This is a genomic window from Nostoc sp., from assembly GCF_036917575.1.
Taxonomy (GTDB): Bacteria; Cyanobacteriota; Cyanobacteriia; order Cyanobacteriales; family Nostocaceae; genus Nostoc.
This window is the reverse complement of the sequence record NZ_JBALDC010000042.1, coordinates 1-57,671: the sequence shown is the minus strand read 5'-3', so window position 1 is coordinate 57,671 and position 57,671 is coordinate 1. Positions and strand designations below refer to the sequence as shown.

51 protein-coding genes and 4 pseudogenes (1 of these 55 running past the window's edge) are annotated in these 57,671 nt (G+C 40.4%); 33 read left to right on the top strand and 22 right to left on the bottom strand.

Annotation, left to right across the window (positions count from 1 at the left end; translation table 11 throughout):
- The 4 genes and pseudogenes from V7K79_RS10830 to V7K79_RS10815 form a co-directional block, all read left to right on the top strand.
- Positions 1 to 396 carry the 3' portion of a LysR family transcriptional regulator gene (locus tag V7K79_RS10830; protein ID WP_335047411.1) on the top strand. The gene continues 546 nt to the left of window position 1, outside the view, so the window shows 396 of its 942 coding nt (coding positions 547-942); the start codon falls outside the window, past its left edge; it ends in the stop codon at positions 394 to 396.
- Positions 397 to 718: 322 nt separating this feature from the next.
- Positions 719 to 2,350 (top strand): mucoidy inhibitor MuiA family protein, encoded by a 1,632-nt coding sequence (locus V7K79_RS10825; RefSeq protein ID WP_335047409.1) that lies wholly within the window; start codon positions 719 to 721, stop codon positions 2,348 to 2,350.
- Between the two features lie 288 nt (positions 2,351 to 2,638).
- Entirely contained in the window at positions 2,639 to 2,809 is a 171-nt protein-coding gene (gene psb34, locus V7K79_RS10820; protein WP_335047408.1) for a photosystem II assembly protein Psb34, read from the top strand.
- A gap of 643 nt (positions 2,810 to 3,452) precedes the next feature.
- A pseudogene (locus tag V7K79_RS10815) lies at positions 3,453 to 3,573 on the top strand (IS5/IS1182 family transposase); the annotation flags it as partial.
- A 627-nt stretch (positions 3,574 to 4,200) separates the two neighbouring features.
- Here V7K79_RS10815 and V7K79_RS10810 read toward each other — a convergent pair.
- Positions 4,201 to 4,683, bottom strand: coding sequence for a tetratricopeptide repeat protein (locus V7K79_RS10810; protein WP_335047406.1), 483 nt, complete (start codon positions 4,681 to 4,683; stop codon positions 4,201 to 4,203).
- An 834-nt stretch (positions 4,684 to 5,517) separates the two neighbouring features.
- On the opposite strand from V7K79_RS10810, the gene V7K79_RS10805 reads away from it, so the two are divergent.
- On the top strand, positions 5,518 to 5,982 hold the full coding sequence (locus tag V7K79_RS10805) for a DUF2294 domain-containing protein (protein WP_335047404.1): 465 nt from the start codon (positions 5,518 to 5,520) through the stop codon (positions 5,980 to 5,982).
- Here V7K79_RS10805 and V7K79_RS10800 read toward each other — a convergent pair.
- Both V7K79_RS10800 and V7K79_RS10795 read right to left on the bottom strand, forming a co-directional pair.
- Positions 5,963 to 6,232 (bottom strand): response regulator, encoded by a 270-nt coding sequence (locus V7K79_RS10800; RefSeq protein WP_335047402.1) that lies wholly within the window; start codon positions 6,230 to 6,232, stop codon positions 5,963 to 5,965. The two genes, V7K79_RS10805 and V7K79_RS10800, sit on opposite strands and share 20 nt — an antisense overlap.
- Positions 6,233 to 6,729: 497 nt before the next feature.
- Complete coding sequence (locus V7K79_RS10795) at positions 6,730 to 8,034, bottom strand: CCA tRNA nucleotidyltransferase (RefSeq protein WP_335047400.1); 1,305 nt, start codon at positions 8,032 to 8,034, stop codon at positions 6,730 to 6,732.
- Between the two features lie 86 nt (positions 8,035 to 8,120).
- On the opposite strand from V7K79_RS10795, the gene V7K79_RS10790 reads away from it, so the two are divergent.
- Positions 8,121 to 8,369 (top strand): Ycf34 family protein, encoded by a 249-nt coding sequence (locus tag V7K79_RS10790; RefSeq protein WP_335047398.1) that lies wholly within the window; start codon positions 8,121 to 8,123, stop codon positions 8,367 to 8,369.
- Positions 8,370 to 8,445: 76 nt separating this feature from the next.
- Here V7K79_RS10790 and V7K79_RS10785 read toward each other — a convergent pair whose 3' ends face one another.
- Positions 8,446 to 8,628, bottom strand: a complete 183-nt coding sequence (locus tag V7K79_RS10785) for a hypothetical protein (protein WP_335047395.1) — start codon at positions 8,626 to 8,628, stop codon at positions 8,446 to 8,448.
- Positions 8,629 to 8,756: 128 nt separating this feature from the next.
- Here V7K79_RS10785 and tsaB point away from each other — a divergent pair, with 128 nt between their 5' ends.
- Positions 8,757 to 9,413 carry a tRNA (adenosine(37)-N6)-threonylcarbamoyltransferase complex dimerization subunit type 1 TsaB gene (gene tsaB / locus V7K79_RS10780; RefSeq protein WP_335047394.1) on the top strand — a complete coding sequence of 219 codons (657 nt, stop codon included), beginning with the start codon at positions 8,757 to 8,759 and terminating at the stop codon, positions 9,411 to 9,413.
- A gap of 25 nt (positions 9,414 to 9,438) precedes the next feature.
- Here the strand turns inward: tsaB and V7K79_RS10775 are convergent, their stop codons facing one another.
- Entirely contained in the window at positions 9,439 to 10,182 is a 744-nt protein-coding gene (locus tag V7K79_RS10775; RefSeq protein WP_335047392.1) for an AEC family transporter, read from the bottom strand.
- 105 nt (positions 10,183 to 10,287) lie between these two features.
- Positions 10,288 to 10,485: pseudogene (locus tag V7K79_RS10770) on the bottom strand (AEC family transporter); the annotation flags it as partial.
- 102 nt (positions 10,486 to 10,587) lie between these two features.
- Here V7K79_RS10770 and V7K79_RS10765 point away from each other — a divergent pair.
- A complete protein-coding gene (locus tag V7K79_RS10765) occupies positions 10,588 to 11,391 on the top strand; it encodes a M15 family metallopeptidase (RefSeq protein ID WP_335047390.1) in 804 nt (267 codons plus the stop codon).
- On the opposite strand, the gene V7K79_RS10760 is transcribed toward V7K79_RS10765, so the two are convergent.
- Positions 11,349 to 11,558 (bottom strand): hypothetical protein, encoded by a 210-nt coding sequence (locus V7K79_RS10760; RefSeq protein ID WP_335047388.1) that lies wholly within the window; start codon positions 11,556 to 11,558, stop codon positions 11,349 to 11,351. The genes V7K79_RS10765 and V7K79_RS10760 overlap by 43 nt on opposite strands.
- Positions 11,559 to 11,932: 374 nt before the next feature.
- Here V7K79_RS10760 and V7K79_RS10755 point away from each other — a divergent pair, with 374 nt between their 5' ends.
- Entirely contained in the window at positions 11,933 to 13,546 is a 1,614-nt protein-coding gene (locus V7K79_RS10755) for an NAD(P)H-quinone oxidoreductase subunit 4 (protein ID WP_335047386.1), read from the top strand.
- Between the two features lie 202 nt (positions 13,547 to 13,748).
- On the top strand, positions 13,749 to 14,354 hold the full coding sequence (locus V7K79_RS10750) for a Uma2 family endonuclease (RefSeq protein ID WP_335047384.1): 606 nt from the start codon (positions 13,749 to 13,751) through the stop codon (positions 14,352 to 14,354).
- A 102-nt stretch (positions 14,355 to 14,456) separates the two neighbouring features.
- Here V7K79_RS10750 and V7K79_RS10745 read toward each other — a convergent pair whose 3' ends face one another.
- The 4 genes from V7K79_RS10745 to V7K79_RS10730 all read right to left on the bottom strand — a co-directional run bounded on the left by V7K79_RS10745 (position 14,457) and on the right by V7K79_RS10730 (position 20,862).
- Entirely contained in the window at positions 14,457 to 17,270 is a 2,814-nt protein-coding gene (locus V7K79_RS10745; protein WP_335047381.1) for a COR domain-containing protein, read from the bottom strand.
- Positions 17,271 to 17,898: 628 nt separating this feature from the next.
- Positions 17,899 to 18,522, bottom strand: a complete 624-nt coding sequence (locus V7K79_RS10740; RefSeq protein WP_335047378.1) for a Uma2 family endonuclease — start codon at positions 18,520 to 18,522, stop codon at positions 17,899 to 17,901.
- Positions 18,523 to 18,609: 87 nt separating this feature from the next.
- Positions 18,610 to 19,428 carry a type 1 glutamine amidotransferase gene (locus tag V7K79_RS10735; RefSeq protein WP_335047580.1) on the bottom strand — a complete coding sequence of 273 codons (819 nt, stop codon included), beginning with the start codon at positions 19,426 to 19,428 and terminating at the stop codon, positions 18,610 to 18,612.
- 96 nt (positions 19,429 to 19,524) lie between these two features.
- Positions 19,525 to 20,862 carry a Mur ligase family protein gene (locus V7K79_RS10730; RefSeq protein WP_335047375.1) on the bottom strand — a complete coding sequence of 446 codons (1,338 nt, stop codon included), beginning with the start codon at positions 20,860 to 20,862 and terminating at the stop codon, positions 19,525 to 19,527.
- 358 nt (positions 20,863 to 21,220) lie between these two features.
- Here V7K79_RS10730 and V7K79_RS10725 point away from each other — a divergent pair, with 358 nt between their 5' ends.
- The 4 genes from V7K79_RS10725 to V7K79_RS10710 all read left to right on the top strand — a co-directional run bounded on the left by V7K79_RS10725 (position 21,221) and on the right by V7K79_RS10710 (position 23,135).
- Positions 21,221 to 21,808, top strand: a complete 588-nt coding sequence (locus V7K79_RS10725; RefSeq protein ID WP_335047373.1) for a thylakoid membrane photosystem I accumulation factor — start codon at positions 21,221 to 21,223, stop codon at positions 21,806 to 21,808.
- A 174-nt stretch (positions 21,809 to 21,982) separates the two neighbouring features.
- On the top strand, positions 21,983 to 22,591 hold the full coding sequence (locus V7K79_RS10720; RefSeq protein WP_335047371.1) for a hypothetical protein: 609 nt from the start codon (positions 21,983 to 21,985) through the stop codon (positions 22,589 to 22,591).
- A 125-nt stretch (positions 22,592 to 22,716) separates the two neighbouring features.
- Complete coding sequence (locus tag V7K79_RS10715; protein WP_335047369.1) at positions 22,717 to 22,899, top strand: type II toxin-antitoxin system HicA family toxin; 183 nt, start codon at positions 22,717 to 22,719, stop codon at positions 22,897 to 22,899.
- Between the two features lie 11 nt (positions 22,900 to 22,910).
- On the top strand, positions 22,911 to 23,135 hold the full coding sequence (locus V7K79_RS10710; RefSeq protein ID WP_335047367.1) for a type II toxin-antitoxin system HicB family antitoxin: 225 nt from the start codon (positions 22,911 to 22,913) through the stop codon (positions 23,133 to 23,135).
- A 140-nt stretch (positions 23,136 to 23,275) separates the two neighbouring features.
- Here the strand turns inward: V7K79_RS10710 and murD are convergent, their stop codons facing one another.
- Together murD and glyS are read right to left on the bottom strand one after the other, a co-directional pair.
- Entirely contained in the window at positions 23,276 to 24,802 is a 1,527-nt protein-coding gene (gene murD / locus V7K79_RS10705; RefSeq protein WP_335047366.1) for a UDP-N-acetylmuramoyl-L-alanine--D-glutamate ligase, read from the bottom strand.
- An 84-nt stretch (positions 24,803 to 24,886) separates the two neighbouring features.
- Positions 24,887 to 27,040 carry a glycine--tRNA ligase subunit beta gene (glyS, locus tag V7K79_RS10700; protein ID WP_335047364.1) on the bottom strand — a complete coding sequence of 718 codons (2,154 nt, stop codon included), beginning with the start codon at positions 27,038 to 27,040 and terminating at the stop codon, positions 24,887 to 24,889.
- A gap of 1,450 nt (positions 27,041 to 28,490) precedes the next feature.
- Here glyS and V7K79_RS10695 point away from each other — a divergent pair.
- The 4 genes and pseudogenes from V7K79_RS10695 to V7K79_RS10680 all read left to right on the top strand — a co-directional run bounded on the left by V7K79_RS10695 (position 28,491) and on the right by V7K79_RS10680 (position 34,423).
- Positions 28,491 to 29,780 (top strand): glycosyltransferase family 4 protein, encoded by a 1,290-nt coding sequence (locus V7K79_RS10695; RefSeq protein WP_335047362.1) that lies wholly within the window; start codon positions 28,491 to 28,493, stop codon positions 29,778 to 29,780.
- A 504-nt stretch (positions 29,781 to 30,284) separates the two neighbouring features.
- Positions 30,285 to 30,344: pseudogene (locus V7K79_RS10690) on the top strand (hypothetical protein); the annotation flags it as partial.
- 363 nt (positions 30,345 to 30,707) lie between these two features.
- Entirely contained in the window at positions 30,708 to 32,294 is a 1,587-nt protein-coding gene (locus V7K79_RS10685) for an efflux RND transporter periplasmic adaptor subunit (RefSeq protein WP_335047361.1), read from the top strand.
- A 746-nt stretch (positions 32,295 to 33,040) separates the two neighbouring features.
- Complete coding sequence (locus tag V7K79_RS10680) at positions 33,041 to 34,423, top strand: carotenoid oxygenase family protein (RefSeq protein WP_335047359.1); 1,383 nt, start codon at positions 33,041 to 33,043, stop codon at positions 34,421 to 34,423.
- A gap of 240 nt (positions 34,424 to 34,663) precedes the next feature.
- Here V7K79_RS10680 and V7K79_RS10675 read toward each other — a convergent pair whose 3' ends face one another.
- Together V7K79_RS10675 and V7K79_RS10670 are read right to left on the bottom strand one after the other, a co-directional pair.
- The gene (locus V7K79_RS10675; protein WP_335047357.1) at positions 34,664 to 35,362 is read right to left on the bottom strand and encodes a CAP domain-containing protein; all 699 of its coding nucleotides are present in this window, start codon (positions 35,360 to 35,362) and stop codon (positions 34,664 to 34,666) included.
- A 268-nt stretch (positions 35,363 to 35,630) separates the two neighbouring features.
- The gene (locus tag V7K79_RS10670) at positions 35,631 to 36,758 is read right to left on the bottom strand and encodes an acyltransferase family protein (protein WP_335047355.1); all 1,128 of its coding nucleotides are present in this window, start codon (positions 36,756 to 36,758) and stop codon (positions 35,631 to 35,633) included.
- Between the two features lie 120 nt (positions 36,759 to 36,878).
- On the opposite strand from V7K79_RS10670, the gene V7K79_RS10665 reads away from it, so the two are divergent.
- The 5 genes from V7K79_RS10665 (at position 36,879) to V7K79_RS10645 (ending at position 40,788) form a co-directional block, all read left to right on the top strand.
- Entirely contained in the window at positions 36,879 to 37,043 is a 165-nt protein-coding gene (locus V7K79_RS10665; protein WP_335047354.1) for a hypothetical protein, read from the top strand.
- A gap of 141 nt (positions 37,044 to 37,184) precedes the next feature.
- The gene (locus V7K79_RS10660; RefSeq protein ID WP_335047352.1) at positions 37,185 to 37,973 is read left to right on the top strand and encodes a DUF4347 domain-containing protein; all 789 of its coding nucleotides are present in this window, start codon (positions 37,185 to 37,187) and stop codon (positions 37,971 to 37,973) included.
- Positions 37,974 to 37,984: 11 nt separating this feature from the next.
- On the top strand, positions 37,985 to 39,790 hold the full coding sequence (locus V7K79_RS10655) for a Calx-beta domain-containing protein (RefSeq protein WP_335047351.1): 1,806 nt from the start codon (positions 37,985 to 37,987) through the stop codon (positions 39,788 to 39,790).
- A 381-nt stretch (positions 39,791 to 40,171) separates the two neighbouring features.
- Positions 40,172 to 40,636 carry a helix-turn-helix domain-containing protein gene (locus tag V7K79_RS10650; RefSeq protein WP_335047349.1) on the top strand — a complete coding sequence of 155 codons (465 nt, stop codon included), beginning with the start codon at positions 40,172 to 40,174 and terminating at the stop codon, positions 40,634 to 40,636.
- Positions 40,633 to 40,788, top strand: coding sequence for a hypothetical protein (locus tag V7K79_RS10645; RefSeq protein ID WP_335047347.1), 156 nt, complete (start codon positions 40,633 to 40,635; stop codon positions 40,786 to 40,788). Before V7K79_RS10650 ends, V7K79_RS10645 begins: the two co-directional genes overlap by 4 nt.
- Positions 40,789 to 40,845: 57 nt before the next feature.
- Here V7K79_RS10645 and gatA read toward each other — a convergent pair whose 3' ends face one another.
- Positions 40,846 to 42,306, bottom strand: coding sequence for an Asp-tRNA(Asn)/Glu-tRNA(Gln) amidotransferase subunit GatA (gene gatA / locus V7K79_RS10640; RefSeq protein ID WP_335047345.1), 1,461 nt, complete (start codon positions 42,304 to 42,306; stop codon positions 40,846 to 40,848).
- Here gatA and V7K79_RS10635 point away from each other — a divergent pair.
- The 3 genes from V7K79_RS10635 to V7K79_RS10625 all read left to right on the top strand — a co-directional run bounded on the left by V7K79_RS10635 (position 42,305) and on the right by V7K79_RS10625 (position 44,807).
- Positions 42,305 to 42,430 carry a hypothetical protein gene (locus V7K79_RS10635; RefSeq protein ID WP_335047343.1) on the top strand — a complete coding sequence of 42 codons (126 nt, stop codon included), beginning with the start codon at positions 42,305 to 42,307 and terminating at the stop codon, positions 42,428 to 42,430. The genes gatA and V7K79_RS10635 overlap by 2 nt on opposite strands.
- A 225-nt stretch (positions 42,431 to 42,655) precedes the next feature.
- The gene (locus tag V7K79_RS10630; protein WP_335047342.1) at positions 42,656 to 44,008 is read left to right on the top strand and encodes a helix-hairpin-helix domain-containing protein; all 1,353 of its coding nucleotides are present in this window, start codon (positions 42,656 to 42,658) and stop codon (positions 44,006 to 44,008) included.
- Between the two features lie 202 nt (positions 44,009 to 44,210).
- A complete protein-coding gene (locus V7K79_RS10625; protein ID WP_335047579.1) occupies positions 44,211 to 44,807 on the top strand; it encodes a hypothetical protein in 597 nt (198 codons plus the stop codon).
- A gap of 114 nt (positions 44,808 to 44,921) precedes the next feature.
- Here the strand turns inward: V7K79_RS10625 and V7K79_RS10620 are convergent, their stop codons facing one another.
- From V7K79_RS10620 to V7K79_RS10600, 5 genes are all read right to left on the bottom strand, one after another.
- Positions 44,922 to 45,524: a cytochrome c oxidase subunit 3 gene (locus V7K79_RS10620; protein ID WP_335047340.1), complete on the bottom strand. Its 603-nt coding sequence runs from the start codon at positions 45,522 to 45,524 to the stop codon at positions 44,922 to 44,924.
- A 95-nt stretch (positions 45,525 to 45,619) separates the two neighbouring features.
- Positions 45,620 to 47,281, bottom strand: coding sequence for a cytochrome c oxidase subunit I (gene ctaD / locus V7K79_RS10615; RefSeq protein WP_335047338.1), 1,662 nt, complete (start codon positions 47,279 to 47,281; stop codon positions 45,620 to 45,622).
- 14 nt (positions 47,282 to 47,295) lie between these two features.
- Complete coding sequence (locus V7K79_RS10610; protein ID WP_335047577.1) at positions 47,296 to 48,210, bottom strand: cytochrome c oxidase subunit II; 915 nt, start codon at positions 48,208 to 48,210, stop codon at positions 47,296 to 47,298.
- Between the two features lie 88 nt (positions 48,211 to 48,298).
- Positions 48,299 to 48,916: a DUF2231 domain-containing protein gene (locus V7K79_RS10605; RefSeq protein ID WP_335047336.1), complete on the bottom strand. Its 618-nt coding sequence runs from the start codon at positions 48,914 to 48,916 to the stop codon at positions 48,299 to 48,301.
- Positions 48,913 to 49,413: a DUF2231 domain-containing protein gene (locus V7K79_RS10600; RefSeq protein WP_335047335.1), complete on the bottom strand. Its 501-nt coding sequence runs from the start codon at positions 49,411 to 49,413 to the stop codon at positions 48,913 to 48,915. Before V7K79_RS10600 ends, V7K79_RS10605 begins: the two co-directional genes overlap by 4 nt.
- On the opposite strand from V7K79_RS10600, the gene V7K79_RS10595 reads away from it, so the two are divergent.
- The 6 genes from V7K79_RS10595 to V7K79_RS10570 all read left to right on the top strand — a co-directional run bounded on the left by V7K79_RS10595 (position 49,395) and on the right by V7K79_RS10570 (position 55,894).
- Positions 49,395 to 49,535 carry a hypothetical protein gene (locus tag V7K79_RS10595; protein ID WP_335047333.1) on the top strand — a complete coding sequence of 47 codons (141 nt, stop codon included), beginning with the start codon at positions 49,395 to 49,397 and terminating at the stop codon, positions 49,533 to 49,535. The two genes, V7K79_RS10600 and V7K79_RS10595, sit on opposite strands and share 19 nt — an antisense overlap.
- 684 nt (positions 49,536 to 50,219) lie before the next feature.
- A complete protein-coding gene (locus V7K79_RS10590; protein WP_335047331.1) occupies positions 50,220 to 51,194 on the top strand; it encodes a metal ABC transporter substrate-binding protein in 975 nt (324 codons plus the stop codon).
- 150 nt (positions 51,195 to 51,344) lie between these two features.
- Positions 51,345 to 52,124, top strand: coding sequence for a metal ABC transporter ATP-binding protein (locus tag V7K79_RS10585; protein WP_335047329.1), 780 nt, complete (start codon positions 51,345 to 51,347; stop codon positions 52,122 to 52,124).
- A 24-nt stretch (positions 52,125 to 52,148) separates the two neighbouring features.
- Positions 52,149 to 53,012 carry a metal ABC transporter permease gene (locus tag V7K79_RS10580; RefSeq protein WP_335047327.1) on the top strand — a complete coding sequence of 288 codons (864 nt, stop codon included), beginning with the start codon at positions 52,149 to 52,151 and terminating at the stop codon, positions 53,010 to 53,012.
- A 64-nt stretch (positions 53,013 to 53,076) separates the two neighbouring features.
- Positions 53,077 to 53,649 carry a chemotaxis protein CheB gene (locus V7K79_RS10575; RefSeq protein WP_335047325.1) on the top strand — a complete coding sequence of 191 codons (573 nt, stop codon included), beginning with the start codon at positions 53,077 to 53,079 and terminating at the stop codon, positions 53,647 to 53,649.
- A gap of 4 nt (positions 53,650 to 53,653) precedes the next feature.
- Positions 53,654 to 55,894 carry a hybrid sensor histidine kinase/response regulator gene (locus V7K79_RS10570; RefSeq protein ID WP_335047323.1) on the top strand — a complete coding sequence of 747 codons (2,241 nt, stop codon included), beginning with the start codon at positions 53,654 to 53,656 and terminating at the stop codon, positions 55,892 to 55,894.
- An 83-nt stretch (positions 55,895 to 55,977) separates the two neighbouring features.
- Here V7K79_RS10570 and V7K79_RS10565 read toward each other — a convergent pair whose 3' ends face one another.
- Positions 55,978 to 56,349 (bottom strand): DUF2237 family protein, encoded by a 372-nt coding sequence (locus tag V7K79_RS10565; protein WP_335047321.1) that lies wholly within the window; start codon positions 56,347 to 56,349, stop codon positions 55,978 to 55,980.
- Positions 56,350 to 57,429: 1,080 nt separating this feature from the next.
- On the opposite strand from V7K79_RS10565, the pseudogene V7K79_RS10560 reads away from it, so the two are divergent.
- Positions 57,430 to 57,671: pseudogene (locus V7K79_RS10560) on the top strand (photosystem II q(b) protein); the annotation flags it as partial.

Below are 57,671 nucleotides of genomic sequence, written 5' to 3'. Positions count from 1 at the left end.
ATTCCTATACAACGCCTGTCTAATCAACCTTTTATTATGCGGGAACCAGGTTCAGGAACTCGTCGCGCCGTCCAAAAGCTATTTGAAGAAGAAGGGGTGATGGTAAAAGTCAAGCTAGAATTGGGAAGTAATGAAGCAATTAAACAAGCGATCGCAGGTGGTTTAGGAATTTCTGTTTTATCCCGTCATACCTTACTATCAGACGCTTCAGAGTTCAACATTTTAGATGTGCAACACTTCCCCATTCAGCGGTATTGGTACATGGTTTACCCATCTGGTAAGCAGCTATCTATCGTCGCTCGTGCCTATTATGAGTATCTACTAGCTGCGGCAAAGAATTTTGTCGAGCAAAAAACTGATACTGCTTACAGTACGTTTGAACCAATCCGCAAATAAGAGAGTTCGTAATTCGTAATTTATGAATTACGAATTCTCTATAGGACTTACCCACAGGTTACGGAAAATTAAACCACAGAGAAGCCAGTGCGCCCTTGCGGTTTCCCGACTTGTACCCCTTTGGGGAAGCAAGCTACGCGTAGCATCTCCCCTTCTCCCAAAGGGAGAGGCTAGCGCCAAGGGAGAAGCAACTGGCGCGACACAGAGAAATAAGAGCTAAAAAGGTTTTTTGCGTAAGTTTTACTTTAAAGGGGTTGACTGTTAGACCAGGAAACATTGACAATTAACCAGCAGAATCATTAAAAATGGGGGAAAACTAGCTGTGGTTAACCCGGAAATACCGTCTTGGCGCAAAACAGTACAAAGCGAGATTGTAGCTGTTACCGTGTATTCTGACAGAGCATTGGTTACACGGCGGGGTGTAGTTGATTTAACAGGAATTGAACAGGAATTAGTAATTACCCCAGTGCCAATGACTTTAGAAAGTGAGTCTGTTCGGGTTAGCGGTACAGGTAGGGTAGGGGTGCGCTTGGTGGGAGTTAGTAGCGATCGCATCTACACTACTGAACCTGTAGCGGAGCGAGTAGCACATTTGACAAGGCAAATTCAGCAATTAGAAGCAGAAAAACGCCACCTACAAGCCCAAATAGATGCTTTAGCATTGCAATCTAGTTTTATCGGCGGCTTACGTGAAAAAACGGAAGAACCTTTTGCACACAGTTTGTCTCGGAAAAATCTCAGCCTCAGCGAAACTTTGGATTTCCTCAACTTTCTCGGAAGCCAGCATAGTGAATATGCGATCGCATCTGGAGAGTGCAAAACTCAACAGCAGGAATTAGATAAACAACTGCAAGCACTCCACACCTCATTACAAATCATCCAAACACCTCATCCCAAAGAGAGTTTTAGTTTAGTTGTAGCTGTTGAAGTCGGAGGTGAAGGGGAATTTGAATTAGAGGTGTCCTACATAGTAAATCGCGCTAGCTGGAATCCTCTTTATGACTTGCGCTTTAGCACTACCAGCGATATTGTGCATCTGAGTTACCTAGCAGAAATTACTCAAAGCACTGGCGAAGATTGGATTGGTGCAAATCTCACCCTTTCTACCGCTAAACCAGGATTAGGTACACTTCCACCCAAACTTGAACCCTGGTATATTGATACCCCACTTCCTCAAAGAGTGCGACGATCTCGACTAGCTGCCCAGCCACCATTGCTGCCTAGCATACCAGAGCCGCCTGCTTCTGTTGCCAGAGCAGATTGGCAAGAAGAAGATGAAGTTGTAGAGGATAGTCTTATTGCAGCAGAATCCGTTACAGCAGAAGTATCTAAAGAAGGGAGTGTAGTTACCTTGAAACTGAATGGTGGTGGTAACATTCCCAGCGATGGTGTACCCCATAAAACTACGATTTTCAACGATGATTATCCTTGTAGCTTCGATTATGTGGCAATGCCGCGCTTGGTAAGTTTTGCTTATCTAGAAGCTAATGTGAAAAATAGTCCCAACGGTGCGACTTTGTTAACAGGTAAAGCGAATATTTTCCGCGACAACGTTTTTGTCGGCACTACTGGATTAGGGAATATTGCACCAGGACAAGAATTCAAACTGAACTTAGGAATTGATGAAGGTTTAAAAATTGAGCGCAACTTAGTTGAACGTCTGGTAGATAAAAGATTAATTAGTAACCAACGCCGGATTACTTATGGTTATCGATTGATAATCACTAACTTACTCGACAAAGAAGTAAATCTGAAACTCACTGAACAACTGCCAGTTAGCCGCAACGAGCAAATCAAAGTACGTCTCAATCGTAGCAACCCACAAATTCAACTTGGTGAAATGGGGATTTTAGAATGGCTGTTAACTCTTCCAGCCCAAGAATGGCGAGAGATACATTACCAGTTCAATATTGAACATCCACCCGATTTAATCATAGTTGGGTTAGATATTTAGAAAATCCTAAAAAACAAATTATCCAATATTTAATAGCGACTGTTACTTCTTTCTATCTTTAACGTATCAGTTCCATTTTCTAATTCACCATTTTTTTTCTGTCTAGAGTAGTAAAAGAGAGCTATGGACAACCTGCTTTCATTGCCTAGAACCGCTTAGCCAGAATCTGCGATCGCAGATAAGTCAGCTTTATACCTACCATCAGTCTTTTTTTGTCAAGTCATATAGACAGTTTGTAACAAAATTGTTATATTTAGTTACATAAATAAACAAAAAAGAGAAAAAACTATGTACACTACCACTAATGAAGACGGCATTCTCAACAACTACGCAGCAGAACCCAAGGTGTACTGCGCTGAGTACCCAGCAATTTGGGAACAACGTAAATACATTTTACAGGGCCTTTTTGCAACTTTAATTGTCACCGCTTTAGCTTTGGTTGGTTTTAGCGTTAGCTAAGATTTTTCGATTTCGGTATCGCTGTATCTCATCGTTAATCTCACTTCTCGACTTTACCTCGGCTAATTTAGTCGGGGCTTTTTATGTCTTAGAGGCTATTTATAAAGTAATAGCAATTCGCAATTTGCAATTGATAAATTTAGATGCAGTAAGGTTTTCCCGGCTTACATCTATGGTTTTATTTTAGAGAATTGGTATAAATCTAAAGAAGAGCCTTCAGATAAAAAGGTAACGACCAAATACTATTTATCAGTATATTTAGGTAGAAACAATGAGACGAAAGTCTTATTCTTAGAGGATGTCTGAAAACTTTTTAGTGTTGTATTCGAGACTTGTATATCCCTCTAAATCCCCCTTAAAAAGGGGGACTTTTAGAAGTTTTCCCCCCTTTTCAAGGGGGGCTAGGGGGGATCGGACGAAATATTTAATACTTCTCAGACATCCTCTTAGGACTTACGCAAAAACTCTCTGAAACTTATACTCCTCCGTGCCGCGCCAGTTGCCTCTCCCTTTGGGAGAAGGGGAGACGCTACACAAGTCTCTTAACCGCAAGGGCGCACTGGCTTCTCTGTGTGCTCTGTGGTTCGATTTTCCCTTATCTATGCGTAAGTCCTGATTCTATCTTAGTGACTCAGAATGGGCAATTTTAGCTCCTTTAATTTCACCCACTAAATACAGTGGATATCCCCGAACAACTGATATGCCAGAAGTATGCAACGCTATCTGCTACCATCTGAAAACTAGATTGTCAGTGGAATATGCTTCTAGCACTTTTTTGTGCCTAGATATTTTGGACGGGTCTATTAATAAACTCACTGGAAACAGTGGGTTTATTAATAGACCATACTACGTTAAAAAACTATTGTGTTGGTTGGTAAATCAAGATAAGAAGCAGATACATAAATTGGTTTGTCTTTAAGATCGGCAAGAATTTTAATTGCTGAGTTGGGATGTGCAATTAGACACTAAGGGTCTTTATTGAAAATTATTGTAACTGTAGCTATGGCATTCATGACATCGATGCCATAAATCATAAAGAAATCTACCGTATCCCCATCAACAATTGAGTACTACTGAGAACTTAGAGACCACTCCTCCTTGATATTTACATTTAAACTATAGTTGTAAATACCAGTGATGTAGGCGCAGTCCATCGTAGACATCGCTTATTAAAATCCACCGTGTTCTGCTTGTACTATCTATTTCGTACTAAAGTTAGCTTTATTCAACTGAAAATTATGAATTTACGGTTGGTTGCTGTTAATACAAGCAGCAATAGCGCTGCTATTAATTTAAATAGAAGCGTATAGAATAAAACTATGGTGACTATAGCGATGAATTGTTGCTGATGAGGATGATAACGGATTCATAAAACAGTATGATGCTCTCTCCTATCTGCCGTTATAGCTAAATCTAAATGTACATTCTAGAATTAACTTTTGATTCACTAGCGAATAGGGCTGAATTTCTAAAGCACGTTGAAAAGCTTGGATAGCTTGACCATACTCTCCTATTGCTGCATAACATAAGCCCATACCATGAAGCGCCCCAAAATGTATTGGATTTATCTGTACAACCATCTGACAATCTGCCAGAGATTTTTGATAATCGCTAATACTGTAATAGAGAAAAGCTCGACGATTCCAAGCTTCGGCAAAATCTGGCTGGTCTTTAATTAATGCCGTCAGCGCTATTTCAGCTTCAGCAATTTCACCTGCATCCAGTAATTTTTGACTACGGTCAATTATTTCCAGCCCATAGATTCCCTTTTGCTGAAACCAGATACGCCAGATTTTTCTGGTTGCGTTGTCACGCACTGTGGGATCTGGGTTTTTCAACTCTTCAAGTAAGGAATTGATAAATAAAGAATCCATGAATTTGAGATCAGTGAATATACCTTTGTATTAACTTTCTCACAAAACATATCGATTAAATCATTTTTAAAGTCATCTTTAAATTAGCCATGAATAATCGCTAATTATGAAATTATTGTGTAATTTATTGTCTTCAACAATACGACTAATACCACACTAGATATTTAAAGTCATAAAAATAAAAACTGATTAGAGGTAGCTAATAGATTTCTTTGGCAACATTAATATGCCAGAACTGCAAGATGCAACAGACAAAGGTAATTTGGTTATCACCAAAGCCGCAGTTGAGGCAGTTCGGTGTTTACTAGGAATTACTAAGCGCTTTGATTGAGATTGCAGAATAACAGTTGCTTTGTTCGTAAAAAATGTGTTACCCAGAGTGGAAGATATGGGCTTCTAAGAATTAATGCGAAATATGTTGTATTGGTTTTTCACAAATTATCTTAATGACTAACATAGTCTTTATTAGAATTTATATTTATCTGCTTACTAGCTGCACCGAAAGGTATATAAATTTTTGTAATTTACATTACATTATGATGTGGTATTATATGCACATGTCATTGATGACTATTTGGTTAAACATGACTAATTAAGTATTGGATTACGAAAGATAGTTACGGTGGGCTACGCATAAGCTGATTAGCCATGAGCAAATGACGATCAAATCCAGTTATTAACCTAATACTATACAAATTGTGAGTTAATAAATTTTACTTCATCAAATTTGGAAAGATCCTTAAATAAATATATACTAAATACATCACATTGATACAGGAACTTTATATAAAATAGTAATTAATTTTCTCAGCTATTCTATAATCATCTACTATAATGTTAGATATTCCAATTTTTCTTCTGATTATAAGAAATAAATATTACATAGTAGTAGTGATGATACAACAGACTATAGGACAATTAGAAATAGAAATATCACAGCGACTTAAAAATTTATATAATGATAAACTAGGAAAGTCTCCTAGCCAAATCATTTGTCATTTTTTTGATACTGAAATCGTAATTTCTATAGAAAACTCTGTTACCCAAGCTGAACAAACTCTACTAAAAGGAGGTTATGCTACTTTAGCCGAACAAGTACGATTATATTTAGATAAAATAATTAAACCAGATTTAAAAAATTTGATTGAGGAAATTATTGGTCAACCTGTTCTCTACCTGATGACAAACACAAATACAACAACAGGTCGTTCTGGGATTGTTGTAATTCTGAAAGAATTATCTGAAGTTCGTAATCCCGAATTTATTCCCAAGATAAATGTTAGGAATTTAGCTGACTGATGTGGCGACTGATTACTATTTCTAGTTGATTAAAATCATAGGGTTGAGTAATGCAATCATCTGCTATGAGCATCGTGGAACAATCATCTTGTAACGTTGTTAGAGGTGTGACTGCAATGATTGGGATGGTAGCAGTTTTTGAGTCATGTTTGAGATCGTCGATGACTTGGTTCGCACTCAAATTAGATAGCTTCATATCTAGCAGGATTAAATCTGGTTGATGAGTTTGTGCCAACATCACAGCCCTCACCCCTTGCTTGGTACAAATACATGAAAAATTTAATATTCATAAATGAGAATTAAGTAGCTCTAAATCATGTAAACTCTGTTATAAAACCAAAATTAAAGGCTGTCCATTCATAAGCAGTTAGTCCTGTCCGAGAAAAGCTAGGCATCAAAACTCTATCCATCAGGAAAACCCAAAAGTCTTTGTTTCTAGTATGTGTTTAATTCAATGTACAAACGGCCAACTCAGGCATAAAAATGAATAGGTTAGTGTACAGTTCATTTGGTTATGCATCGGCGTTAAATTTTAGAAAATAATATAGCAAAGCAGTCATAACATCAAGCAAATATTACCATAAGTGATGTATGTAATTGCCTGGATTGACTATAAAGATCGGTATTTTATGGTAAGTAGGGGATATTTAAAGTACTTGAAGTTGCAGATTTACCAGCTTTAGCTAGGAGTGCTAAAATTACTTAGATATTGCTTTTGTTAGATTCCCACAAATTAATTAAGTATATTTAACCATCAATTAACTGACGTGCATAAGCGATCGCCTCTGTTGGTGTTGAAACTTTTCCCTCAGCTTGTGCTACGGCAATTTCTGTTAACAGTTGACCAATGATTGGCGAAGCTGGAATATCTAATGTTATAATCAACTCCTTCCCGCTTACTAGTGGAGTGGGATGAGCGATCGCATCATCAGGGTTAAGGTAGCGGTCGATCAAAGGTGCTAAGACTTGGTAGCTCATTGCTTTAGTTTCCACTGCTGTGTGTAGTGGTTTGTCACCAGATATTGCCTCTACCAAATTATTAATTGCTACAGCAAGCACTGCCGTAGCAGGGAATACAATATCTGCGTTATGAAACAAAAAGTATTGTTCTCGCAAGGACATATCAACTACTTGAAATTGCGGTAACAGTTTCAAAGCAGTAGTTACACTTCGGATTTCTGCACGACTATAAGTTAGTTCCTGTAGCTCTATTTCTGCTAATTCTGGATCTGGGTTGACAAGACAAGCAAGTTTGGCAATACCTAGCCAAGTAGTTTTAATACTACTGCGAATATATCCTTGCAGTTGTACCCCTAGTTGTTGCCACTTTTCTATGAGCAAGGCGGCAGCTATGTCAACTGCTGCTAATTTGAGTAAGCTTTCACGGGTGGCATTTTTGAAAAATGGGGCAAGTAAACCATCTTCCCAAGCCATTGTTATCCAAGGAGTACCCTGAGAATTGCTGAGTAGATAGCCAATTTCTACCCTAACTCTTTCGGCTGCAACTTTGCCAAGATGTGATGCCAAAGAACGAATTGCAGCTTGGGTAGCTGGTTCAATAGTAAAACCTAGTTGGGCGGCTTGGCGATAACCTCGCATTAACCGCAAAGGGTCATCTTTTAAGTTCGCAGATGATACCATTCGCAAAATACCCTGTTGTAAGTCTATATAACCTTGTAGAGGATCGATAATTTCTTGCGTATGGGGATTATAAGCGATCGCATTTACTGTAAAGTCCCGTCTGTGCAAATCAACTTCTAAACTATCTCCTTCCTGTTGGGCAAAGTCAGCTGTAGCGTGGGGAAAAACCACGCGTGCAATTTGTCGTTCGGCATCAAGTAACACAAAACCAGCTTTGTAATGATGAGCGATCGCTCTTGCAACCTTTACCGCTTTGGATGGTATAACAAAATCTAGATCCAGATATTCGCGAGTTCTGCCAAGAATCGCATCTCGGACAGCCCCACCTACCATGTAAGCTGGTTCTGGCAAGAATTCCAAGCTGAAAGGCCAATTTTCGGGAGCTAGGGTAGAAGGAATTGATTCGTGCATTGTAATAAAAATCAACCCAGCAACTCATGAATAACAGTTGGGCTTAAGTTAGATTAACTCTTAAAGCCCCTGGAGTTGGTTCTATTATGTGTATTTGCGTGAACTGCCACTATGTAGACAGCTGTTTTACCTATCATGCCGTAGAAGGGCAGCACCAACAGCCTCACTTGACTCAAACACCAAATTTTGATCCGAATGAACCTTCTATCAATGTCAACATTCGGACTAATGAGGATGTGATTGAAATGGAATGGGATGTTGTTGGTTGTCTGAGTTTTAAGCGGGAAACAGGTAAGTGGTCGAAATTGCGTCCTGGTGAATTAGTGCCCACTTGATAGAAAATGATTGGTGTATCTTACAGCTATTTTCAGGTAAATAGACCACGCGGTAGGGGCACAGCATTGCTGTGCCCTAATGACAGATGTGCTTCAAATACATGAAAACTGCTGTAATGAGATTTTGTCTTTCAACGATCGCAAATGGTGTAGGCAGGAAAGCGATCGCTATTAGAGAGTGAACAGTAAGCGAACATTTGCGATCGCCTACTACGGCAAACGCTTGCGTCATCGCGTTCTGATTTTGTTGAAACAGCAAAACCTTTATCCTGAAAATTTTGTCCAAAGCAGAAGAAAAGATATGTAGTATATTCTAATTAAGAACTGCTATATTATATGCTTGAATAATTCACGTTAACTTGATAAAAATAGATATTTTAAATAATTTTGCTAACGGAACAAGCCGACCTTACCATAAATAAATACGCTTTAGCACTACATACCACCACACCAGAATTAGGTTTGGGAATTAGTAATTTTGTAGGCGATACTCGCTCTAAAGTTTGGAACTTGGGGCGTGATTTATCTAGCCTAATGCATCAATATTTAATTGAATTTATCAAACCGCAAACTTGGGCAGATTTGTCCTTTATTGCAGTTGCAAAAGGCCCCGGCGGCTTCACGGGAACTCGGATTGGTGTTGTTACTGCTCGTACATTAGGGCAACAATTAAATATTCCTGTATTTGCGATTTCAACTTTGGCTGCGGTAGCTTGGTCAGAAGCAGGCGAAAGTCAAAATCCAAAAACTATTGCTGTGGAAATGCCAGCACAACGAGGTCAAATTTTTGCTGCTATTTATCAGTTTGAGCCAGATAATTCTAAACTAAAAGTGTGTTTGCCAGATAGAGTGTTGACACCAGAAGTATGGCAGGAAACTTTAGCGAATTGGAACACTAATTATCAGTTGATTCAAGCCCAATCTGGGTTAGCAGCAACGGTGACAAGTATTTTGGAATTAGCTAATCTCGATTGGCAAGAGGGTAAGTGTCCTAATTGGTCAGAGGCTTTGCCATATTATGGGCAACATCCTGTAGAAGTTTAACTAACATACGTCAATCTATTCAAAATTAAAATAGCCACAGCCAAACTGGGAGAGTAACTAACAATACTATCGCCCCAGCAGCTAAGGCGGTAACTGCCAGATCGCGATCGAGATTGAATGTCTCAGCAATTACCAGTGTGGCGAAAGCTGGAGGCATAGCCGCTTGTAGCACGATTATCTTTGCGATCGCCCTAGTTAATCCAAACAGGGGTAAAATGCTACCCAATATCAAGGGAACTAGCAGCATTTTGATTCCTAAGCTCATCCCTACTTGTGGTAGGCTACCCCAAGATTTGAGCAGTGCCAGTCGCATTCCAATTAATACTAGAGATAAAGCTACACTACTCCAAGCAAATTTCTCCAGGCAGAATTCCACAACTGTGGGAATTGTCACCTGCCGAAACAGCAAGCCAAATCCGAAACCCCACAGGGCAGGATTAATTAAGATGGGCCTAGCAATCTGCCAATGATTATGGATACTACCGCCAAAACGCGCTGCTAGTAACACACCCAAGCCATAAGCTCCTGGAAATGAACCTAGCAAATCGTAAAATAACGCCCAAGCAAAGTATTCTTTGCCTACCATTGCTAAGGTAATCGGAAAACCAAGATAACCTGTATTACCCAACATTGCTGCTAATATCAAGCTAGCCTGAGTTGGTGGCTGGGGAACAGTCTTTTTAAAATAGGCTTGTGCTTTAATCCCTAACCAAGCTAAAAATGCTCCTAGTGAAATGGCTAGGTAAGTAGAACGATGTGGAAAAACCAAACTATGTTAAGAAAAATTAAATAGACTCAAACCCTCTTCCCTCCTGCCTCCTGCCTTCTGACTCCTGCCTCATCCCAACGATAAATATTCACACCAACCTACTTAAGCGATCGCAGGTGCAATCCAAATTTGCCCCGACAAGCTAGATTGACGCAAAAACGATACTATGCTTATGGGTACTCCCACCCAAAAAAGAAACCGTCCCAAACGTGTAGGAACTGTTACAGGTAGTTTGCGTCCCAGAATAAAACCTACCAGGACTAATCCCCCCAGCTTGACGTATAGTTCTAAAAGGTTTGTCAAGGTTGTGCCTCAGAACCACAGATGTAAAATGCTACCTGTTACGTCTACTTTTGTCCAGTGCAAAATCTGTTATGGCTATTCCACAAAAACAGGAGTTTACCTTTGAATAAGGCAGGGTTTTCTGGAAAACCGCAAAACTCATCGAATGACCTTGGCGATGATATTCCAGTGGCTGTACGCGATACCCCTGTTGCAGCACCTAAAATTTGGTTGCAACCCCGAATTATCTTTATTGGGGGAATTGCAGGATTTGTCTTGCTGGCTTTAATTGGCAGTTTTTTGTTTTTCGTCACAGCACCCAAAAAAACTGCCAATTCTCAACTTTTACCAGCTACTTCTACTCCTACAACTCCAACAGCATCTAATAATTCCAGCGATACTGTGTTGGGGCATTTTCCATACCCAGAAGCCCCTGAGTCAGAACTAGTAACCATCTCCGCAAAGAAGGGCATTAGAATGCGAAAAGCTGCTGCCCAAAAGTTTGAGGAGATGGTAGCAGCAGCTAGGAGTTCAGGTGTAATTTTAGTACCAATTTCTGGCTTTCGCTCAGTCAAAGACCAAGAGCAGTTGTTTTTTGGTGTCGGCGCCCAACGGAATCAAACGCCAGCAGAACGAGCTGCCCTCAGCGCTCCTCCTGGTCATAGCGAACATCACACAGGTTATGCTGTGGATGTTGGAGACGGAGCAGTACCAGCAACTGATACCCAAATTAACTTTGATAATACCAAGGCTTATCGGTGGCTGCAAGCAAATGCAGCGCGTTTTAGCTTTGAAATGTCTTTTCCTAAAGATAATCTTCAAGGTGTAAGTTATGAACCTTGGCACTGGCGTTTTGTAGGCGATCGCGATAGTTTAGAAATGTTTTACAAAGCCAGAAACTTGAAACCCGCTAAGATATCGCCATAAAAGACAGTAGTCAAAATAATTCGGTCAGGAGTAATTAGTTTTACTCTCTTTTTGTTAATGGAGGCTGAAGAACTAAGTTCTGTAAGAACTGGACAGTAGTATTCAGCAATTCTCTTAGCGATCGCATCTGGTCGAGAAACTTTATCTAGATTGCAAAGTAAAATCACGGTAATTTTGTCATCAATAAAGCAGGTAATGTTGCTTGCAAATCCTAATATCGAAACATTATGACCGTTCAATCAAGCTCGCGTAGACTAAATAGCCCTGACAATTGGGCTAAACCAGGGAATGTAACTGTATTGTAACGGTGGCTTTAGCTGCCGTTTTTTGTTGACGTTGCAAAAGTTTACATTTAGAATAGATTCGTCAAAACTTAATAAGTATTTATTCTTATTTATCTTGAAAATTTGACATTTAATGAGTATATATTCCTATATTTATCAAAAATTTAATATCTTATAGTTAAAGAATGTTTACAAAAGTATTGATTACTTAATATAGTTAAACTGAAAGCGATAAGGCAAATTGATTGTCAGAAGTGATGAATGCTATTGAATTTCCTTGGCTAACAGCCATAATCCTCTTACCCTTGGTGGCTACCTTAGCCATCCCCCTAATTCCAGACAAGGAAGGTAGAACTGTGCGGTGGTATAGTCTGGGAGTTGCGATCGCCGACTTTGCACTGATGATTTATGCCTTTTGGTATGAGTACGACTTCCAGAGTTCAAGACTCCAACTTATAGAAAACTATCCTTGGATAACGCAGTTGGGTTTGCATTGGGCTGTGGGGGTTGATGGTTTATCGATGCCCTTGCTGCTTCTGACAGGCTTAATAAATACCCTCGCAATATTCGCGGCTTGGAAAGTTAACACCAAGCCGCGATTATTTTATGGTTTGATGTTAGCGATGTACAGTGCCCAGCTTGGCGTATTTGTTGCCCAAGATTTGCTGTTATTTTTTCTGATGTGGGAAATCGAGTTAGTGCCGGTTTACCTGCTAATTTCCATCTGGGGAGGACAAAACCGCCGTTATGCCGCTACCAAATTCATTCTTTACACTGCTGCTGCATCAATATTTATCTTGATTGCCGGTTTTGCAATAGCATTTTCTGGAGATACCGTAACTTTCGATATGGCGACTCTAGGAATGAAAGAATACCCCAAAACCTTGGAATTGTTGGTTTATGCAGGTTTCTTGATTGCCTTCGGTGTGAAAATGCCGATTTTCCCTTTACACACTTGGCTACCTGATGCCCACGGTGAAGCATCAGCACCCGGTTCAATGATTTTGGCTGGTGTGTTGTTAAAAATGGGTGGTTATGCTCTGATCCGCTTTAATGTGGAAATGTTGCCCAATGCCCATGTGACTTTTGCCCCAGTGTTAGCAGTTTTGGGTGTGGTTAACATTGTCTATGGTGCTTGCTGTGCCTTTGCTCAAACCAATCTCAAACGCCGCTTGGCTTACTCTTCAATTGCCCACATGGGGTTTGTGCTGATTGGAATTGCCTCTTACACAGAGCTGGGTATCAGTGGTGCAGTGTTACAGATGGTTTCCCACGGTTTGATTGCTGCTAGCTTGTTCTTCCTGTCTGGCGTGACTTACGATCGCACTCACACCTTGATGATGGATAAAATGGGCGGTATGGCTAAGGTAATGCCCAAAACCTTTGCTCTGTTCACCATTGGTTCAATGGCTTCTCTCGCCTTACCCGGAATGAGTGGTTTTGCAGGTGAGTTGATGGTGTTTCTGGGTATCGCCAGTAGTGATGTTTACAGTTCCAGCTTCAAAGTTGTAGTCGTGTTGCTGTCAGCAGTTGGGGTGATTTTGACACCGATTTATTTACTGTCGATGCTGCGTCAAGTGTTCTATGGGGAGCAAAATAAAGAGTTGCACTTGGATGCTGTAATATCTGATGTCAAACCCCGCGAAATATTTATCACCGCTTGTTTGCTACTGCCAATCATCGGAATCGGGTTTTATCCCAAATTAGCAACGCAGACTTATGATGTGAAAGCGATAGAATTAGCCGTCCATGCTCGTCAAGTTCTACCAATTGTTGCTCATCAACAACCATCAAGTCTGTACTCGCGTATTTTCTCTGCACCAACATTGGCGACTTCTCAAATTGAAAGTTCGATTAAAATTTCTGAGTAAATTAACTTCCCATTAAAAGGCTGCAAGTAAATTATAAATATTAGGAGAGTAAAGGGGTGGTTTCATAACCATCCCTAAAATTTTGGCATTATTGAGTTGAAATAGATTTTTAGGTAAGGGCAATTTATGTAAACGCATTCGCAAAGCGTCTAGAGCGTGAAGAGATTATAGTGAAAGCAAGTGAAGTAGCCAAACAGCAATTATGACCACCAACTTACCTGTAGTTACAGAAATTATACCAATGGTCTTGCAATTGCAACCTGCGATCGCATTAACCGAAGATCAATTTTACGAGTTTTGTCAGTTAAATCCCGACTTTCGTATCGAACGTAATGCTGTGGGAGAATTAATAATTATGCCACCTACTGGTTCCGAAACCGATCAGCATAACTTTGACATTATTGTTCAGTTGGGTATTTGGACAAAGCAGGATGGTACAGGTGTAGGCTTTGGTTCCAGTGGTGGGTTTACTTTGCCTAATGGTGCAGTGCGCTCGCCCGATGCAGCGTGGATAAAACGCGATCGCTGGGAAGACATACCATTGGAACTGCGAAAAAAATTTGCACCGATTTGTCCTGAGTTTGTGATTGAATTGCATTCTGAGAGCGACAACTTGCGAATTTTGCAAGACAATATGCAAGAGTATATTGATAATGGCACACAACTTGGTTGGTTAATTGATAGAAAACAACGCCAAGTTTTTATTTATCGTCCTAATATTGCGGTTAAGAAATTAGATAATTCTAAGACACTTTATGATGAATCGTTATTACCTAGATTTGTTTTGGATTTAAGTCAGATTTGGTAGGATTATCTCTATTTACCTGCTTTTTATGGGGGTTGCCGCAGACGGGGGGATCTTATCTGAATTGGATTTTAACACCAAGCGGCGTATTAATTCGCTAAACTCTTATTTGTTGCCTTGAAACTGCTTAATAATATTGCTAATTAAAGGTAACTGTTCCAGTACCATTTTTGTCAAATCCACAAAAGATTTCTCCGAAAGGCGGTCATCTTGACGGAGTTGCAGAACGCCTATTAAGACGAGGAATATTGCTGTACCAATAATTGCTAAAGCTAGATAATGAAACGGTAACGAACCACCAAAAAATGCAATTAGACAAAATACAACTACAAATACAAATAAATAGAACATTCCACTTCTAAATGCAAATGGAAGTTTAACTATATCTTCTGGCTGAGGATTTTCTTCTCGTTTAGATGGTTCTGTCATAAAATTATTCTCTTGGTTTGATGGCTGAATCACATTATTAATTGTCACAACGACATTTTCCCTTCTTGTCTCTGAGGAATTAGGTAGAAAATCGCTATTTATCTGTTGTTCTGCTTGAAGTAACTCCCTTCTGTCCATCACATCATCAATTAAGCTTAAGACATCAAGCATTTGATAGCTTTTTTGACATTGAATGCGTTCTTGCTTATCGGCTACAAACTGTCGCAATATCTCAAAAAAGTAAAAGTGTGGCTCTTGGCTATCTTTGCAGGTGTGGCAATTACAGGGGATTAACTTGTTGTACTTCAGTCGCTTATACGAATCATGAATTTTATCGAGTTCATGTGTAACTATGGTCATCAAATCTCTTTTGTGACGACCTGAGACTCGAATCTTAATCTCTCGCTTGCCGTAATATTCAATCACCTCTGTCTTCGTCTGGTCTTTGCTGAGAACAACGCCGCTTTTCCAGACACATTTTTGTTCATTTATCAACTCATGGATGGCGACGATAAATTGGGTGATGATGCCTTTGGGCATGAACTCATAAGTGTAACGCAGAATCAGATTGTTGGTTTCATCCCAGTTATAGGGGAGTTGATTAGCAGATAGTAGTTGTGGGGCAATATACTTTCCTTGGCTTCTAGGAATTTCGTAGCACAGTTTGAAGTTGATCATCAGGCACAAGAGTTCATCATGCATCGTGGCGTATTCGTCTTCACACCAGATGTTTGCCAAGTCAGATCGGGTGAAACTGCCCAGGTTGCGAATCACCTTTTCATTATCCAGCACTTTGTAGACTGCATCAGTTCCCCACTTGGGTTTGAGGATGACAGTCTTGTTCAAAAGAGGGTCTTCCTGGAAGTGCAAGCATACTCCCAAATCGTGCAGATAACTGCTCAACTGCAACTTGTCATTTCTTTGGGTGAACCCATTTTGTTGGCAGATGTTCAGGTATTTATCCAAGCTGATGTGATTGTGTGCGTCAGTCTCCAAAGCTTCCCGGACTCTAACCCATGTTTTTGGGAGCGGACTGCCAATATGAGGTAGATTTTTAACGTAATGCTTGATTTGTTCTAAAACTTGTTCTAAACCTCTGTTGTCAGCAAGGTTTGTTGGTAAAGTCTCCTTCAAATTAGTAAACTGCCCCCGAAACTGGAGTTCATTAATTTCCCGGTGGCGGTTTTGTTTCTCATTTTTGATGATTAGCAACGGACTGTTATCGCTCAACAGTTCTACTACATTCAACCAGTAATAAAAATCCGTGTCTTCCTTGCGGGTATCTGCTACTAAAAGATAGAGAGAACGCTTGGTGAGGAAAAATTGGTGAGTAGCATGGTAAATCTCTTGCCCCCCAAAGTCCCAAATATTGACTCGAAATTCTCGCCCATTTTCCATTGGGAAACCCCACTGGATCACCTCAATTCCCTTTGTAGAGTCTTCCTCTCGGAGTTGATAATTTTGGTATTTAATTTTCTTTGCCAGTGTTGTCTTCCCTGCGCCTCCTTCGCCGATAATTAGTAACTTTGCTTCACACAGATAATCTGTACCTTCTGCTTGTATTTGTCGGAAATAATCCTTAATTGCCTGAAGACCTCGTGCAACAACTTCTAGCGGTGGCTTTTCAATGGGGTTGCTGCTTAAAAACAGTCTGGTGAGTTGTTGCAAGCTGGCCATCGCTTCTGGCAACGTCGTTAATTGGTTAGCCCTTAAATCCAAGTAAGTGAGTTGTTGCAAGCTGGCGATCGCTTCTGGCAACGTCGTTAATTGGTTAGCCCTTAAATCCAGGTAAGTGAGTTGTTGCAAGCTGGTGATCGCTTCTGGCAACGTCGTTAATTGGTTGTAGCTTAAATCCAGGTAAGTGACTTGTTGTAAGCTGGCGATCACTTCTGGTAGCGTCGTTAATTGGTTGTAGCTTACATACAGGGTGGTGACTTGTTGTAAGCTGGCGATCACTTCTGGTAGCGTCGTTAATTGGTTGTAGCTTAAATACAGGGTGGTGAGTTGTTGTAAGCTGGCGATCACTTCTGGCAGCGTCGTTAATTGGTTGTAGCTTAAATACAGGGTGGTGAGTTGTTGCAGACTGGAGATCGATTCTGGCAGCATCGTTAATTTGTTGAAGCTTAAATACAGGGTGGTGAGTTGTTGCAGACTGGAGATCGATTCTGGCAGCGTCGTTAATTGGTTGTAGCTTAAATCCAGGTAAGTGAGTTGTTGCAGACTGGAGATCGATTCTGGCAGCGTCGTTAATTGGTTGTAGCTTAAATCCAGGTAAGTGAGTTGTTGCAGACTGGAGATCGATTCTGGCAGCGTCGTTAATTGGTTGCGATTTAAATTCAAAACCTCCAACCATTCCAGTTCAAACACATCAACAGGAATCTCTGTTAATTTTTCATCAGTAAACCGATCAGTGCTTAAATCTAATTTTTTAAGCCGTTTCTCTTTCGCTTCTCGAATTTTTTCAAGGAAACGTTGAGGCATGTTTGCCATACTGAGATTCACCTGTCAACGAAAATTATATGTAATGCCCCTGATTTGCTAGAGAATTTTGCAACTATTAATATTTTGCAATAATCCCAACAACCGCCATAGGTTAGAAACCTATGGCTAATAGCGAAAGTCCTCTTCAGAAGACTAAATTCCTTCTAGACTTGGGTTTTAGTCCACATTAAGTGGACTTTAGCTATGAGCCTGGAACTTCGAGTTTCAGGCGATCGCGGCTACTAATTGAGAATGCTGCAAGATATCAAAGCAATCTACTATCCTGTGTAGCACTACATGAGCGCTAATGATTTTTACGGAATCTAAAAATAATTTATCATTACGAATGGCTCAGATTAGCTTGTGAATGAGTCTTTGATACTCGTGAACGAGTCTTTGACACTCGTGAACGAGTCTTTGATACTCGTTGATGAGTCTTTGACACTCGTGAACGAGTCTTTGATACTCGTGAATGAGTCTTTGATACTCGTTGATGAGTCTTTGATACTCGTTGATGAGTCTTTGATACTCGCGGACGAGTCTTTGACACTTGTGAATGAGTCTTTAATACTCGCGGACGAGTCTTTAATACTCGTGAATGAGTCTTTGATGGTTCTTTTACTTCTTTAGCCGTTTTTTACGCAACTTCTCCAGCCCTAAAAATCTGTTCAGCAGCTAAATTCAATTCTGGAAACGCTGGTGATTGAATGCGATCGCTTCCTCTAAATTGCCTAACTTGATACTCACCTTCAATTAGTTGGTAAATCGAGATAGTTGGTTGTTTAGGATTGCCAATAAAGCGCCTACCACCTAAACCTAAATAGTCTACAATCCAATATTCAGGTATTCCGACCTCTTCATATTTACCTGCTTTGATAAAATAGTCGTCTCGCCAGTTGGTACTTACCACCTCAATTACTAAAGGAATTGATGCCGCTTGGCTTACAGTAGATTCTTTTTTCCACAGAGGTTCATTTACTAAATTAGAGTTATTCAACAACATTACATCTGGGGAGTAAGCTGCTTCACTCTGATTCGGTTTAATGAATGCTGTTTTGGGGATGAAATAAGGTAGTTTTAAACGTTTGTATTCTGTAACTATTTCCCCAACTAAAAATCCAACAATTTGTTCATGTTCACCTGTGGGAGGAGCCATTTCAACAATTACCCCATCATGCAGTTCATAGCGTCGTTGTGAGTTTTCTGGATACCAAGTAATAAATTCATCAAATGTTACTTGTTTGGTTAAGGCTTGAGTCATACTTTGCCCTCTTGCTTTATATCAAATTTGACCCCTCTTAAAACCTCTCCCCAAAACGGAGAGAGAGGCTTAATCAGCGAACTGAAGTTAAACTTTCGCCGCAGCAGCACTTGGTAAAGTGACTTTCAATCGCTTAAACATCGCTTCTCGTGCTTGTGCAGCGAGGCTGTCGTCAAAAGGTGTTAAGGTAATTTCCTGCTGATACTTTAGCCGCAGCGCTGTTTGAATTAACCAATCTGCAACAAAAGGATTTTTCGGTAACAATGGCCCGTGGGAATAAGTAGCGATCGCATTCTGATAAAATGCTCCTTCTGTCCCATCTTCACCATTATTTCCCAAACCGTACACCACTCGCCCCAAAGCTTCCACTTTCCCCAGTTTGGTGCGTCCGCCGTGATTTTCAAAGCCTACTAAATATGGTGTGCTACCTGTCATCTCTTTTAAATCTCGCGCCAGACGGGAAGCTGTCACTTCAATTACCAAGTTACCAATACAGCGTTTAGTATTTTCACCAGGATGCACAGAAACTAAATCGAGTATTCCCAAACCATCAATTCGTTGTCCCAAGCCTGGTTCATAATAATGTCCTAGTAATTGGGGTGAACCACAAGTAAATACTCCTGGTGTTCCATTTTCGATTTTTTCGCGCATCGCATCAGCTTTCGCACCTTGCAAATCACGCATGACAATTTCTTGCTGACGGTCTTGTGCGCCACCACCAACGATTACATCGACAGTTTTAATATCTGCGGCTGTGGAATTTTGATCTAAGGGTAATACTTTCACATCGTATCCCCGCCATTGAGCGCGACGTTCTATAGTAATTACATTACCGCGATCGCCATAAGTACTCATCAGCGTCGGGTACAACCAACCAATTGTTAATTCTAAATTTTGAGAATTCATATTCATAATTCGTAATTCGTAATTCGTAATTCGTAATTGGATTGAGTCATGGAAATTGGGAAATGGGAAAAATTTCTCTAATTCCGACTACCCAAGTTAAAGAATTTTCCTACCAGTAAGAACTTCTCGCACTTCTAACATGGCTGAGTAGGTAGGTAGAATATGCAAAGTTTCATTCTCTGGTGTATGCTCTAATGCAGTAGCGATCGCTTGTCGCAAATCTTCTTCGACTATTAAATTTAAGTTACTCTCAGGGGACTTTTGGCTGTAACGTAGACGTAGTGCCATATCGTAGACGCGATCGCCACTCACTACTAAAGTCCCACCGCGTTCGACTAATTTCTCGGTATCCACGTCCCAAATCCAGGATACATCAGTGCCATCGGGCGTGCGATCGTTCAATACCAGCAGTGTGGTTTTATCTGTGCTTTGAGTAACTACGCGAATGGTTTCATTCGTTCCCACAGGATTTTTTGATAACAATATTCGCACTCGTTTACCATTAATTACTAAATCTTCAGCCCGACCAAAGGCAGCTTGAAAATTATTAATAGTATCTCTAATTGTTGCTTCATCAACTCCTAACTCAACAGCCGCAGTTACAGCCGCTAAAGTATTATATTTGTTGTACAAACCAACCAGAATTTGCGACCATTCATTACTTTCGAGAGTCGGTTTACTTTTACTAAAACCACACTTTGGACAAGTAAAATCTCCCAAATGAGACAAATAAACACCTTTGTAATCTAAGGAATGTCCACATCTGGGACAATAAATAGAATCAACAGCGTGAGGAATTGCTTCTAGATAATGTTCTGGTTCATTCAAGCCAAAGAATAACACCCGTTGGGGTAACTGCTGACCCAGGTTAGATAAAGTTGGGTCATCAGCATTGGGAATTACCACCGTTTCTGCTGGTAGGGTAGAAATAACTTTTGTCCAACGCTTACTAATTGTGTCTACTTCCCCGTACCTATCGAGTTGGTCGCGGAATAAGTTTAAACAAAGAATGATTCGCGGTTGGAGTGGAGTTAATACTCTTGGTACAATATTTTCATCAACTTCCAAAATAGCGTAGTCAACATTTAGCGTCCCTACCAAGTTGGTGCTTTCCAACAGCGCCGTCATCAAGCCATTTTCTAGATTTGCACCTGTAGAATTATGAGCGATGCGAAAACCCTTGCGTTCTAATATCGTGCATAAAAGCAGTGCTGTAGTAGTTTTGCCGTTAGTACCAGCAATTAAAATTACTCCGTTTTTAACTTGCTGACTCAATAATTGTAAAAGTCGGGGTTGAATGCGACGAGCAATCGAGCCTGGTAACACACTAGCAGCACCCAGACGGAGCGATCGCACTATAAACGTCACACTTTTTGCTACTGACACCGCGAAACCCAATCGCAGTCTATCTATGAATTGTATTTTGTTTCCCACATCTGTATCCTAGTCTTTTGGCGGTTGCTAATTAAAAGTGCAAATTTAATCTTGTGAGTTTAGCGAATCCTGGCTGAAAAAGCCAGCGATCGCAATTTTGAATTTTAGATTTTGGACTTTGACTTCTCTTTGAGAGGCTATTCGCATTCGCACAGTCAAACGATTTTGGATTCTTGAGCCTTACGGTTGCGCTACTTTATCTCTGTTTTGACTTGCGCGTAGCGATACCAGTCACTTGCGAGAGATAATCTCAGTAAGCGTTATTTTAAAGAATAGTGCGTGGGCGTAATTACATATCTAGCCCCGGTTGCCAAATTAAGCACATCACAACAAGTAGTAGCTTGCAAGGTTCCTTTTGATGAATAGTACAAAGTTCCTTTTTTTACATAAACAAATTACTGGCTGGCAAAGATGGTTATCCAAATGCCTGTTGTTGCTTGCAAGTCTTTTGATTATAAGTATGCAACCTGCATCTGCTGGTCTTAATAATGATTTATATGATGGCAATATCTTTGTCGTTTATGCAGGCAATGGTTCATTAGTTCCTCCCAGACAGACACTAGCACAGACTTTAGCGGAACATAAACCCGTATTTTTGGCTTTTTATCTGGATGATAGCAGCGATTCTAAAAGATATGCCATTTCCATTTCACGGGTACAGGAATTCTATGGTCGGGTAGCAGAGATTATGCCGATTAGTGTAGATAATATCCCACCTAAAGACACCTACGACCCAACAGAACCAGGATATTACTATACTGGCAGTGTTCCGCAAGTAGTGGTGTTAAATAAATCAGGTGAAGTAGTTTTGAATAAAAAGGGTCAAGTACCTTTTGAAGAGATAGACGATCAATTTCGCAAAATATTTGATTTATTACCACGCACTGAAACAGCACAGCTAAAGCGGCGAGCCTTCAATGAGTTCAGTAGTGAGTTAGCTAAATAACTTTTGGGGTAGGCCAAATTGGTCTGCCCTAATTTTTAGTGCTATCTGTTACTACATTTCTGCCGATGCCAAAGCATAATATTGAAATATCTGGGTTAACACTTTAGGAAATATTCATAGTCTATAGTCCGTTATCAATACCAAATGCCCAATAATTAACTGAAGTGTATTCTGATGTCTAAAGTTTACACCACTCAAGAGCTAATTCAAATTTTGGCAGCTGAACGCCAAGCTTGCCTCAAAGGAAAACGTCTAAAATTAGAAATAACAGTATCTGGCAATCCTGTAATTGACCAGTTTATCAGAACTGATGGATTGCAACAGTTCACTGCCTATCAAGATTTCAAAACTGCAATTCACGAGTATCAAAGAGAAAATCGAGTTTCTGGTATTATCTGGCGGGAAATGACAGTTAAAGGAAAAAGCTTACACTATCCCGAAATAGATACTGAGTTAATTGCCCTCGCTAGTGACTTAGAGATATTAAAAGCTGCTAAGAATTCTATCGTAAAATTTTGGTGTGAAGTCACTGTGGGGATGGATTTATACTTGAGTTTTAATAATAGTAAACAACACCAACAAATTGTCACATCTGATATCGAAAGAATTGTTCAAAGAACAGAGTGGGCAAGTTTGTGCAAGTGGGAAAATTCTAACTTTTTGGAAATGATTTTGCAGCTAGGATGGGGTAAACCAGAAGAAGCTTATTATAAACGAGGAAGACCGCGATCGGGTAGTGAATATATTCATGCAGTCAATCCTGGAAATCGTCCTATTGGTTGATTGAGACGTAGGGTAGGAATACTAAAACCCACGACCAAATGACGGACATAATAGTGTTTACTTTGCTTTCTCAATAAGGCACTCTATCTGTAACAGAAATTTCAACTGTACAGATAAGTAGTAGCATGAAAGTACGTGATGTAATCAAGAGACTGGAAGCTGATGGTTGGTATATTGATAGAACTAAAGGTAGTCATCGACAGTTCAAACATCCTGATAAACCAGGCTTAGTTACAGTCCCAGGTAAAATGTCTGATGACTTAGCCCCTGGTACTCTAAGTAGTATTTGGAGGCAAGCACAGTTATAAGGAGAACGGCAATGCAGTATGTAGTGGTGATTGAAAAGGCTGAAGGTAATTACTCTGCTTATGTCCCTGATTTACCAGGTTGTGTGGCTGTGGGTGAAACTTTAGAAGAAGTCAAGCAGATGATTGCAGAAGCTATTGAATTTCATATAGAAGGAATGTTAGAAGATAATTTACCTATTCCTAAACCTACAAGCATTGCTCATGAGGTTGAAGTTGCAAATTACAGCAAAATATAATTATAGAAAACTACTAAATTAGTACCAAATAATCCTTCTAGTATTTTATCAAGTTAGTTTTGAGAGTTTGTAGTAAACACTTTAGTGTTGAGAAAATAAGGACTAAAGTCCTTAACTACAAACTTGTTGACAAACAATGCTTATCGACTTTGTACTATGGACTCTTGAATAGAGTTGTCAAATGGAAGTTCTACTCTGGCAGGTTTCCAGCCTTCCGCCCAAGCAAGGCACAGATGACGGAAACGATCGCCCCGCACCTCAAAATTCGGGTACTGGTCGAAACTCGCGCAAGCCGGAGATAGCAACACCACACGCGCTTGATATTGCTTGGCTAATTCTGCGGACTTGGGAATTGCCCTTTCCATAGTTTCCACAATATGGTGTGTATGATAACCTACCTCTTGCAGACGTTTGGCAAATGCTGGTGCAGCAGAACCAATTAATAACACAGCAGCAGCTTTGGTTTGAATTTGTGCTAGCCAGCCACTATCATCACCTGCTTTGGCTTCTCCACCAGCAATTAAAATCGCTGGACTGTTAACAGACGCTAAACCAACTTCAGCAGCATCATAGTTGGTGGCTTTGCTGTCGTTAATGAAATCAACACCTTCCCACGTGCAGATATGCTCCAAACGATGGGCAACGCCAGGAAATTCCCGAATTGCACGCGCGATCGCATCACGATTAATTCCCGCTAATCTTGCTGTTGCTACTGCCATCAACAGATTTTGTTGGTTATGTTCTCCCACCATTCGCAAACTAGATACTTTCACAATCGGTTCTGGTGCAGAGGTTGCAGTCAATTTTTCCACAACCCAGCCGTCTTCGATATAAAAGCCTTTTTCGCTAATTAGAAAATCTTTTCCTTTAACACTTGTCCAATAAGCATCAGGCCAAGCACTTAAACCTAGCTGGCTCAAGTAAGCATCATCGCCATTGAACACTTGCAACTCAGACTGACGTAATAACTTAGCTTTGATGTTGTAATAGTTCTCTAAAGTCTGATGGCGACTAAGATGATCCGGTGTGAAAGTCGTCCAAACACCAATCCGGGGAGCAAGAGAAACAGAGGATTCTATTTGATAGCTGCTAATTTCCGCAATCACCCAATCAAGTGAAGAGTTAGGAGTTATAAGTGAGGAATTATCAAATGTTTCTCTTGCTCCCCCTGCTCCTCTTCCTGCGTGAGATAGCGCAACTTCACAAGCGGCGTAGCCAATATTACCGCAAGCGGGTGCATTTAATTCTGCTGCTTGGAAAATGGCAGCAATTAAAGCTGTGGTAGTAGTTTTGCCGTTAGTACCAGTAATTCCTACCCAAGGTAGCGATTGCAAATTTCGCCAAGCGAGTTCTATTTCCCCAATAGTTTCAATACCTAATTGGCGTGCTTCAACTAATACAGGAATATCCCAAGGCACGCCAGGACTAACGACTATTAATTGGGGTAAATTAACACCATTCAATTCTGGGGATTGTCCTAGTTTAACGGTTATTTGCTCGGCAGCAAGTTCTTGTTGTTGTTCTAGGAGGGTTTGGGAGGTGTTGCGTTTAGCGAGGCTGTCCGCACTGGCGGAATCGCTCAACTCTACCTCCCAACCTTCCTGTTTCAACAATCTCGCCGCAGCAACACCGGACTTTCCCAATCCAATAACAGTAGCTCTAGGCATAGATTGCAGCAGAGTGTCCCTGGTTAAGCACTCCCTATACTAGCGTTTATTGGCAAAAATTACACAAGTTTTTGTTGACCTACGCTACAGATTTTTGACGATCGCACCAAAGTCGGCTAAAACACGGGCATGATTGCGAACTAATCCCAGCAGATATAACCGATTACGCTTGATTTCTGGATCGGAATCCATAACTAAAACGCTATCTGGGCCATCAAAGAAGTTACTAACTGTCGGAGCAATTTTTGTTAGTGCTGCTATTAATAGTTGATAATTTCGTGTCTGCTGTGCTGCTTGAGTTTGAGGTACTGATTCAATTAGCGCATTATACAAGGCTATCTCAGAGGGTTTTTGGAATAATTCTTGACGAACTACGGTTGTTGGCTCTAGCTGTTTTGTATCTAAATCACCTTGGGCAGCTAATCGTGTAGAACGATTAACGGTTTCGTAGATGTTATCTAAAGTACTGTCGTTGCGGATTTCTTGTAAGTATAAGGCGCGATCGCGGACATCCAATAAATCTTTTAACGTCCGTTCTGTGTATTCTGGATCATTTTGTCCCAAAACTGCATTTACCAAGTCGTAATCAATCTGCTTTTCTTCTTGTAGTAAAGTGCGGATGCGTTGTAAGAAAAACTCTTGTAATGCTGTGGTTAATGATGCCTGGTCTTTGTGATATTTTGTTGCAAAGTCTGTCGCTATTTGTGCCAATAAATCGTCTAAATTTATCGGTAAATTATCAACCCAAGTAATTTTAACTACAGCATTAGCAGCACGGCGCAAGGCAAAGGGATCGGATGAACCGGAAGGAATTAAGCCTAAACCAAAGATACTTACTAAAGTATCTAATCTATCTGCCAAACCAACAATTTTACCTGTGAGTGTTTCAGGTAAAATATCACCGGCTCCTTTTGGCAAATAATGTTGAGAAATTGCCTTTGCAACTTCTTCATCTTCACCACTGGCTATGGCATATTTTTCTCCCATAATGCCTTGTAATTCTGGAAATTCATAGACCATTTGTGTCACCAAATCTGCTTTACATAATAAAGCAGCACGTTGGATTCTTTGGCTTTGGTCTTCTGCTAATTTTAATTGACTGCTAATTTGCTCGGTAATTTTAACTATTCTATCTACCTTGGCACGCACCGAACCCAATTCTTCTTGGAAAGTGACTTTTTCTAACTGGGGTAAAAAGCTTTCTATTGGCTTAGTTAAATCAGCTTCATAGAAAAATCTGCCATCAGCTAATCTGGCACGAATTACCCTTTCATTGCCGACGGCAATAATGTCTGATTTTTTTGGGTCGCCGTTAGAAATGGTAATGAAATTGGGCAATAATTCTTGCTGAAAACTCCCTGGTTTGAAGACAGGAAAATAACGTTGATGAGTAACCATGACTTCAGTAATTACCTCAGTTGGTAATTCCAAAAATTCTGGTTCAAATTTGCCGACAACTACGGAAGGATATTCTACAAGATTGGTTACTTCTGCTAACAAATCGGGGTAAATTACTGTATATCCGCCTAAATTCTCGGCTACTGCCTTTACTTGCTCTGTAATCAGATTTACCCGCTCTTCTGGATCAACGGTGACAGATGCAGACTTGAGGGTGGTAACATAATCAGTAGCTTGGGCAATTGTCACAGGTTCAGGATGTAAGACCCGATGACCTTGAGTCAAGCGATCGCTCTGAATCGTTTTAGAATCATTCACTAATTCTAGAGGCAGCACTGTCTCATCTAACAAAGCTACTAGCCAACGAATTGGTCGGGAAAACCTGGCATCTCCATTGCCCCAACGCATTAATCGCTTACCTTCTAAACCCCAAATCCATTGAGGAATTAGTTCTGTCAATATTTCCGCCACCGGACGACCGGGAATTCTTTTTTGCACAAATACAAATTCCCCTTTGTCAGTGGGGCGAACAGATAGCGCATCCAGTTCCACACCTTGCTTTTTGGCAAAACCTGCTGCTGCTGCTGTCGGCTGACCATTTTTAAAGGCGGCTTGGGCGGGGGGGCCTTTAATTTCTTCTTCTCGGTCTGGTTGCTGAGATGGTAGACCTTTAATCACTACCGCCAGCCGCCGGGGAGTACCATACACCTGGATACTTTCGCCCTTGAGGCTGTTTGCTTCCAGGGTTTGGGGAATGCGTTCCTGCCATTGCACTAAAGCATCACTGAGAAAACTTGCAGGTAGTTCTTCTGTACCAACTTCTAATAGAAACCCAGGCATAGGACACTGTTTTCAACTTTGCGTAGCTCAACTTTATCAGTTATTCTCAAGCGATCGCTCGTGATTTTTAGCTGAATCGGTCATCTAACTGGACAAAGAGAAAACCACATAGATATAGGACTTACGCATAGGTCACGCTTGCATCAAACCATAGAGAGCGCAGAGAACACAGAGGAATAAGAGTTAGAGAGGTTTTTTGCGTAAGTCTTAAGATAAATCAGGGATGGAAGTTAGGTCAGATTGGATTGTATACAAAAGAGCAGCTTGTCGTAAAACATCTCTATAAACTTGGCATTTTATACAAAACTTTATAAAAAAATTACTTATCTTTATAAATTCATTACATTATATACGTAGTTTTATGCGGTATTTACGGATATATATTTCCATCGTAAGCTTAAGTAGAACGGCAGAATAAAACTAAACTATATTAAGAAAAATGAACGAAGCTAAAACCCCCTTCCCTCCTGCCTCCTGTCTCATCTCTACTACAAGTATTTACGCCGTTTTACCTACTTATTTCAGTAAACTGGTGGGGTTATCTTTAACCTCATTATAAAAATTGAGTAAAAAAGAATGTATAGACGTAGCATTGTTAAATCTCTACAAGACGCAATGTACGACTTTTTTTTATTCTTATGGGATGGACATCTTGTCCGTCCTTTCTGGTATGGAAAGATGCCTACCCTAGAATGGAATCAAGGTTTGACAAAATTAAGTTGCACACGGCGTCTACAAGGATTCTGGATAACGCATATTTAATTTCATCAAATGTCTAATAATTCCTCATTAACACTTTTACAAAGCTCAGTGCTGAGTGCAATTAATTTTACTTTTATTCCAGCACTCATTACTCAGCATTCAACAGTGTTTTGGTAAGTGCCTTTAAACTACTTAAAAAGTAGGATTCTCTCTTATTAATACAATATTGATGATTTGTTTAAAAATACTTCATGTGCCAGTTTAAAAGGCGGAATGAGGGTTATATGCATAATACTGAATATAATGCTACAATTTTCCAAGTGTAAATTTAGGCATTAGTTCGGAAATTAACAAACCAACTATTGTCATAATTATCAGAAAATCAAGCCTATATTTATCAATAGCCTAACTTGTTTATATCAAGTGATATTTTTATTTGTAAATGTTCTATGCAGTGCAAAAATTATCTTTTTAAAAATATAAAAGTTTTGAATTTAATGTTTAACACAATTTTAATTAAAGAATTTTATAAGTCAAAATACAGTATTTGCAAATAAACGAAGTACAAAATGCTGGGATGAAAATCAGATATAAACAGTTTCTACCTCTGCCTCTTGCCTGCAAACCAGTAGCTTTGTACTTCATGCAAAAAAACGCTGTAAATAAGAAAAATAGCAGCCCTCACTGTCTATTTAAGTAAGTAATCCGATCGTCTCATGCTGTCTTCAGAAAATTCACAATATAGTTTATGCATATTCTAATTTATTCCTACAACTATCATCCAGAGCCAATTGGAATTGCTCCGTTAATGACTGAATTGGCAGAAGGACTAGTAAAGCGAGGTCATAAAGTGCGAGTGATTACGGGAATGCCCAACTATCCTCAGCGCGAAATTTACGATGGATATCAAAATAGATGGTATCTTACAGAACAAAAAAACGGCGTGACTATTCAACGAAGTTACGTCCGAATTAAGTCTAAACCAAACCTTGTGGATCGGCTGTTACTGGAGTTGAGTTTTGTTTTCACAAGCTTACCCCAAGCTTTTCAAGGTGGGCGACCAGATGTGATTATCTTAACAGTCCCGCCGCTACTAGGTACGTTACCAGCAACAATATTGGGCTGGTTATACAACTGCCCAGTAGTTCTAAATGTGCAAGATATTTTACCAGAAGCTGCTGTGCGTATCGGGTTATTAAAAAACAAGTGGATGATCCGAACTCTTGCAGCTTTAGAGAAATTTGCATATCGGACTGCACACACTATTAGTGTGATTGCTGATGGGTTTCGTGAGAATTTAGTAAATAAAGGAGTACCTGTTAATAAAATCGTTTGTATTCCCAATTGGGTAAATGTAAATTTCATTCGCCCGTTACCGAAACAGAGTAACTCTTGGATATCTAACCATCAACTAAATGGGAAATTTGTAGTACTTTATTCAGGCAACATTGCTCTAACGCAAGGTTTAGAGACAGTAATAGAAGCAGCCGTTTGTTTACGTCATATTAAAGATATTGTTTTTGTCATTGTTGGCGAATCAAGAGCATTGCAAAGGTTGCAGGAATATTGTCTATCAAATGGAGCAGATAATGTTTTGCTACTACCGTTACAACCGCGAGAAAAACTACCTGAAATGCTAGCAGCTTCTGATGTCGGGCTAATTGTGCAAAAGCACAATGTGATTTCGTTCAATATGCCTTCAAAAATACCATTGTTATTGGCGAGTGGTCGCCCAATTGTAGGTTCAGTTCCCGCCACTGGTACTGCTGCTAGAGCCATCGAACTCAGTGGTGGTGGGATAGTTGTTGAACCAGAATCACCGCAAGCAATGGCTGCTGCGGTGCATGATTTATATGCTAATCCTGCTCTAGGAAAGAAGCTAGGTAACACAGGAAGACAATTTGCCGAAGAAAACTATTCCTTAGAGCAAGCGCTCGATCGGTATGAGTGGCTTTTTTCTCATATTGTTAGCAACGGAAAATCAACCGTGGGTATCTTACCAAAATTCAATTCTAAGAAATCAGTTGTGGATGGTTGAACAGGATTGAGGATTTCTCACTCATTAGCCACACAAACAGAATCTCGATTGGGATAAATTAAATCACCCATTCGGGTGAGTTAAAGATCAACCGATCGGGTGAACTAACTGTAGGAAGTTGAGACTGATCAAAAATAGGAATCTAGAGAATATTAATCGATTGCACCTCGTTATTGGTGAGGATAACTTGATGATTATAGATATGAATTAATCAGTGTAGGCATAGCCCGCCGTACCCATACGGGGAAGCAAGCCACGTGAAGTGTCTCGTAGAGAAGGCATCGCTCCAGACTCTTCCTTAAGATCAGTATTCAGTACTACTCAAGAGGGATAAACTCATTTGTAAATAATATTAATCTCGTCTACTATGTGGTTATAATGCAAGCAAGCGCTTGCAAACACTCATAGAAAACTTAGCATCAAGTACGGCACAAACTTATGCACCTTTGATCTACAGCAACTAAGGTATTTGCAACGGCAAGTTTAACCACAGCGACAACGCGAGAAATTGCTCGTGTTGCTGCGGTCAATGAGGTAACTTTATTTCGTTATTTTCAGAACTAAAAAGCAACTACTAACTTGCTCTGATTACCGAAGCGATCGCTTTACAGGCAGAAGCTTTAGCTACCACAACATGAACCGTACTTTCTCTGTAAACCAAAGTACTGTGTTTATACTGACTAACAAAAAACTATAAATTACACTTTAAGAAATTGAACGGAGTTAAGTAATGTACAAATAAACCATAATGTGCTAATCAAAATTGATTTATTTTAGGTGCTAGACATGATGAGCGATCGCCCAAATACCCAAACATATTTTTCACCAACATAGAGAAAAAAGGCTAAAAAACCATTCAAATAATTAATGCTTTTTTAGCGAAAAGTAGATTGCCCAAGTCTAAATCCACAAGACGAGAAAACGAAGATGTCCCATTCTGAGTTCCCTGACTCTCCCCTTTCCATTGAAACAGAACAACCCGCTGTTACTGATTCTAGTCAAGAATTGCAAGAATTGCCACCGCGATCGCCTAAGCCACCTCGAAAACGGCGTTGGCCCCTGATATTAGGAGTCGTCTTACTAATTGCAGGTGTAGGTTTAGGTTGGCGCTGGTGGCAAACTAGTAATGCTAGCAAAGCACCAGCGGCCGGAGCAGATGCCGGTCAACCTAGAGCAGTTCCGGTCAAGCTAACGACTTTGCAAACTCAAACCGTGCAGCAAAGTTCGGAGTTTATCGGTTCTTTGGAAGCTCCAGGTTCAGTAATCATCAAGCCACAGGTTGAAGGACGAATTACCGAGATTTTCATCCAAGAGGGCAACCGCGTTCAACAGGGACAAGTCATTATTAGTCTGCAAAGTGATGATGTCCAAGCTCAATTGTTACAAGCTAGAGGCTCACTGCAACAAGCCCAGGCACGTCTTGCTGAACTCAAAGCAGGTACGCGACAAGAAGAAGTTGCCCAAGCTAGAGCGCAGTTAGCCCAAGCCCAAGCTCGCTTTAGAGATGCCCAATCGGGATCGCAACCAGAAGAAATTGCTCAGGCTGAGGCTCAAATTCAGTCAGCTAAATCTGATGTGGAACTAGCACAGTCACGAGCCAAGCGATACGCACAATTGAGAAAAGAGGGCGCAGTTTCTCAAGATACCTTAGAAGGATATGTCAAAGAACAGCAAAGTGCTGAAGCTGCCTTGGTTGTTGCCCAGAAACGCCTAGATCAACTCCGCCAAAGCAGAAAATCTAGTATCAATGAGTTAGGTGGTGCCTTAGAACAACAGAAACAAAATTTAAGACAACTAGAAAATGGTTCTCGTCCAGAAGAAATTGCCCAAGCGCAATCGCAAGTAACTCAAGCAGCTGCCCAAGTTCAAGCTGCCCAAGTCCAATTGCAATACACAAAAGTTTTAGCACCTTTCACTGGCATTGTTGGTGATATTCCAGCAAAGGTGGGAGATTATGTACAAAAAGCCGACCAACTCACTACACTGACTAGAAATGACTCTTTACAACTGAATATTTCCGTTCCCTTAGAAGATGCTAAAAAGCTGCGCTTAGGATTACCAGTGCAAATGCTAAACGCTCAAGATAATATCATAGCAAGGGGTAAGGTGAGTTTTATTTCTCCAAACGCTAGTTTAGATTCCCAGACAGTTTTGGTAAAAGCCAACTTTGGTAATTCAAGAAATCGACTGCTTAATCTTCAGTCAGTGCAAACTAGAGTAGTCTGGAACGAACGTCCAGGAATTTTAATTCCAGTTACAGCAGTATCTCGCTTGGGTGGAGAGACATTTGTATTTGTGGCGCAACAAGCGCCAGCAGAAAAGTCTAAACCTGAAGCGCCATCTTTGCTAGCTCAACAAAAGCCTGTGAAATTAGGAGTTATTGAGGGGAATAGTTATCAAGTTATCCAAGGACTAAAAGCAGGGGAGAAAATTGTTGTTTCCGGCATTCTTAATTTAACCAATGGCGCTCACATTACTCCTGAAACCCAAGAAGTTGGTAGTCAGAAGCCTTAGCTGAAGAGAAGATAAGGGTGCGGGGAAAGGGGGGACATATTTGGCTAATCCCTCATGCCAAATACCAAATACCCAACGCCCAATTTTTAAACTATGTTTGTTGACTTCTTTTTTAAGCGGTTAATTTTTGCGTTTGTATGTGCGCTCATCATACTTTTTATAGAATTAAGAAGTAAATCCGCTATCATTGAAACTCTAAAGCGAATTTATCAGCAAAGCTGACATCATCAAACGCGTCAAAGAAGGTATTATGTAGTATCAGCTTCACAAGGATAAAATTAGAACTAAGTAAGATTTTTCAAGTCAGCTATAAGACACTCTATAACTGGTTTAATCGATGAAAATTAGAGAGAATGCTAGGATTGTCTAAAGAAACCAGGAAGAGAATGTAAACCTAAATTTAATTACTAGCTCTTGGCACTTTAGCTACTGGTTTAACTCTTAAAGGAAAATTAAAACAGAAGTCAACGATTAAAATAAATAACTTATACCAGTTAGATTAACAAATAACTTCCTTGTATTAAATTTATGTGCAACTACAGCAGATATCTAAATAAATATTTAGATATCTGCTGTAGCACACCCTATTATGAAGATGAATGGATCCCTACAAATAAAACAAATTAAACAACTAGAGAAAAAATTGAATTTTCGATTGCAAAAATTATACAACGCCCTCAAAAATTCCATCTGGGCATAATCAGAGACCCGAATGTATAGTACGAATGTACACTGAAATCAAGACAATGGTAACAACGGCAGTCAATCCCTATCTAGATGGCAATTTTGCTCCAGTCCATGAAGAAATCACCACCGAAAAATTGCCAGTCATCGGTGAATTACCCCTTGACCTATCAGGAATGTTTGTGCGGAATGGTCCTAACCCTCAATGGACACCTATCGGTCAATATCATTGGTTTGATGGGGATGGGATGTTGCATGGTGTGCAAATTAGCAACGGCATAGCCACTTATCGTAACCGCTATGTGCAGACAATTGGATGGAACAAAGAACGAGAAGCAGGTAAAGCTATCTGGAGTGGGTTGTTAGAACCACCACAAATGGATAACCCCCACGGTCGCCATAAAAATACTGCTAATACTGCCTTAGTGTGGCACGCAGGTCAGATGTTAGCGCTGAACGAGGGAGGTAAACCTCACGCTATTAAACTGCCTGAATTAGAAACCATTGGTGAGTACACTTATAATGGCAAGCTGGTTTCTGCTTTCACGGCTCATCCTAAAGTAGACCCAGTTACAGGGGAAATGATCTTTTTTGGCTATTCTCTGTTGGCACCACCGTATCTGCAATATAGTGTAGTCTCAGCACAAGGCGAACTATTGCGGACAGTGCCAATTGAACTGCCAATAGGAGTGATGATGCACGATTTCGCCATCACTGAAAACTACACGATTTTTATGGATTTGCCGCTGACTTTGAACCCTGAAAGAGCGCAACGGGGAGAACCTCTAATGATGTTTGAGCGCGATCGCTCTAGTCGCTTCGGTATTGTACCACGTCACGGTGACAACAGTAATATTCGCTGGTTTGAAAGTCCTGCTTGCTACGTCTTTCATACCCTTAACGCTTATGAAGAGGGTGATGAAGTAGTGCTGATTGCCTGTCGCATGAGTTCTACTACTGTTTTGAATTTTGATGATTCGCAACCCGACCCAAACGCAAATATTCCCCGTTTGCATCGCTGGCGATTTAATCTCAGCACGGGGACAGTACGTGAAGAGATGTTGGATGATGTAGCTTCGGAATTTCCCCGCGTCAACGAAAACCGATTGGGGCGACAAAATCGATATGGCTACGCTAATAAAGCGGCAAATAGTCCCGTACCTTTATTTGAGGGTATCATCAAATACGATTTCAGCAATGGAAAATCCCAAATACATGAATTTGGACAGGGGTGCTATAGCGGTGAAACTGTATTTGCACCGCGTCCTGGTGCAACGGCTGAGGATGATGGTTGGCTGATGACTTTCGTCCACGATGAGAATTCAAACACTTCAGAATTAGTAGTAGTGAATGCCCAAGATGTGATGGCTAAACCTATAGCGCGGGTGATAATTCCGCAACGAGTGCCTTATGGGTTTCATGGTGCTTGGTTTGCCGGAGAATAGCTCAATGGCTAGTTAGAAACTGCGTCTACACTGATAAAACCCGCCTAAGCGGGTTTTAAATTCTTTGGCAGGTGGACTTGGTTCGTATAGCTGCGATTTCTAATCGCCAATTATATTCTCCTCTCTATTCCCTCAAATTATACCAATTCTTTAAAATGAGGCAATACATTCAAACTCCTAAACCCAGATATAGTCTAGCTTTCTTAATTACGAATTACGAATTAAGAAGCAAAACTGGTATTATTTATCACTATATCCTCCAGCGTAGTCAATTACGCAGATTGTTTTATATGATTTGTGAGTTCCATAAGCAACACCAGAGACTTTAAAAGCGCCGTTAAAAATGTTTTTTCGATGGCCGCGATCGCGTACACCATCATCAATAATTAACTGCATGACGATATCTTGAGCGCTGTTTGGCCCATAACTGATATTTTCACCTGCGGTTGTTTGCCATTTACCATAGCGGTTGATGCGAGTAAACGGGTTGCTACCATCGCTACCATCATGACCTATAGCACCTTTTGGGCCTTGGTCTTTTACGTGGTCTTTTGCTCCTAAAGACATACCTTTAGATGCACTCAAGGCTCTTATAGGACGTGCTGATTTCAGAAATGCGATCGCTTCATCAATTGCCTTAACTCCTTCTTGAGTTTGTAGATAAGTATTATTAGAAATTTTGACTCGGTTCCCCTGAAAGCGCTTTCTGTAGTTTTCCATAATTGGAAGGTATGCTTTAGGATTTGTTCTTACCTTATTTGTTTCAACAATTACCTGTTGTTCCAATGGTGAAAGGTAACTCACCTTTGCTAATAAAGTTGGGCTAGTTTGTACTGCTGGGTTAGAGTTGGTTACAGACGGATTAGATTGAAGCAGTTGATTTGAGCAGCCCAATATTAAGGTAATTGGCAAAAATACCCAAAAATTTATGCGACGCATCAATTACCTCACAATTTTTCTCTGGATTAATTTAGTGAATTAGAAGAAATAAGAATTTTCAACGCACAGATAAATCGTAAATGCTTCTGCTGTTATAAACGATATCATGACTGACTTAAGTAAGTTTGCTAAAGAAAGCGCAGATTAACGCGCCAATAATATTGATAAAGTTGCAATTGCCTTTGTTCCTGAAGTGTTACAAATCTATCACTTAACACCTGTTGTAACATTGAAAAAACGAAAACGTAAATAACAACAAAAATATTTTTTATACTTTCAAAAACCAGCGTTGCCGATACATCACAAAACCAACAGCCCACCACAACAATACGGTAACTAAGGCAAATAACAAAGAACCATTCAGCACTCCCGCCCAAGATGCGAAAAAATTCTGGTAAATCCAATTGTAGGTACTGGGAGCGTCTTTGCCAGTGCCAATAGTAGTTTTGACTAAAATTTTAATCAACAAAACTGATGCAACGAAAAGAGCGATCGCATTTAAGCCCATAATTTCAAAAGGTTTACTCCAGCGACGCATCAGCCGTACTTCGATAAGTTCATAACAAGCTGCTAGCAATAGTAACGCCCAACCTGTTGTAAATACTACATAAGAACTTGTCCACAGCTTTTTGTTAATCGGGAATGTCCACCCCCACGCCCAACCGATAATTAAGCAACCGACTCCAAATAATCCTAAACCGATACTTGTACGTGACTGTACAGGTTGAGTGCGTATCCATTGCCCAGTGAAGTAGCCAGCGAGGACGCTTACTATGGCGGGAATAGTACTGAAAAGTCCTTCTGGATCTCCCATAAAGTTGAAACCATCACCTTTATATAAATGTGCATTGGGAATAATCAGGCGGTCAACATAAGCACCGAAATTACCTTCTCGCGTCAAAACTCCCGCACCATATTCGGGCACTGCTACATACATCATCGTTAGCCAGTAGCCAATGAGTAGCACTGCTGCTAGTATCCATTGATGTTTGCGCGGAAGGTTGAGAACAGCTAGGGAAGCCAGCAGATAAGTAAGGCTGATACGCTGCAACACTCCCATAATTCGGATACTATTCAAATCAAAAGTCCAAATACCTTGATTCCAAAAGCCATTTAGTAGCAATCCCAAGGCAAAGAGAATAGCGGCGCGGCGCAATATCCGCCGGTAAATAGCCGAGGTTGGTTTATTGCCTTCGGTGTATTTTGACAGCGAGAAAGTCATTGCTACACCGATAATGAAGAGAAAGAAGGGAAATACCAAGTCCGTTGGCGTGCAGCCGTGCCAATCGGCGTGGGCTAAGGGAGGATATACATTATCTGCGACACCCGCCATATTGACGAGAATCATTCCCGCAATGGTAATGCCACGAAAAACATCCAGTGAAGTCAGGCGCATAGACGAAATCTTGTATTAGATGAGTATCTAAGTTACCCCGGTTGATGAAGGTAATCAAGCAATATTTATCGGTCTACTTGCTAAATATAGTTTTTCATCAAAGTTCCTGCCCATACTATCTTGTACAAATTAGAAGTACGCGATCGCACCCAAGCTACAGTTTTAGATATCGAAAAAGGATTGGTAGTACCAGAACTGTTAATAAAGCTAGATATACTCAAATTTCAGTCAATCTATTGCTATTTAAGTGTAAATGCAGTTGTCTTGTTACTTAACTTAGTATAAATTGCTATATACCAAAGCTGTGATTAAAACACAGCTAACTTTATTCAAGGCATACTTGCTTATATAAGAACTAAAAATATTGTGATTTTGTCTCATTATATCAAAGGTTTAATTACCAATTTAATTTGGGAATGAAAGCGAATGCATAGTCATTCACTTTCTATTTTGTTATGCGTGAAAAATATTACCAAGTTAATTAAAGCTAAAAAATTATATTTAAGGACAATTCTGATAAGTTTACCAAAAAATAATCACTCTAAAACTATAAATCAGTTTACTAATAAATTACTAGAAGCAAGCACAAATATTGTTTTCATAGATCCAAAAGTTATAGATTACCAAAACTTGCTAACTGGTATCACACTTGGCAGTGAAGTTGTTATTCTTGATGCCAATAGAGACGGTTTAGCACAAATCACCGAGTTTCTAGCCAAACGTGAATTCAATTCAGTTCAATCAATTCACATTGTTTCCCACGGAAGTGTGGGGAGTTTGCAACTAGGGTCAATTAACTTCAACCTTAGCAACCTGGATAGCTACAAAAATCAGTTACAAAAGTGGGCAAGTGCTTTAACTGATAAAGCTGACATCCTACTTTATGGCTGTGATGTAGCCAGTGGTGAAGGCACAAAATTTGTGCAACAGATTAGCCGAATTACTGGAGCAGATGTTGCCGCTTCCAATAACAAAACTGGAAGTGCAGCTTTAGGTGGCAACTGGGATTTAGAAGTGAAAACAGGGGAAATAGAGGCTTCCCTGGCATTTAAACCGGAAGTAATACAAGCATACCAATCTATTTTGCCAGCTAGTTTTACTGGCATATACTCTCAAAACTTCAACACATTAGCTGCTTCGGGAACATCTATTGCTTGGACTAATGATTCAACTATTTCAGGCTGGAAACAGTTGTACTCAACTTTGGCACGCTAACAGGGGCGGATTTGGGGACAATAACCGAAACTACTCTAAATATTGCTGCTAATGATTCGATTCAATATGGAATTTCCACCGCCACCTCAAATTTGATTGAAGGTAATAGCGGTACTCAAGCTGTTACCTTCACGGTTACTCGCAGTGGTGGTATTGGCGTGGCTAGTACCGTAAATTATGCTTTTAACGGTGCGGCAGTTTTTGGTAGTGACTATAACAATATTCGAGTGACGGGTGGAGGAACTGCTGCATCTGGGACTTTAAGCTTCGCTGTTGGGGAAACTACAAAAACAATTACAGCTGATGTCTTGGGTGACAACACATTTGAACTCAATGAAGATATTACTGTTATCTTGAGTAACCCCAACCTGACAACTGCGCCAGCAAATTCCACAATTACTAACAGTTTGGCTACAGTAAACATCATCAACGATGATAGCCAACCAACTATCAGCGTTGATGATGTCTCAGTTATTGAAGGTAATACAGGCATAACAACTAACGCTAACTTTACTATCACTATCTTCAATGCCAGTTATCAGCAAGTTACTGTCAATTACAATACAAGTGATAGTACTGTTAACGTTACTGACTCTGATTACAATTCTACTCAGGGTACAATTACTTTCAATCCTGGCGAAACCACTAAAACCCTTAACATTGGTGTCATCGGTGATAACAAATTTGAAACTGACGAAACATTTTCTGTCAATCTTTTGAGTGTGACAAATGCAACCGTCGCAGATAATTTAGGAGTTGCTACCATCATCAATGATGACAACCAACCGACTATCAGCATCTCTGATGTCTCAGTTATTGAAGGCAATACAGGTACAACAACTAACGCTAACTTTACTATCACTCTCTCCAATGCCAGTTATCAGCCGATTACTATAAATTACAACACCAGTGATGGTACTGCTAATGTTGCTGAGTCTGATTACAATTCGGCTTTGGGGACGATTATTTTTAATCCTGGCGAAACTAGTAAAACCCTTAGTATTGGTGTCATCGGCGATAACAAATTTGAAAATGACGAGACATTTTCTGTCAATCTTTTGAGTGCAACAAATGCGGCGATCGCAGATAATTTAGGAGTTGCTACCATCATCAACGATGATAACCCAACAACTGTTAGTATCTCGGATGTCTCAATTGCTGAAGGTAACACAGGCACAACAACTAATGCTAACTTTATCGTCACTCTCTCTGCACCGAGTTTACAGCAGGTTACTGTAAATTACAAGACGAGTGATGGCACTGCTAAAGTTTCTGACTCTGATTATAACCCTGCTTCCGGGACGATCGTTTTCAATCCTGGTGAAACCAGCAAAACTCTTGGTATTGGTGTCATAGGTGATAACAAAGCTGAAACGAACGAGACATTTTCTGTTAATCTCTTCAGTGCTACAAACACCACAATTACTGATAGCCTGGGAGTAGCTACTATCATAAATGATGACCAACCTCCAGCCATTAGTATTGCAGATGTATCAGTCAAAGAAGGCACAACAGGTATGATAACTAATGCTAAGTTTGTCGTCACTCTCTCTAATGACTTTTATCAACCGATAGTCGTAAATTATAGTACGAGTGATGGTACTGCTAAAGAATCTGACTCTGATTACAATTTCGGTTTCGCGACAATTGTTTTCAAGCCTGGCGATATCAGCAAAGATATTAGTATTGGCGTCAGAGGTGATAATAAAGTTGAACCCAATGAAACATTTTTGTCAATATCTACGGTGCAGCAAATGCCATATTTAATAATAACCAAGGAGTTGGCACAATCAAGAATGATGACTAATTGTGATTAAGCACAACATTAGCGATCGCTGCAATTATCCCAGCCCAGAATAGCCGCTAGAAAAATACTTATATTATTAAGTTGCAAGTTGTTAATTTTGGCGTCCAGGTTTTCAAGCTTAAAGTATTAATAATTACAAAAGCTATAGCAGGAGGCAGAAGGCAGAAGGCAGGAGGTAGAACTATTACTATTCCTAGCATTCATCTTTTAAAAATGTCCTAACCTATGTGACTACAGCTATATATTTATTTAGAGTGAGACTAGCATTTTAAAATTTAGATTAGGATATTATCAAAGAAATTTATCCGAAAATCAAATATTCGGTAAATTTACGTATGCGGTTTTAAGTCTTCTCAATGAATAGTAGAATTAGCCCATACAGGAGAAGACTGTGACGCTCTTAAATGAAGCTCAAGTAAAGCAACTAAAGGAAATAACCACACGCTTGCGACAAGTAAGACAAGAAAAATCTATCCGCATAGAAGAAATAGCCTCTCAGACAATGCTTCGAGTAGGTATTTTACAAGCTTTAGAAGAAGATCGATTTGAAGAATTGCCTGAACCAATTTTTCTGCAAGGATTTATCCGTCGTTATGGAGATGCTTTGGGGCTGGATGGAAATGCTTTATCGTACAGCCTTGTAACTAATGTTGTCTGTCATGACTCCAAAAATGCTTATCAGAATTCAGACAACAAACAAAATACATATATACCTCTGATTCTGACCTATCTTTTATTATTGGTTGGTGCATCTGTTGGTCTTCTTCATATACTTAATCCCCAGCTAACAGCTAAATCCCTGACTCCAGAAGACAACAATCAACAGTCAATAGTCAGTAATCAGATTAACAAATGACCAAAAACATAGAGGAAGTGGAGAGACGCGACGCCAGTCGCTACAACGGGGAGCCACTGCGTTGGACGAGTAATGCCCAGCTTGTTCGTGCAGCGTCTCCCCTTGGGAGAAGCAAGTGGCATTGGAACCCCCGCAACGCGCTGGCTCATTAACCCTTGTCTGTACCGAGTAAAACAAAAGAATTAATAACCAATGACAAATGACAATTTTCAAGATATTTGCGGTTTACGCAGATGCCAAGTAGTAGATTGTTCATAAGCATAAGCTACCTGAAACAGTAGGTCTTCTCGCAGCACATTGCTAATTAGCTGTAATCCTATCGGTAGCCCTTGTTCGTCAAAACCACATGGCAAACTTAAACTAGGCAAACCAGCAAGATTTACAGGAATAGTCATCAAGTCATTTAAATACATACTCAAGGGGTCAGTAGTTTTTTCCCCTGCTTTGAATGCTGTAGTCGGAGATGTGGGACAAACTAAGACATCAACCGCGCCAAAAGCCTTTTCAAAGTCTTGCTTAATCAAGGTGCGGACTTTTTGCGCTTTTATGTAATAAGCGTCATAGTAGCCAGCCGAGAGGGCGTAAGTGCCAATCATAATCCGGCGTTTGACTTCTGTACCAAAACCAGCTGCACGGGTACGAGTGTACATTGATAGGAGATTATCTGCATCAGGAGCGCGATACCCATATTTAACGCCATCGTAACGAGCTAGATTTGCTGATGCTTCTGATGGGGCGATGATGTAGTAGGTGGGTAAGCCATAACGAAAGCGGGGACAAGAAATTATATGAATTTCCGCTCCTAGACTTTGTAATTGATCTACTGCTTTGGTAACAGCTTGTTCTACTACAGAGTCTAAACCTTCACCAAAAGTTTCTTTAATGATACCAATTTTTAGCTGACCTCTGGGTTTGAAGTTTGGTTTTAAGCTAGCAGCATAGTTGGGAATCGCAACCTTCAAGCTGGTAGAGTCTTTGGAATCATAACCTGCGATCGCACCTAATAATATTGCCGCATCTTCTACTGTGTTTCCAAATGGCCCAATTTGATCCAAAGATGAAGCGTAAGCCACCAAACCATAACGAGAAACCAAACCATAAGTCGGTTTCATTCCCACCACACCGCAGAAAGATGCAGGTTGCCGAATCGAACCGCCAGTATCAGAACCAAGAGCAACTACACATTCTTGGGCCGCCACCGCCGCCGCAGAACCTCCCGAAGAACCACCTGGAACTCGTGACAAATCCCAAGGATTAGCTGTGACTTGATAGGCAGAGTTTTCTGTAGAACTACCCATTGCAAACTCATCCAAGTTGGTTTTGCCTACCATTACTGCCCCAGCATCTGCCAGTTTTTGCGTCGCTGTTGATTCATAAGGCGGCACGAAATTTTCCAAAATCCGGGAGGCGCAGGTGGTAGGAATTCCCTTGGTACACATATTGTCCTTAATACCCACAGGAATACCCGCTAGCAGCCCAATTTCTTCTCCTGCGGCAATTTTGGCATCCACAGCACCTGCCTGCTCTAATGCCTGATTTGCCGTCACGCATAAAAAGCTGTGCAATTTTGGCTCTAACGCTTGAATGCGCTCTAAAGCTTCTTGAGTAATTTCAACGGCAGAACGTTCTTTTTTAACTAGCTGTTGGTGCAACTCGCGGATGGATGCCATGATTACTCTCTTTGTGACTCAAATCATTGATTCTAGTACATATTGGCCAAAATTGGGTATTGGTTATTGGGCTTTGGGCATGGCTTATTCTTCTGTACTTGTCATTCCTCATTTATCTGACTAAGCGGATTAATATGTATTGAAATGTGTTTAATATACTTTTTAAAACAGCAAATACATGGCTATCAACCTTCTATTGAATAGTTTGTCAAAGTTTTCATATATATTGACTACTTTTGTGTAAGAGTATAGCAGTGTTTTCTAATGATATAATTTTGTATTACGCCTTATTAATACTACAAATCTCATAATTTTATCAATTCCACAAAATTTTTCGAGGTAAGGTAGGATGATAAAAATAGCCACACGGAAATATTTAGGCAAACAAAATGTTTATGACATTGGGGTTGCTCGTGACCATAATTTTGCAATCAAAAATGGCTTAATAGCTGCTAATTGTTTCAATAAATCCCATTCAACAGCCTATGGTTATGTAACTTATCAAACAGCATATTTAAAAGCTAATTACCCATTGGAATATATGGCGGCACTGTTAACAGCTAACAGTGGTGATACCGATAAAGTACAGAGATATATTACTAACTGTACAAATATGGGTATTTCCATAGATCCGCCAGATATTAATCGTTCTAATGTTGATTTTACGCCAACCGCAGGTAAGATTCTGTTTGGATTTTCGGCAGTGCGTAACGTGGGACAAAATGCGATCGCTTCTATTTTGGAGGCAAGAAATGAGACAGGAGAGTTTAAATCACTTGCTGATTTTTGCGATCGCGTGGATTTACGTGCTGTTAACCGCCGAACCCTAGAGTCGTTAATCTACTGTGGAGCCTTTGACAAAATTGAATCCAACCGCCAACAGTTAATTAACGACTCAGAATTAGTGTATGATTGGGCACAATCTCGCGCTAAAGATAGAGCCACTGGTCAAGGGAATCTATTTGATTTATTGGGCGACGGCTTTTCTTCGACTCAGAATAAAAGAGCAAGTAATGCCTTTGAAACTGCTCCAAAAGCTAAACCTGTGACGGATTTACCCCCACAGAAAAAGTTGCAAATGGAGAAAGAATTACTAGGTTTTTATGTATCAGATCATCCCCTGAAATCCTTACGACAAATAGCACCATTTTTGACACCAATTAACCTTTCGCAGCTGGGAGAACAAAGAGAAGATACAAGGCTTTGTGCAGTTGTGATGTTAAATAACGTCAAAAAAGTGGTGACAAAAAAAGGCGATCAGATGGCAATCTTGCAAATAGAAGACCTAACTACACAATTAGAAGCTGTAGTTTTTCCGAAAACTTATGAACGTATTAGTTCCCTACTCCAAGTTGATACGAGATTGATTATTTGGGGAAAAGTAGACCGACGTGACGAGCAAACTCAATTTATTCTTGAAGATGCAGAACCAGTGGAAACAGTACAAATGGTAATGGTGGAATTAAATCCCCAACAAGCAGGTAATATGGAAGATTTACATCGCTTGAAAACAATTTTACAAGACCATTCAGTAGACAAAGAAAAGGCAAAAATGCCAGTGATTGGAATTATCAAAACTGAAACTTCTCGTAAACTTGTTCGCTTAGGTTGGCAATTTTGTGTACAAGATTCTCGAATAACTGTTCAAGCTTTGCAAAACGCTAGTTTTCCTGCTCATATAAAATCCCTGACTGGTAGCTGACGCCAGCAGTGAAAAATCCACCAATACTGAAAAGCAGCTTAAGTATTAGTTTTATTAAACTGTCAACAGTAAATTGCCTTAAGTATTCAGGATTTTAATCGTTTTTTTAGTTACTTACGCGGATGAGAATTTCCTTGAGGTAGTGGTATCTTTTTATGCTAACACCCTTAAGGCTGTGACCGGGGGAAGGAGTTAGAACTTGATGATCGTCAACGAGCTACATAGATTTGTTTCATACTGTAAAAAAATTCAACCCCAAACTCACGAGGACATTCAAAAATTTTTTGAAGGAGTGATATTATTTCCTTATGATAAGGAACTTCTATTGCAAGCTTATTTATTTCTGAATATTAAAGAATTGTTTCCCTCGTGCGCTGAATTGCTGTTATTTGAAAAGTCTCCAATTTCAGATTACACAGATTTAGGTAAGTGTGATTTTGTTTTCCTGACTTTTAAAGGTAGTCTGTTTTTAATTGAAACCAAGTTTATTGATACAGAAGCAACTGGAGCAACAGAACGAAAAAGAAGAAATAAGCATAGAAACAAGGTATTTGAGCAAGTTATTACTTTAAAAGGTCGATTTAGCGAATATTGGAATATGAGGCTAGATCAATTAGAGTGCGGGGTTTTTACCACCGATGCAGAAGTTGCTTGGCGAGGAAATGGTGTGAATGTCACATCTAAATCAATATCTATAGATAAGCTCGAACAATGGCGAAGAAGTTATCACAGTCGTGAAAAGTTTTTATCTCATCAAGATGGGTCAATATTTGAGGAAAGGTTGAATTTGAAAGGTTGAACTAAGACCCAAATGTAGTTATGACAGTGAATGGTGTATGGGGCATAAAAGTAATTAACAATGCCACATACACCAACCCAGATAATTTATCTGGGTTTTCCTTCCCATCAATCTTTACTGCCAAATATAGATTAGGACAAACAAAATAATCCAGATAACATCGACGAAGTGCCAAAACAATGAGGTTGCATTTACGCCGTAGTGACCTGTATCGTAATTGCCAGGTAGGAAAGAACGTACCAAAATTATCAACTGCAACAAAATACCTGTGAAAACGTGCAAACCGTGGAAGCCTGTAAGAAGATAGAATGTACTACCAAATACGCCGGAGGTGAAACCAAAGGTGAGGCCCTTCCATTCAATCGCCTGTCCAACTAAAAAGTAAGTTCCCATCGCCATTGTTGCCAACAGAAACAGGCGAAATTTCACTAAGTCATGGCGTTGAAGGGCGCGTTCTGCTAAGTAAATTACAAAGCTACTAGCAACAAGAATTACTGTATTGATTGCTGGTTCTTTTACTTCTAATCCAGAAACACCTGCTGGCAGCCAATTAGGTGTTGTTGTTTTATAGATGGCATATCCGGCGAAAAAACTCAAGAAAATGACGCTTTCTGACAGCAGGAAGACAATGAAGCCAAACATTTTATTGCCTTCTTCGTCGTGGCTGTGTTCTGCGCTTGTATGGTGCAATTCTTCGGAATTGATATAGCTGTCCATTTTGCTTTTTGAGGGGGAATTTTAAACGCAAAGTAACGCAAAGGGAAGCGCAGAGGTACGCGGAGGGTTTTTGCGTCTTCCCGATACGTTTGGGTTTATTCTGGGAGGTTGGCTGTCAAGGGTTCTGATTTGCCGTAGCCGTAGGGTTCGGAGATGATGATGGGAATTTCTTCAAAGTTTTCTACTGGGGGTGGTGAAGAAACTAACCACTCTAGTCCAATTGCCCGCCAAGGATTATCAGGTGCTTTCTCGCCTTGCATCCAAGAAATCACCATATTGAAAATGAAGGGTAAGGTGGACATTCCCAATAGAAATCCGCCGAGGCTAGCGATCACATTCCAGAATTGATACTCTGGGGCGTAGGAAGCAACTCGGCGTAACATCCCTTGCAATCCTAATGGGTGCATAGGCAAAAAGTTGAGATTGGTGCCGATGAATGCTAGCCAGAAGTGGATTTTACCCCAGCTTTCCGAATACATCCGCCCGGTCATTTTGGGGAACCAGTGATAGATGGCAGCATACAAGCCCATCGTCACAGTGCCGTAGAGAACGTAGTGGAAGTGTCCTACCACAAAGTAAGTGTTATTCACGTGGACATCCACAGGCACAGAGGAAAGCATAATGCCTGTGATACCTGCGAAGACAAACATGATCAATGCACCCAAAGCGAACAGCATCGGTGTATGTAGTCGCAGTTTACCGCCCCAAATCGTTGCCACCCAAGCGAATACTTTAATTCCTGTGGGGACAGATACACACATTGTTGTCAGCATGAAAATCAACCGCATCCAACCTGGTGTACCGCTGGTGTACATGTGGTGTACCCAAACGATAGCGCTGACTACGGCAATCAAGATCGATGAAACGGCAACTACTTTGTAACCAAATAGGGGTTTACGTGAATAAACTGGGAAGATTTCTGAGAAAATCGCAAAAACGGGCAAAATAATCACGTAAACGGCGGGGTGGGAGTAAAACCAGAAGTAATGCTGGAACATAACTGGATTCCCACCCTTAGCGGGGTCGAAAAAGCTCGTACCAGCAGTTAGGTCGAGTAGCAGCATTACCGCACCAGCTGTCAGTGCAGGTAGTCCGAATAGTTGGATAATCTGGGCACTAAATACTCCCCAGACAAACATCGGCATCCGAAAGAATCCCATTCCTGGGGCCCGCATCTTCACAATTGTGGTGACAAAGTTGACTGCCCCCATAATTGAGGATACGCCAGATATTGCTACTGCCAAGAGCCAGATAACTTGACCATTAATTAAGTTACCTGTGGGATTCTGGAGACTGACTGGCGGGTAAGACCACCAGCCGGCTTGGGCTGGGCCACCAGGAACAAAGAAGCTACCCATCATCAAAATCCCGACTACTGGCACCATCCAAAAGGCGACGGCATTCAGGCGGGGAAATGCCATATCTCGCGCCCCAATCATCAGGGGTACTAGATAGTTGGCAAAACCAACCAGTGAGGGAAATGTCCACAAAAACAGCATCACAGTGCCGTGCATGGTGAACATCCCGTTATAGACGGTGCGATCGACTAAATCTGATTCGGGTGTCATCAGTTCTCCCCGCATCACCATCGCAAAGATACCGCCGACGAGAAAGAAGAAGAATGAGGTAACGAGATACTGGATACCAATAACTTTATGATCGGTACTAAAGCTGAAGTATTCTTTCCAGTTACTTGGAGATTCGTGCTTGGGCTTCTCATTCGGGAGAAGGATGCCTTCAATAGGAATATTAGTCATCGATTACTTTCCTTTTAACCAGGAGAATTGACTAGAACAGATGCAGCAGGTGGAACTGTAACCCAACCAGTTTTGACTGATTGATTGGATCTTTGAGCATACTCAGAAGCTGCTTGATTCTTTGCTGGGGATGGCTTTTGGGTTGCAGCTTGGGCTAGCCACTGCTGATAATTTTCAGGAGATTCAACGATTACATTCGCTTGCATAGTGGCAAAGTATGTGCCGCTATATTGGGAATCAGTTAGTCGGTATTGTCCGGCAAGGATGGGAGTAAATTCAAAGTCGATCGCATGGTTAGGAATAATATCCTGCTTGAGGCGGAACGCAGGAATATAGAAGCCGTGCAAAACATCTTGTGATTTCAGTGCTAAACGTACTCGGCGATCGCTTGGTAAATGCAATTCGGTACTAGTAATATCTCTTTCTGGGTAGTGAAAAACCCACGCCCACTGTTTAGCTAGTACGTCAATTTTCTCAACAGGTTCTGCTAAAGCGTTAGCTGGTGCTGCATAAGCTGATTCCATTGCCAACGGATTATGCAGATGAACTAGTTCTGATGGGCCTTGAATTCCCATTTGTTCATAAACTTGGTAGCTGTAGCCTGCAATCCAAAATACCAAGAGAATTGGGATTGCTGTCCAGACAACTTCTAGGGTGACATTACCTTCAATCGGGGGGCCATCAGTAAAGTCATCTTTGACTGCCCGATGGAAGATTACAGAATACATCAGAGTACTTGTTACTCCCAAGAAGATGAAGGCACCAAGGGTTACTAAAAAGCTAATCAAATCATCAATGAGTTGGGATTCAGCTGCTGCTTGAGGAGGAAGCCAAAAGTAAGCCTGCTTGCCGATCCAGAGACTGGTAGAAGTCACTGCGATCGCCCCTGTAAGCAGCGTCAAAATATTTAAAACCTTCTGGATTTTCATCATTTATTGGGTATTGGGCATGGGACATTAGTCATTGGTCATTAGTCATTGGTTAGTAACTTTAAATAAATGACAATTGACTAATGACTCATTTGAGTGTTGTATTCAGGTCTTGACCTAATCGCAGCAAATTATCTGCTGTATTGTGTACGCCAAATTCCGTGGCTAGTTGCGCTCCTAGTGTGCCGTGGAGGTACATAATGAAGATGATTGCTATGCCTGCAAACAGATATATCCATTGCACTTCTCTATCTGTCTGTTTATATTCTTGTCTGCCCCAAACGAAGCGTTGCCATCCTCTCCAGACGGTCATGCCAACAATCAGCGCTAATAACAACACACCACCCACACCATGCCAAAGCATAGTTTCCATTGCTTGTAATCCCCAAGCACTCTTGGTATCAGCTGGTGGTGCTGCCAATAGCATTTCGTAAAAGCCTGCTCCGACTGTGAAAAATGTGATGATGCTGGCAGCTAACGTGTTGTACCAGCCAACATCAAATAAGTTGTCACGTTCGACAGTAATTGCCAAAAATTTGAAGACCCATTTTTCAAAGGGAAACAGAACACCAACGATATCAAAGGTCATGCCAATGATGAACAAACCTATTGTCAGATGGACTAAGTTGGGATGAATGGGAATTGTGTAAGGTAATCCGTTTGCGCCTAGAGAATCGGTTAATTGGTTAATTAATTCTGATTTCATCGCAACACACCATCCTTTATTGCTTCCACAACTGGCACGGTATGCAATCCATATACCCAAACAAGTTCATCACCGAGATATACTTGTAAACCAACTATCAGAGTTAAAATTAGTTTGGCTCCCAAATAATAAATCGATACTTTTTGCGGATTACGGGCACGAATGACATAGCGCCAAGCTGTAATTGCTGTGATAATTCCTGAAAGCGACCAACCAATTAGCGTATGCAAATTTAGTGTTGATTTCGCTAGGCTGTAAGGCTGTGCTAATCCTGCTTCAAATTGACCAAAAATAATCGCGACGAAGATGGTGATCGTGGCAACTAACATATTCCACCAACTCACCTCAAAAAGACCGGATTTACCAGTAAAATAGGCAATTACATCGCAGAAGAAGGAAAACAACACCATCGCAATTACGAAGTGGACAATGATGGGATGAACCGTATCTGGATAAGGCAAATTGTGGTCGTTCAAAGATGTCAAATACTCAAGCATCGTCTTCTCCTGGACATATCTACCGCACTTTGGTTTATAAATTTCAGATTTTGGATTGGCGATCGCGCAGTCTTAACGAGTGTCTTTTAGATTTATTCCGTCCCAGACAAGATATAAACTAGAAGACCTAATCAAAAATCTAAAATCGCTAGTCAAACTTCAATAATTGATGGACACTCACTAACATCACCACAAGTATCCATCCATAATTGACTGAATTCTGTTCAATATCTGCGCGGTGCAATACGCTTAATCATGTCTTAGCTTTTTGTAGCAAGATTTGGTTAAATTGCTTACATGAAATAATTTTGGTTTTGATTCATTTCCTTATGCCAATAGTCTGCAACAGCAATTCTTGATGTAGCCAAATCAAATCGCTGTCGTTTGTTGATTTGTTTAACCTATCTTTTAGCTTAAGTAAATTTTTATGAATTGTCAAAACAATTAAAAGTAATATTTTAAAAGTTAGTTATCTAACAAAAAAATGTTTTTATAATGTATTTATTTTGGCATTTATTTAACTTTAAAAAAACTCCAAATATAAATTTTATCTGTAAGGTTTTTCACAATAATTAAATATTTGTTTGTGATGTAAATAACAAAAATGTTTGAACTACCCAAAAAGCTCCTTAAAATAAAAAAGGAAAAAATCAAGTTAAGTCAGAACCCAGAAATACAGTTGATTGCAACACGTTCCCTTTTTCCTCCGATATTATTTTCATAATTTCTTCATTTTTACCTTACTTCTGCTAAAGTGAGAAGATTATGAAATTGGTATAATGAGATTTAATATCAATAACTTTCAGATGCAACGACCGCAGTATGGACAAAAATTGGCTATAGCGTCTGGGCTGCTATTGGGGCTATGTTTGGCTGGGTGTAGCCCGTCAACCTCTAATTCTCAACCACAGTTAAGTCCAAACTCAGCCACAACTACCACCACAAATCTAGATAAAAAAGGTAAAAAAGTAGTTCTTACCACCTTTACAGTCATTGCAGATATGGCGCAAAACGTGGCGGGAGACAAGGTGATTGTTGAATCCCTCACCAAAATAGGGGCGGAAATTCATGGTTACGAACCAACTCCTAGTGATTTAGTGAGGGCGCAAAAAGCAGACCTAATTTTGAATAATGGTCTGAATTTAGAGCGTTGGGCACAAAAATTGTATAACAGCGTCCCTAATGTACCTCATATTACTCTAACAGAGGGAATTAAGCCTGTAGAAATTACGGAGGATGCTTATAAAGGAAAACCTAATCCTCATGCTTGGATGTCACCACAAAACGCCTTGATTTATGTAGAGAATATTCGCAAGGCATTAGTTAATTTAGATTCAGCGAATGCAGAGACTTATAATACCAATGCCAAAGCATACAGTCAAAAAATTAAAGAAGTTGATGAGAAACTGCGAAAAAGCGTGTCGGTAGTTCCAGTAGACAAGCGCTACATGGTAAGCTGTGAAGGCGCTTTTTCATACCTCACCCGCGATTATGGCTTAAAAGAAGCTTATCTTTGGGCAGTCAATTCTGAACAGCAAGCTACTCCCAAACAGCTAGAAAAAGTCATTGATATAGTTAAAAAAAATAAAATACCTGTAGTTTTCTGTGAAAGTACAGTCAACGATGGAGCGCAACGTCAGGTAGCTAGAGAATCGGGAGCAAGGTTTGGTGGAGTATTTTACGTTGATTCCTTGTCTCCAGCAAATGGTCCTGCACCAACTTATCTCAAGTTGCTAGAAGGTAATATTAATACTCTAACTCAGGGATTAGAGGAAAAATGAGCAAATATGTAAGAATAAATTTAATTATTTAAAATTGCTTGTAGTAGAGACTTTAATCCTATTTTTTTTCTCTGGAAAACGTTACGTGTTTGCAAAAAAGGCTGGAGTTGCTCACTACAAAATAATGATTAATCTTAGAGGTGAGTTTTAGTGAAATCTATTAGTATTGATGTTGAAAACTTGACAGTTGCTTACCACGGCAAAGTTGCTTTACATGGTGCTTTTTTGCAAATTCCAGCAGGTTCAATTAGTGGTTTAGTAGGGATGAACGGTAGTGGTAAATCAACCCTATTTAAGGCAATCATGGGTTTTTTGAAGCCAGTTATAGGACGAGTTTTGATTAATGGCTTACCGATAAAAAGTGTACAGAAAAAAAGCTTGGTCGCTTATGTACCACAGTCGGAAGAGGTAGACTGGAATTTTCCAGTCAATGTGCATGATGTGGTGATGATGGGGCGCTACGGATACATGAATATATTACGAATACCATCGGCGAAAGATCGAAGTGTTGTGAGGGAGAGTTTGGAAAGAGTGCAAATGTGGTCAATGCGCGATCGCCAAATAGGAGAACTCTCTGGTGGACAGAAAAAACGTGCCTTTCTCGCCCGTGCTTTAGCACAAGAGGCAACAGTTTTGCTATTAGATGAACCTTTCACTGGGGTAGATATCAAAACAGAAAAAGCGATGATTGACTTATTGCTGGAATTGCGAGAAGAAGGTCACACAATTTTAATTTCTACCCATGATTTAGCCTCTATCACTACTTTCTGTGACCAAGTAGTACTTATCAATCGTACTATTTTAGCTTATGGTAATACATCCGAAGTTTTCACAGAAGAAAATCTATCACGCACTTTTGGCGGTTCTCTTGGAGATTTATCTTTTAACAAGACTCAGATAATCCGTGGAAATCAAAGTGAATTTGATTGATAACTAATTAATATTGTTAAAAATATGAATACTCTTGCATTCTTAGACTGGTTAACCACACCCCTACAGCATGAATTCATGGTGAAGGCAATTTGTGTAAGTGCCTTAGTTGGGGTAGTCTGTTCTGTTTTATCTTGTTTTATGACCCTCAAAGGTTGGGCATTAATGGGAGATGCTGTTTCCCATGCAGTAATGCCTGGGGTAGTAATTGCTTATGTTTTAAATATCCCTTTTGCAGTAGGCGCTTTTGTCTTTGGAGTGGGTTCAGTTATTGCGATCGGTTATATCAAAGCGAAGACGAGAATTAAGGAAGATACTGTCATCGGGCTTGTATTTACAGGATTTTTCGCTCTGGGTTTGGTACTAGTTTCCAAAACTCCAAGCAGCGTAGACTTAACGCACATTTTGTTTGGTAATGTTTTGGGTATTTCTAATGAAGACATTATCCAAACGATTATTATTAGCGTTATTACTTTGGTAACAATAGCTATTTTACGCAAAGACCTACTATTATTTTGTTTTGACCCGACTCATGCACGTTCCATCGGCTTGAATACAGGATCGCTGCACTATATTTTACTATCATTACTATCGCTTACCGCTGTCGCCGGACTTCAGACAGTGGGAATTATTCTGGTTGTAGCGATGTTAGTTACTCCAGGAGCAACGGCTTATTTATTAACAGACCGTTTCGACCACATGATACTAATTGCAATGGCATCGGGAGTATTTTCTAGTGTTATGGGGACTTACATCAGCTATCATATCGATGGTGCAACAGGGGGTTGTATAGTTGTGTTGCAAACCTTGTTGTTTGTCATAGCAATGATTTTTGCACCTAAACATGGGTTACTGGTAAGAGCAAAGAAGCAAGAAAACACTGACTAATTCAGGATGAAATAGCTTTTGCTATTTACGTAACCCCCATTCCACAGGTGTGAGGGCTAGATAAGTGTCGTTTAAAATTGTGGTAATTGGTACTTCTTTGGGCGGATTATCAGCATTGAAAATTGTCTTGGGGAATTTACCAGCAGACTTCCCTGTACCGATCGCGCTCGTGCAACACCGTCATAAAGAGTCTAGCAACACACTCCAGGATTTATTACAAGAATCCACTTTGTTGAAAATTCGCGAAGTGGAAGATAAAGAGGAAATACTACCGGGACATATATACATAGCTCCAGCAGATTATCACTTACTGGTTGAACCAGGTCACTTTGCTCTTTCGACTGATGAGCCTGTTTCTTATGCTAGACCATCTATTGATGTGCTCTTTGAGTCGGCAGCCGATGTCTATATAGAGGAAGTTATTGGTGTAATATTGACAGGAGCAAACCAAGATGGTAAGCAAGGTCTTAAGAAAATAAAAGCGCGGGGAGGAATTACTATTGTACAAGAACCTGCCACAGCTGAAAGCGACATTATGCCAGAGGCAGCAATTTCTGCTATTGAAGTAGACTGGATTTTGACACTCTCAAACATTGCTTCCCAGATGGTCAAGCTTTGTCAATCATCACCGAAATAAACCGATGCAGATGGAATCCCAAGTCAACATCCTCCTAGTAGATGATAAACTAGAAAATTTGCTGGCACTAGAAGCAATCCTAGAAAAACTAGGGGAGAATCTCGTGAGAGCTACTTCCGGGGAAGAAGCTTTGAGGTGTCTGCTGCATCAAGACTTTGCAGTGATTTTGCTGGATGTACAAATGCCAGGGATGGACGGTTTTGAAACTGCTACCTTAATTCGCAATCGGGGGCGATCGCGTCATACTCCAATTATCTTTCTCACCGCCTTTAGTACCAGCGACCAAATGCTGTTTAAAGGCTATGCCTTGGGTGCTGTTGATTATCTGCTCAAACCATTAGACCCTAATATCTTGACTTCCAAAGTCACAGTATTTGTAGAACTATTTAAGAAAACAGAAGCCATCAAGCAACAAACAGCGCAACTGGTAGCTGTGAATACCGAACTCAGGCAAAGTGAAGAACGATTCCGATCGCTAAGTACCTGCTCACCCGTCGGCATTTTTGAAACTGATACCGAAGGCAACTGTAAATATACTAATCCCCGCTATCAGGCCATTTGTGGCTTGAAAGTGTTAGAGAGTCTAGAAAAGAAATGGCTAGAATCTGTTCATCCAGAAGATAAAGAACGAGCGATCGCTAGTTGGTCTGCTTACATTTGTGAAGGTCGGGAATACTCAGAAGAATTTCGCTTTCAAGCTGCTCACGGTAACATTCATTGGGTTCAAGTTCGTTCATTACCGATGCTTTCCAGTCAAGGAGACTTGTTGGGTTATGTAGGCACTCTTGAAGATATTACCGAACGCAAGCAAGCAGAAGAAGTCCGCGCTCAAGTGATTCGCGAACAGACGGCAAGACAGGAAGCAGAAGCCGCGAATCGGATGAAAGATGAGTTTCTAGCTGTTCTCTCCCACGAACTCCGCACACCTCTAACCTCAATGCTTGGCTGGTCAAAAATCCTCCGCACCAAGAAACTTGACGAAAAAGCCACTTCCCGCGCCTTGGAGGCGATCGAACGCAACGCTATATCTCAGATGCAACTAATTGAGGATATTTTAGATGTATCCCGGATTATCCGTGGTCAGTTGCGATTAAACGTATCGGCAGTGAATCTAATCTCGGTGATGGAGGCAGCTTTTGAGGCAGTGCGTCCCCTAGCAGAGCCAAAAGATATTCAATTAAATACTGTGCTGGATACCTCGATCGGGTCAGTCTATGGCGATACCGCCCGTTTACAGCAAATTGTGTGGAATCTACTAACTAATGCAATAAAGTTTACCCCTAAAGGCGGTAGGGTAGAAGTCAGACTGTCAAAGCATTTTGGATTGCCGATTTCAGACTTTCCTGTGGAACGCTACGCGAACGGTGTGAGTGCTACTTCCACAAGCCTTAATATAACCCAGTCGAACAATTTTGGATTTGAATCTCATAATGAAAATTTAGACTCTTCAAACACTGAAGAAAGCAATAATCCAAAATCCGTTTTGGAAAATTCTGATTATCGGGAGTCGAGTCTTAAACTTTCCCCAAAATCTCAAAATTCAAAATCTCACTATGCCCAAATTCAAGTTATCGATACAGGCATTGGTATCAGTTCCGAGTTTTTACCCAAAGTATTTGAGCGTTTTCGGCAAGCAGACAGCACCACAACGCGATCGCACAATGGATTAGGACTAGGATTAGCGATCGTCCGTCATCTAGTAGAACTACACAAAGGCGCAATCTTAGCCGAAAGTTTAGGTACTGGGCAAGGAGCAACCTTTACTGTCAGACTACCACTCTTACAAGAGAATAGGGGAAATCCAGAAGCAATAGGAAAAATTTCCTCCTCTGTAGCATCTACGCCCCTTGCTGGATTAAAAGTTTTAGTTGTAGATGATCAAACAGATAGCCGTAACTTTCTCAATTTTATGTTTGAGGAATATGGGGCTTTTGCCACTGCGGTAGCATCAGTTAATGAAGCGCTAGTAGTACTGGAACAAGCAAAACCAGATATCCTGATTAGCGACATCAAGATGTCAGAGCAAGATGGTTATACATTAATTAGGAAACTGCGATCTTTAGAACCAGAAAAAGGTGGACGCATCCCCGCGATCGCTTTAACAGCATACACGCGAGAGGAAGACCGCTTGGAAGCGCTAAGAGCAGGGTTTCAGCAGCATTTATTTAAGCCAATTGACCCCAATAAGTTGATTTCTGCGGTTGTCGATGTATTAGAACTGCCTATTGAAGTTCCAGTGAGTTGATTTGGAGTAGGGAGCAGGGGAGAAATCAATTCAAAATTCAAAATTGAAGATTCAATGCCCCATGCCCCATGCTCCATGCCCAATTAAGATGAAGTTAGAGCGTGTTTTTTGAGTTCGTTTAGAGAAACCACTTCCAAAGCTCTAGCATGGGTTGCTGAAAGTATTACAGGTGGAGCAACGCCAGCTTCTAGGGCTTCTTGCCAGCGAGAAGCACACAAACACCAGCGATCGCCAGGCTTCAATCCAGGAAAATTAGAATCAGGAACAGCTGTGCTGAGGTCATTTCCCCGCGATTTGGTGAACTCTAAGAATTCTGATGTCACTTGGGCACATATAACGTGCGATCCGAAATCTTGACCACCCGTACGACAAGAACCGTCGCGGTAAAACCCAGTCATGGGAGAAGTACAGCAAACCTCTAGGTTTCCATCAATTACATTTTTAGCGTCTGTCATTGTTAATTCGTTGTACTTGATTTTTCCACTTAATATAAGCTTATATTTATTGTTAATTTCATGGTTGAATTAAAATTGTGATCGCTGATTAATTCCCAAAAGCAAGGAATTCTAAAATCACTTATATCAAAATCGCTAAAAATAAATTTTTCAGCAGAATATTTAAGAGCGATCGCTCTTAGTTTAAATAAAAACCCCTAGTAGTTAGCTAGGGGTAATGCAAGTCAGTACTTTTCGCATGGAATGTATCTTACTCCAATACCATAACAACGCTCTAATTTACAGATATGCCATTTTGCCAAACAAAAAGCCCTCAGTAGGAAGCTGAGGGTTAATTTTTTTAGAATAGCGGTAATGTACAAAGCTATTATTCCCAGATAAATAAGCAAATAACTAATTTGGCGTAATACAGGAGCCAGTCTTTACAAATCAAAGTGGCTTCTGACCATCAGAATTTCTTGTTACCTTTTCTACAAAAGGCTGTATCAACAGAGGGTTAACCCGTTAAGCAATCAATATATACAGCAGTTTGCAAATGAAGAAGAGGGGGAATGGGCAAAGGGAAAAGGGGAAAAGGAACCCCATACTTCAAAGCAGGGGTTTCAAGTATGGACGTTGATTTTTATCGTACTGCGTGTCGAAAAAATCTTCTTTTTTGCTCTCCATCTTTAAAAAGAGGGGCTTTATACCCGTAGGGAAAAGTTTTTAATTTTTTCCCTTTACCCCTTACCCTTTCCCCTTTTCCCCTTATCGGTAAATGAGGTACAAATGCAGGACTCATAAAAAGTTTCTACCTCCTGCCTAAAAACTCGTAGCTTTGTACTTCATGCAAAAGAAAACCACTGTATAAATCAGATACCGATTCTCAAGAGCCATATAACCTAGATATGTAATGCCATACATAAAAATAACTTTGGCCTATTCTTGCCTCGTTGTTTGGTTTTCAATAAGTAAAGCTGATAACTCGTATCAGCTTTACTCAAGTAAAAAAGCTTGATTAAAAATTGTAAAGCAGTGTAAAGTAATCTCATAGGTGAAAACAAAACCGCCTAATACATAAATAACCGCAATCATAAAACCATGACAGCAACCTTACAACGTCGCGAAAGCGCCAACGTATGGGATCGATTCTGCGAATGGATCACCAGCACCAATAACCGGATATACATCGGTTGGTTCGGCGTAGTAATGATCCCAACCTTACTATCGGCTACCGCTTGTTTCATAATCGCCTTCATCGCTGCACCTCCAGTAGACATTGATGGCATCCGCGAACCAGTAGCAGGTTCCTTGATTTACGGAAACAACATCATCTCCGGTGC

Excerpts from the sequence above, each read along its gene's own strand:
- psb34 (WP_335047408.1), top strand. The coding sequence starts at position 2,639 with ATGTACACTACCACTAATGAAGACGGCATTCTCAACAACTACGCAGCA.
- V7K79_RS10810 (WP_335047406.1), bottom strand. The coding sequence starts at position 4,683 with ATGGATTCTTTATTTATCAATTCCTTACTTGAAGAGTTGAAAAACCCA.
- V7K79_RS10805 (WP_335047404.1), top strand. The coding sequence starts at position 5,518 with ATGTTAGATATTCCAATTTTTCTTCTGATTATAAGAAATAAATATTAC.
- V7K79_RS10795 (WP_335047400.1), bottom strand. The coding sequence starts at position 8,034 with ATGCACGAATCAATTCCTTCTACCCTAGCTCCCGAAAATTGGCCTTTC.
- V7K79_RS10790 (WP_335047398.1), top strand. The coding sequence starts at position 8,121 with ATGTGTATTTGCGTGAACTGCCACTATGTAGACAGCTGTTTTACCTAT.
- V7K79_RS10755 (WP_335047386.1), top strand. The coding sequence starts at position 11,933 with ATGAATGCTATTGAATTTCCTTGGCTAACAGCCATAATCCTCTTACCC.
- V7K79_RS10750 (WP_335047384.1), top strand. The coding sequence starts at position 13,749 with ATGACCACCAACTTACCTGTAGTTACAGAAATTATACCAATGGTCTTG.
- V7K79_RS10745 (WP_335047381.1), bottom strand. The coding sequence starts at position 17,270 with ATGGCAAACATGCCTCAACGTTTCCTTGAAAAAATTCGAGAAGCGAAA.
- V7K79_RS10740 (WP_335047378.1), bottom strand. The coding sequence starts at position 18,522 with ATGACTCAAGCCTTAACCAAACAAGTAACATTTGATGAATTTATTACT.
- V7K79_RS10735 (WP_335047580.1), bottom strand. The coding sequence starts at position 19,428 with ATGAATTCTCAAAATTTAGAATTAACAATTGGTTGGTTGTACCCGACG.
- V7K79_RS10725 (WP_335047373.1), top strand. The coding sequence starts at position 21,221 with ATGAATAGTACAAAGTTCCTTTTTTTACATAAACAAATTACTGGCTGG.
- V7K79_RS10720 (WP_335047371.1), top strand. The coding sequence starts at position 21,983 with ATGTCTAAAGTTTACACCACTCAAGAGCTAATTCAAATTTTGGCAGCT.
- V7K79_RS10715 (WP_335047369.1), top strand. The coding sequence starts at position 22,717 with ATGAAAGTACGTGATGTAATCAAGAGACTGGAAGCTGATGGTTGGTAT.
- V7K79_RS10710 (WP_335047367.1), top strand. The coding sequence starts at position 22,911 with ATGCAGTATGTAGTGGTGATTGAAAAGGCTGAAGGTAATTACTCTGCT.
- murD (WP_335047366.1), bottom strand. The coding sequence starts at position 24,802 with ATGCCTAGAGCTACTGTTATTGGATTGGGAAAGTCCGGTGTTGCTGCG.
- glyS (WP_335047364.1), bottom strand. The coding sequence starts at position 27,040 with ATGCCTGGGTTTCTATTAGAAGTTGGTACAGAAGAACTACCTGCAAGT.
- V7K79_RS10695 (WP_335047362.1), top strand. The coding sequence starts at position 28,491 with ATGCATATTCTAATTTATTCCTACAACTATCATCCAGAGCCAATTGGA.
- V7K79_RS10685 (WP_335047361.1), top strand. The coding sequence starts at position 30,708 with ATGTCCCATTCTGAGTTCCCTGACTCTCCCCTTTCCATTGAAACAGAA.
- V7K79_RS10680 (WP_335047359.1), top strand. The coding sequence starts at position 33,041 with ATGGTAACAACGGCAGTCAATCCCTATCTAGATGGCAATTTTGCTCCA.
- V7K79_RS10675 (WP_335047357.1), bottom strand. The coding sequence starts at position 35,362 with ATGCGTCGCATAAATTTTTGGGTATTTTTGCCAATTACCTTAATATTG.
- V7K79_RS10670 (WP_335047355.1), bottom strand. The coding sequence starts at position 36,758 with ATGCGCCTGACTTCACTGGATGTTTTTCGTGGCATTACCATTGCGGGA.
- V7K79_RS10660 (WP_335047352.1), top strand. The coding sequence starts at position 37,185 with ATGCATAGTCATTCACTTTCTATTTTGTTATGCGTGAAAAATATTACC.
- V7K79_RS10645 (WP_335047347.1), top strand. The coding sequence starts at position 40,633 with ATGACCAAAAACATAGAGGAAGTGGAGAGACGCGACGCCAGTCGCTAC.
- V7K79_RS10635 (WP_335047343.1), top strand. The coding sequence starts at position 42,305 with ATGATTACTCTCTTTGTGACTCAAATCATTGATTCTAGTACATATTGG.
- gatA (WP_335047345.1), bottom strand. The coding sequence starts at position 42,306 with ATGGCATCCATCCGCGAGTTGCACCAACAGCTAGTTAAAAAAGAACGT.
- V7K79_RS10630 (WP_335047342.1), top strand. The coding sequence starts at position 42,656 with ATGATAAAAATAGCCACACGGAAATATTTAGGCAAACAAAATGTTTAT.
- V7K79_RS10625 (WP_335047579.1), top strand. The coding sequence starts at position 44,211 with ATGATCGTCAACGAGCTACATAGATTTGTTTCATACTGTAAAAAAATT.
- V7K79_RS10620 (WP_335047340.1), bottom strand. The coding sequence starts at position 45,524 with ATGGACAGCTATATCAATTCCGAAGAATTGCACCATACAAGCGCAGAA.
- ctaD (WP_335047338.1), bottom strand. The coding sequence starts at position 47,281 with ATGACTAATATTCCTATTGAAGGCATCCTTCTCCCGAATGAGAAGCCC.
- V7K79_RS10610 (WP_335047577.1), bottom strand. The coding sequence starts at position 48,210 with ATGAAAATCCAGAAGGTTTTAAATATTTTGACGCTGCTTACAGGGGCG.
- V7K79_RS10605 (WP_335047336.1), bottom strand. The coding sequence starts at position 48,916 with ATGAAATCAGAATTAATTAACCAATTAACCGATTCTCTAGGCGCAAAC.
- V7K79_RS10595 (WP_335047333.1), top strand. The coding sequence starts at position 49,395 with ATGTCAAATACTCAAGCATCGTCTTCTCCTGGACATATCTACCGCACT.
- V7K79_RS10600 (WP_335047335.1), bottom strand. The coding sequence starts at position 49,413 with ATGCTTGAGTATTTGACATCTTTGAACGACCACAATTTGCCTTATCCA.
- V7K79_RS10590 (WP_335047331.1), top strand. The coding sequence starts at position 50,220 with ATGCAACGACCGCAGTATGGACAAAAATTGGCTATAGCGTCTGGGCTG.
- V7K79_RS10580 (WP_335047327.1), top strand. The coding sequence starts at position 52,149 with ATGAATACTCTTGCATTCTTAGACTGGTTAACCACACCCCTACAGCAT.
- V7K79_RS10570 (WP_335047323.1), top strand. The coding sequence starts at position 53,654 with ATGCAGATGGAATCCCAAGTCAACATCCTCCTAGTAGATGATAAACTA.
- V7K79_RS10565 (WP_335047321.1), bottom strand. The coding sequence starts at position 56,349 with ATGACAGACGCTAAAAATGTAATTGATGGAAACCTAGAGGTTTGCTGT.